This is a genomic window from Chryseobacterium indologenes (assembly GCF_002025665.1).
Classification (GTDB): domain Bacteria; phylum Bacteroidota; class Bacteroidia; order Flavobacteriales; family Weeksellaceae; genus Chryseobacterium; species Chryseobacterium metallicongregator.
In genome coordinates, this window is sequence record NZ_CP018786.1 from 1 (window position 1) to 57,671 (window position 57,671).

Sequence of the window (57,671 nt, forward strand, 5' to 3'; positions counted from 1 at the left end):
ATAGCGTGAATGCATATAAGAATCTTCTGCCTGTTTCAGGAATTAGGAATTGGGGCTCAGTTGTAAACAATGCACAAGGTCAATTTTTATTGGTAAATAATTCTAAGTGGAATAATGCGGTTGCATTTGAAACTTATGATGCAGGTAACCAGCTCATCAGTGTTTCTATTGTGGGAACGGGAGATACTACATTGGCAAATACATATGTTGATTTCCCTTCTAATGCTTTGAAAGTTTATGCAGTAGGATATAACGGACAAAAAATTCTTGTGTATCCGGCAAATACTTTAGCTGTTAAGGATAGTAAGACAAATAATAATGAATTTTGTTTATCCGAATCCTTTAAAAAATGGACAAAAACTGGTTATTCATATTAAAAATTCAAGAGAAAATTTGAATGCAGAATTATATGATATGGCAGGAACATTATTGATTTCAGCAAAAGGTTCTTTAAGTGAAATAAATAAGGAAATTAATGATAAAATAAAAGATTTGAAAACTGGAATTTATGTTATTTCAATAAATGATGAAACCAATAAATATAACTCTAAGATTATTAAAGAATAATATTTGTAATTAATTTGCCGAAATTTGATATTATCCAATTGGACGCACATTAAAAACTATTACGTAATTGAGATTTAATTAAGATGATATAAACAGCAGGAAATTTTGAATTTCTGCTGTTTTTTTTATTCATTTTGAGTAAAAATTTTATAGAAAGTCCATAGTAAATCATCTATCATCTAACAAGTAATTTTAAAAATGATTACTTAAAAAATTAAGCATCATAATGCGTTCTATTCTTACCTTTACCTTTTAAAATATCTGTATGCTGAAAGAAAGAGCTGATCATCAACTGGCTTATTGGTAGAGGAAAATCATAATATAACAAAGTCAAAATGATTAAAAAATGACAGGAGGATTCAGAAAAAAGATCCGTCAGAAAAATGCGGAGAACAGTGGTTTCGGAACCAATGCCTCAGGAAGGTTCATCAATAAAGATGGTCTCCCGAATGTTCAGAGAAGGGGTGTGAATGTGTTCAACAGGTTAAGCTGGTATCACACCATGCTGAATTTATCCTCATTTCGATTTATTTCTTATTGGTTATCGCTTATATTCTCATTAATCTACTGTTTGCCATGATCTATTACCTGATTGGGGTAGAGCACCTTACAGGAATAGATAAGAGTGATCCACTCAATGAATTTATTGATGTCTTTTTCTTCAGTTCTCAGACATTCACAACGGTTGGATATGGGAGAATCGCTCCGGTAGGATTTTTGGCAAGTCTTGTAGCAACTTTTGAAGCTTTTCTGGGATTGCTTACCTTTGCCATTGCAACAGGACTTTTTTATGGAAGATTTTCAAGACCGCGGGCATACCTTTAGATTTTCTGATATTGCAGTTATTGCTCCTTTTCAGAATCTTCAGCATTGATGTTCAGGCTTGCTCCCTATAAAAATAATGCATTGACGGATGCAGACGTAATTGTTTCTGTAGCCATTGAGGTTATGGAAAATGGAGTTGCCAAAAGTAATTTTTACAGACTTACCACGCAGATGAGTAAGATCAATACTTTGGCTCTCAACTGGACTGTAGTGCATAAAATTGATGAAAACTCTCCGTTTTACGGTTTTTTCTGAAGAAGATTTTAAAAATACAGATATTGAGCTTATCGTACAGGTACGCGCATTTGACGAAGTCTTTTCAAATACGGTGGTTCAAAGATCGTCTCTATACTACAGGAGAAATTGTATACGGAGCTAAATTTGTTCCGATGTATTATCCAAACAAAGAAAATCTTTCAACGGTACTGGATCTGGATAAAATTAACGAGTATAAAAAAGAAGAACTTCCGGAGTCCGTGAGAAACAAAGAATAAATGGATTTAGATTTTTATAAAAAACAGGCGATACAAAAGCAGAAAGAACACAAGAAATTTCTGGACGGATTAAAGAAAAAACCGCCCAAAAATCTCGATTATATAGTGCAGGAAACACATGATGAAGTTTTTGAAGAAATAGACTGTTTGCAGTGTGCCAATTGCTGCAAAACAACGGGACCTCTCTATACCGAAAAAGATATTGAGAGAATTTCCAAACATCTTCGAATGAAGTCTGCAGACTTTGAAGCAAAGTTTTTAAAGAGTAGATGAAGATAATGATAAAGTATTACAGAATCTTCCCTGTTTTTTTCTGAACAACGATAATACATGTTCTATCTACGATGTAAGACCAAAAGCCTGTCGTGAATATCCTCATACAGACCGTAAAAAGATTTATCAGATCAATAATTTGATGCTGAAAAATACTGTTATCTGTCCTGCAGCATTTGAATTCGTAGAAAAAATGATGAAGAATGTGACGAAGTAAACCTAAGGCGGGGAGCTGGATGCTGGAAGCAGGAAGTCTTGATAATAGACCATTTCAGCTAATATTTTCACTGAAATAAACTTCCAGTTTCCAGCATCTCGCTTCCAGTCCAATCATCTGAACTGATTTTTGCAAATTCCTCTTAAATAATTATAAAGTACGTTAAATAAGTCTTTTACACATAATTTTATAAATGATGCCTCGTTTAAGTTAAACAATCATTTAAATATTACATTATGAAAAAGTTATTTTTAACGGCAGCGTTTACATTAGTCGGAAATCGCAGTATCAGCACATCAACACCACAAAAGCCGGCCGATACTTTACTAATAACACTACGACAACTCAAACTCAACAACCGAATACACAGACTACAAGTCCTTCGGATCAGAAGAATCAACAGGAAAAATCACCTGCAACTACAATGGAAACTGCACCTGCAACGGATCCATCAGTAAGTACACGCCTACTGATGCCACTAAACCTGCAGATGCTCCTAAAGAAGAGAAGAAAGACAAAAAGAAGAAAAGTAAAAAGCACTTTAGCAAACACTAGTCGGAATCCTGAAATCTTGTATTTCAGGATTTTTTTTGTTCGATTTCTTTTGTTTTGAACGGAGGATCTTAGTGATCAATCCAGTGGCAGATTTTCAGTGATTGGAAATTGAACGGCCCCTTTTGAAAATTTATATTTTCTTTCTTTAAATCTTTTCAAAATTACGGATACCTTCAGCTCCGGGATAGAATCCGATATGTTTTTTATATCCCGCAAAATAAATTAATGGTTTTCCTTTGTATCGAAAGCAGGCATCTGATATCCAATATATTCTTCCAAATCCGGAATCTGTAAATGGATGGCTTTTCTGAGTTCAATCAATTTTTTCTGTACTTCTATCGGGAACAGAAGAATGTATTCATCAATATTTTTAAAGTGTTTTGCATGATATAAAATAAAAAAGCACTGCATATAGCAGCGCTTTCTCCTTTCACTTTTTACTTTTTTCCCATTATCCCGGGAACAGGCTATATCAAAAAAGGTCGGGAGTTTTCCCAACTTTGTTTTTTTGTTACACAACTCCTTGAGCCAACATTGCTTCTGCTACTTTTACGAAGCCGGCAATATTTGCACCTTTTACGTAGTTTACATAACCGTCTTCGTCTTTTCCGTAGTCTCTACAGCTTTGTGGATACCGATCATGATTTCCTTTAATCTTGCATCAACTTCTTCAGAAGTCCAGTTAAGACGGATAGAGTTCTGAGTCATTTCTAATCCTGATGTAGCAACACCTCCAGCGTTGGAAGCCTTACCAGGAGAGAATAATACTTTATTGTCTAAGAAATAGTTGATGGCATCTAGTGTAGAAGGCATATTAGCCGCTTCGTTACACAAACACATCCGTTTTCAACTAATTTTCTTGCATCATCTAAATCTAGTTCGTTTTGAGTTGCGAAGGGAAAGCAACATCACACTTCACATCCCAAGGACGTTTTCCAGCATGGAACTCAGCTGAAGGATATTTTTTAGCATAGTCTTCAGCTCTGTTATTTCCTGAAGATCTAAGCTCCAATAAATAATCGATCTTTTCTCCGCTGATACCGTCTTTATCATAGATGTATCCGTCTGGTCCAGAGATTGTTACTACTTTAGCTCCTAGTTCAGTTGCTTTTTTGATAACTCCCCAAGCTACGTTTCCGAAACCTGATACTGTTACGATTTTATCCTGGAAATTCTGTCCGATCGTTTTAAGCATCTGCTCTGCGAAGTATACTACACCGTATCCTGTAGCTTCAGGACGGATTAATGAACCTCCATAAGCAAGACCTTTTCCTGTAAGAACTCCGGTAAACTCATTTCTGATTTTCTTGTACTGACCGAATAAATATCCGATTTCTCTTGCTCCAACACCGATATCTCCAGCAGGTACGTCTGTTTCAGGGCCGATGTGCTTACATAATTCGGTCATGAAAGCCTGGCAGAAACGCATTACTTCCATATCAGATTTTCCTTGTGGATCGAAATCTGAACCTCCTTTACCACCTCCCATTGGAAGAGTTGTCAAAGAATTTTGAATACTTGTTCGAACGCTAAGAATTTAAGAACAGATAAGTTTACAGTAGGGTGGAAACGGATTCCTCCTTTGTATGGTCCAATAGCAGAGTTCATTTGAATTCTGAAACCTCTGTTAACCTGAATTTCTCCTTTGTCATCAACCCATGGAACTCTGAAAATAATAATTCTTTCAGCTTCAGCCATTCTTTCAAGCAGCTTCATTCCGGTATATTCTTTTTTAGTAGCAATGAATGGAATTACGGTTACGGCAACTTCTTTTACAGCCTGTAAAAATTCCGGTTCGTTAGGATTTTTTGCTTCAATTTTTGCAATAAACTCTTGGATTTTCTGGTCAATATTATATTGTTCCATATATTAAGGTTGAATATTATTGTCAACAAATTTAATTTTTTTTTCAAGATTCACAACACTATATTTTAACATTGTTAAAAATTAAATAATAATGTTCCGTAATATTATTAAATTGATAATTTATGTTCAAATTTTATTAAAAATGAAATGTTATATGTGAAATAATGCAATATTAAGAAATCGTTAAATCTTAAATTGCGATGAATTGCCTCCCGGAAAATGATTTTACTTTCCCTAAAAGTTCCAATTCTAAAATTATTGGTAAGATTTTATGGGTAGGGAGATCAATTCTCAGTGAGAGATCGTCTAAACAAATTTGAGGATAAGATTGAATAGATTGATATATTAATTTCTGATTGTCAGATAATTGTGGTTTTGTCTCGCTATAAGGAAATAACTCTTCTATTTTTTCTTTAGGATCATTTAATCCAAGGAGTCCAATAAGATCTTTTATGGTAGAAATAGCGGTTGCTTTATTATGGAAAATCAGCTGATTACATCCCTGGCTATTGCTTTCCGTAATTTTTCCAGGCAGAGCAAAAACATCACGGTTATAATCATTAGCAAATGTTGCTGTGCTCACAGAACCTCCTCCAAAACCTGTTTCCACTACAATAGTTGCCGGAGATATTCCTGCCACGATTCTGTTTCTTTGGATGAAGTTTTCCCGATCTGGCTTTCTGGAAGAGCTGAACTCCGTTATTAATGCACCTCCTTCCTGTAAAATTTTCTCAGAAAGTTTTCTGTTTGTTGCCGGATATAAATATTGAAAACCATGTGCAAGAACTGCTACAGTGGGTTTTTGATGACAAATAGACTGTTCGTGAACTTCTTTGTCGATGCCTAAAGCAAGACCGCTTACAGATGTATATTTTGAAGATTGTGTTGCTTTGAAGAAGTCTTCAATAAACTGTTTTCCATAAGTTGTCATATTTCGAGTTCCTACAATACTTACCTTGGGCAGTGCATTCTCAATATTCCCTTTTGATAAAGAATAGCCGGAGCATCATTACATTCATTAAGTAGAGAAGGGATTTCTTTGAGATGTTTTAACCTGATTTGAATATTATTTTTTTCGCAAAAATTTAATTCTTCTTCTGCGAATTTCAAATGAGACTTATTTCCAATATCCGAGACTGTTCTTTGTCCTATTCCTTCCAGTCTTTTATATTCTTTTTTTGCTCTTTTCCAGGCTTCCTGAGCGCTTCCAAAAGTACGGACAAGTTTATGAAAATGAATATCACCAATCTGGCTGCATTCGTGGAGGGCGATGGCATAAAAGTATTCTTCGGAGATCATGTGTGTTTTTTTTCAAATGTAATGAAATAAGTTTTATCTTTTTCTCAATTCATCCAAATGATCCCATATATCATCCTTTTTCTTGTAAGGAAGTTCCATAAAGTCTTCAGGATGATTTTCTTTGTATTCCTGCCACAATTTATCATCCTTTTCGCTGTAATAATTCGGAAACTCCCAGATGAACTTTTTCTTCTTTTCGCCGACATTTTTAAAGGCAAATGCAATAATACTGCCTACTACAGCTCCGGAAAGATGGGCCTGCCATGAAATTTTACTCGGTTCCTGCATATTGTAAAACAATTCTTCGGGAAGCATCCCCCAAATCAAACTGCCATAATAAAGCACAACAAGCATTGAAATAGTGAGAAGTTTCGTATTCCATTTAAATACCCCGCTGAAGAATAGGAAAAAAGCGAGTACATAAACTACACCACTGGCTCCGATGGTACAAGTGTACATATATTCACCTGTAAGAATATCAATGGGAGGAAGAAGCCATACCAAAAGTCCCGTTGCCAGCCAGCCGATGATAAAGACTTTGTTGGCAACCAATGGATAAAACTGATACAGCAAAAACATAAGTGCTGCTATGGGAATAGAATTTCCTATAATATGATCAATATTTCCATGTAAAAGGGGAGAAGTAACCACGCCAAGCAATCCCTCAGGTAAGAGAGGAATAATGGCTCCAAAACAGCTTTGAAAAAAGCCCTGCATTTGTAAAAAATACCCGAACCACATCGCTGAAAGCATCAGTAATGGGTATATAACCGCTCTTTTGGAAATTACATTTTTGAACATGTGGATTTTACGTCAAATCAAAAGCCAATAATAAATTTCGGAAAATTTGTCGATGAATTCGTTCCTACCGATCTGATTTTAAGACAAAAGGTATTAAATTTAACTTTTGAACTTATTATTTTGGCATTGATTTTATAGAAATATCTTGTTATGAGGAGATTAAACTTTATTGAAATTCGATTCTTTTACAGCTGAATTTACCTTTAAAAAAAATTATATTAATATTTTTGCATTGAAAATTATTTAGAGTAATGAAGAAGTTTTTATTGATTCTTTCCTGTTTTATAGGAATATATGCTAGTGCACAAGAAGAATTGAAAAAAGATTCCGTAGTAGTAGACACTGTTAAATACTGGTCGGTTTTAGGAAAAAATACATTAATGATTAACCAGGCTGCCTTTTCAAACTGGGTTGGAGGTGGAGCCAACAACGTCGGATGGCTAGCCGGTACCAATTATAACCTCACCTATGAAAAAGACAAAGATCTCTGGGAAAATATCATTGTTCTTGGGTATGGTCAGAATGATACAAAAGGACTTGGAATAAGAAAGACACAGGATGTTATCAATGTTTCTACCAATTATGGGAGAAAATTTTCGAAAAGCTGGTACTTCTCTTTAGGAGCTGGTTTGCAATCACAGTTTGCGGCAGGATATGAAGATGGAAATAACCCTGAAGCCAAAAAAATCTCAAACTTTATGGCTCCTGGCTATGTAAACGTCGGGATGGGTATCACGTACAGGCCCAATGATGATCTTACGGTAACTTTGCGTCCTACCAACGCCAGATGGACGTTTGTATTGGATAAAGACCTTCAGACAGCAGGGAGCTATGGTTTAAAAAATGATGGAGATACTTCTTTATTACAATTCGGTTTTCTGGGTACAGCCATGTATAAACTAAAAATAATGGAAGATATTTATTTAACCAATACAGCTTCTGTCTTTTCAAATTATCTTGATCATCCGGAAAGGCTGGTTCTTGCCTATGGAGCTCTATTAAACCTGAAGGTAAATAAATATATTTCATCCAATGTAACAGTAGATTTACTCTACGATCATAATCAGATAGAAAAAACACAGCTGAAGCAGACTCTTGGAATCGGATTTGCGTATACACTGGAAAATGGGGTAAAACGTTCTGATCGTAAAGATAGCCAGTGGTGGATCAAAAAATAGTTTAGAAAACTTATTTTATAATTAAAAACACTTCAAAAATGAGGTGTTTTTTCTTTTTAAAATACTGTAGTTTTAAGTTGATTTAAGTTTGATAGTTAATGGTTTTGGTTGTAAATACCTTGTTTTCAGTTGTTTGTAATGTTGTTTTTCGATTATGTTAAATTCATTTTAAAGTGAATTTTATGATGGCGTAAATTATTATTTATACATTTGTAATAAATCAACATTATGAAAAAACTTTTATTGATCAGTTCTATCTCTTTTGGGGTTGTAGCGTTCGCTCAGGAGGCTAAGACAGAAACTCCGGCATCAGACACCGTTAAAGCATGGTCTATTCAGGGACAAAATACATTAATGCTTAATCAGGCTGCCTTTTCAAACTGGGTAGGAGGTGGAGCCAACAATGTTGGGTGGCTTGCTGGTGTTAATTACAACCTGACGTATGAAAAAGGGAAAGATCTTTGGGAAAATATTATTATTCTGGGTTACGGACAAAATAACACGCAGGGAACTGGAGTAAGAAAGACTCAGGATGTTATTAACCTGTCTACAAACTATGGTAGAGAATTTGCCAAGCATTGGTATTTGTCTGCAGGCGCAGGGCTTCAGACTCAGTTTGCTCCGGGTTATGAAGATGGAAATAATCCTGATGCTAAAAAGATTTCTAATTTTATGGCTCCCGGATATCTGAGTGTAGGAGCTGGGGTTACTTATCGTCCTAATGACAATCTTACCGTGACTTTACGCCCGGCAAATGCAAGATGGACTTTTGTTTTAGACGAAGATCTTCAGAAAGCGGGAACTTATGGTCTTAAAAATGATGGAGATTCTTCTCTTTTCCAATTCGGTTTCCTGGGAACAGCAATGTATAAGCTGAAGATTATGGAGAACATTACCTTGCTGAATACGGCTTCTGTATTTTCAAATTATCTTGATCATCCGGAAAGACTGGTTCTTGGATACAGCGGAGTTTTAAGCATGAAAATCAATAAATATATTTCTACCAATGTTACCCTGGATCTTTTGTATGATCATAATCAGATATGGAAGACCCAGTTGAAGCAGACTTTAGGTGTAGGATTGGCTTATAATTTTGATAATGGTAAGAAACGTTCGGATAATAAAGATAACCAAGGTTGGTTAAAGAAATAAAACAGAAAGATAATCTGTAATAAAAATAAAAAAGCACTTCGAAAAGAAGTGCTTTTTGTATCAATATATATAAGTCTTAGAATTCTATATCAACTCCTAATTTTTCAGCTAATAGCTTGGAAATTTTATCTTTTAGAGGTTCTATATCAATGTTTTGCATTGCATCATTAGCGAAAGCATATAAAAGTAATGCCTGAGCTTCTTTTTTAGAAATTCCTCTTGCTCTCAGATAGAATAAAGCATCTTCATTCAATTGACCTACTGTACAACCGTGAGAACATTTTACATCGTCTGCAAAGATTTCTAACTGAGGTTTGGTATCAATACTTGCCCCTTCGCTTAGCAATACGTTGTTATTCTGCTGATAAGCATTTGTTTTCTGAGCAATTTTGTCCACAAAAACTTTTCCGTTGAAAACTCCGTGAGCATTCCCATCAAAGATTCCTTTGTAGTTCTGGTAACTTTCACAGTTCGGGAAGTTATGGTGAACCGCCGTATGGTGATCTACCAACTGATCTTTCCCGATAATGGTGATTCCGTTCATGAATGAATTGATATTAGATCCATTATGAATAAAATCAAGGTTGTTTCTTACCAGTTTACCTCCGAAAGAGAATGTGTTTACCGTTGTTAAACTGTCTTTCTCCTGTCTTGCAAAAGTATTGTCGATAAGATAGGTTGTGTTGTTATCGTTCTGAAGTTTGTGCCAGTCAGCCTTTGCATTAGGGTATGTAAAGATCTCCGTTACAGAGTTTGTTAATACGTAAGTGCTGTCAAAATTGTGATGGCTTTCAATGACCTCTACTTTAGCTCCTTCTTCTACGATCAAAAGGTTTCTTGTATTGTAAAACGTGTTTTCCTCCTGATTCTGAGAAATATAAAAAACGTGGATTGGCTTTTCAATCACTACATTTTTAGGAACTTTAAGGAAGAAACCATATTTGCAGTAAGCAAGGTTCAGGTTCGTAAAAGCCTGTTCTTTGGAAGCAATCGTATTGAAATACTTTTCAAAAACCTCTTTATGCTTCTCATCATTCAATGCATAATTGAATGAAAGGAATTCTACATTCTCAATAGAAACTTTAGATAGCTCCTTGTGAAGCTTACCGTTTACAAAAACAATCCAATCAAAATTTTCTTCTCCAAGGTGCAGTTCATCAAACTGCTCTTTAGTGATATTGTGGCTCTCTTTCGGGAAGAAGTTGTAGCTTTTTTCCGTGATTTCCTTTAGATTGGTATATTTATATTCTTCGTCTTTTTTTGTCGGAAAACCAAGGTTTGCAAATCTTTGAAGAGCAGCTTTTCTGCTGTCGTCCAGAAACCTGTGACGAAGACTCTCCAAAAATTCATTATGGTTCTCTATAATTTGTTCTTTTAATGCCATTACTGGTATATCTGTGGTTTGCACCATTTTTTCTTTTTTTATTAACTAAAATATTGTTATTCCGAGGAATAGGAAACCCAATTTTTAATAGTAGAGACTCTTTTTTGCTACATTGTATGAATGATTGTGAAAAAAGGTTATCTCTGAAATAATATATATTCTTCTTAGTTAAGAAGCCAGTCGTAACCTTTTTCTTCAAGTTCTAATGCTAAAGACTTGTCACCTGTTTTGATGATTTTTCCATCTGCTAAAACGTGAACGAAATCAGGCTGAATATAGTTTAGCAATCTCTGATAGTGCGTAATCAAAAGAACTGCATTCCCTTCATTTTTAAAATGATTTACTCCATCTGCCACGATTCTTAAAGCATCGATATCCAATCCTGAATCTGTTTCATCAAGAATAGCCAGCTTAGGATTAAGCATCATCATCTGGAAAATTTCATTTCTTTTCTTCTCACCTCCGGAGAATCCCTCGTTCAATGATCTTGAAAGGAAATCTTTTTTAATTCCTAATTTTTCAGATTTCTCGCGGATTAATGCAAGCATTTCTTTTGCCGGCATTTCTTCCAGTCCGTTTGCTTTTCTCGTCTCGTTCAAAGCAGCTTTGATAAAGTTCGTTACAGAAACTCCCGGAATTTCCACTGGATACTGGAAAGAAAGGAAAATCCCTTTGTGAGCTCTATCTTCAGGAGCTTCTTCACTGATGTCTTGTCCTTCGAAAAGAATTTCTCCACCAGTCACTTCGTAATCTTCTTTTCCTGCGATTACAGAAGAAAGGGTAGATTTACCAGCTCCGTTGGGTCCCATGATCGCGTGAACTTCGCCCGGCTTTATTTCAAGATTAATACCTTTTAATATTTCTGCGCCATCTTCAATTTTGGCGTGAAGGTCTTTAATTTGTAACATTCTTGCTAACTTTTGCTTTTTATAATTGTATGAGCTTCTTTCCTTTAGGTACACATCGTCTTTGTATTAGGATATCTCCTCAATAGACGGACAGAAGCTTTTTATATTTTATGTTTATAATAATCTTCAACGAAGATTATAACTTATATTTCCGTTTATAACGGTTGATCATCAGATAAAAACTCTGAAAACCTTGCCTTTAAAATCAGTTTGTTTTTATCTGAAGGGTTCTTTTTTGATCATATTATCCTACTGAACCTTCTAATGAAATCTCAAGTAATTTCTGAGCTTCAATAGCAAATTCCATTGGAAGCTTGTTCAAAACTTCTTTGCTGAAACCATTCACAATCAGAGCAATGGCTCTTTCTGTATCAATACCTCTCTGGTTACAGTAGAAAATCTGATCTTCCCCAATCTTTGAAGTCGTTGCCTCGTGCTCTAACTGTGCTGTAGGATCTTTGATTTCAATATAAGGGAAAGTATGAGCTCCACATTCATTACCCATCAATAAAGAGTCACATTGTGAGAAGTTTCTTGCTCCTTTTGCTGAAGGCATTACTTTCACCTGTCCTCTGTATGAGTTTTGTGATTTCCCGGCAGAAATACCTTTTGAAATAATCGTTGATTTGGTATTCTTTCCGATGTGGATCATTTTTGTTCCTGTATCTGCATACTGGTGGTTGTTAGTAACTGCAATAGAGTAGAATTCTCCGATAGAATTGTCTCCTTTAAGGATACAAGACGGATATTTCCATGTTACTGCAGAACCTGTTTCTACCTGTGTCCATGAGATTTTTGCATTTCTTTCGCAAAGTCCTCTTTTCGTTACAAAGTTGAATACACCTCCTTTTCCTTCTTCGTTACCAGGATACCAGTTCTGTACCGTTGAATATTTGATCTCGGCATTGTCTAAAGCAATAAGCTCTACAACTGCTGCGTGAAGCTGGTTTTCATCTCTTGATGGAGCTGTACATCCTTCAAGATAAGAAACATAACTTCCTTCATCAGCTACAAGAAGCGTTCTTTCAAACTGTCCTGTTCCTGCCTGGTTGATACGGAAATAAGTAGAAAGTTCCATAGGGCATTTTACCCCTTTAGGAATATAACAGAAACTTCCGTCAGAAAATACTGCGGAATTCAATGCTGCATAAAAGTTATCTCCTCTCGGAACAACTTTTCCAAGATATTTTCTTACTAAATCAGGGTGGTTTTTAATAGCCTCAGAGATGGAGCAGAAAATAATTCCTTTCTCTGCCAATGTATCCTGGAAAGTGGTTTTCACAGAAACTGAGTCCATTACAATATCTACGGCAACTCCGGAAAGTCTTTTTTGCTCTTCGATATTAATCCCTAGCTTTGCGAATGTCTTCAACAACTCAGGATCTACTTCGTCAAGACTTGCCAGTTCTGGCTTTACTTTAGGAGCAGCGTAATAACGGATTGCCTGAAAATCTGGTTTTTCATATTTGATATTGGCCCATTCAGGCTCTACCATTTTCTGCCAGATTTTGAAAGATTCCAATCGCCATTCAGTCATCCATTCCGGTTCTTCTTTTTTAGCAGAGATGGCACGGATGATGTCCTCATTTAAACCAATCGGGAAATCTTCATAATCAATCTTCGTTTCCCAACCGAATTCATATTTTTTATTTTCTAGATCGACTCTTAAATCGTCTTCTGTATATTTACTCATTACTTTTTTTTAGATTTCAGATTTTAGATTTCAGAATTCAGAGTAGATCTGAGGTCTGAAATCTAGGATCTAATGTCTTTTCTCTAAAGACTAAATGATTCCCCACACCCACATGTTCTGGATGCATTCGGGTTGTTAAAAACAAACCCTTTTCCGTTCAATCCTCCTGAATACTCAAGAGTTGTTCCTGCTAAATAAAGGATGGATTTTTTATCTATAATAATTTTAATGTTATTATCTTCAAAAATCTGATCTGTGTCTGTTTTTTGGTTATCAAACTTTAAAACATACTCTAAACCAGAGCATCCGCCGCTTTTCACCCCTACTCTTATATAATCTTCAGCAGGGTTAAAACCATCTTCCGTCATTAACTGGATGGCTTTCTCCTTTGCATAGTCTGATACTTTTATCATTGTATTTATTTAGAATGATTTAATGATGCAAAAATACGAACTAATTTTCGCAATCTCAAATCGAAGATATCTATTTTAATGATTCTGTTATTAATAGCAATTTCTGAGAGGATAAATTATGTTAAAAAATAATAAATTTAGCCTTTCAATGTGAAGATTTCATTAAGGATTTAACCTTGAATCTTATTTTCTATCTATAAAGAAAATTGGTCATGAAACAAAAAATAATAGTTTTTTTTGTATTGTTTTTCACCATTGTATCCTATGGACAGACCACCAGATTTGTTTATGAAACCTTGGTAAATCCGGATTCAATCAATCTGGTAAGTATGAAAAGTGAGAGAACTTTTCTGGATGTTAAAGGAGATCGTTCCTTATTCATCAGTGAAAATAAATTGAAAAGAGACTCTCTTTTTGCAGAACTAAGGTCAGAAATAAAGGAAAACAAGAAAGAGGAAAAAGATTTTTCAAAAATGGAAGGAAAAAAACATTTTGAACCTACATTTTTTGAATATTTCATTACCAAGACAATTCCGGATCAGAAAGTGTATTATTATGAGAAGGCTTCCGGAAAACAAATTTATTATCAGGAAGACAGACCTGTAAAATGGGAAATCACTAATATGATTGAGAAACAGAATGGATATTCTGCCCAAAAAGCAGTTGCCGAGTTTGGAGGAAGAGTCTGGACAGCTTGGTTTACTAAAGAAATTCCACTGTCTGACGGTCCTTACAAGTTTTCAGGATTGCCAGGACTGATTGTAAAACTGGAGGATGACAAAGGAGATTATAAATTTGATCTTGTGAAAAAGCTTACGCTTAAAAATGCTTTTGAAGAACAGATAAATGCTGATGCTAAGCAAAGTACAAGAATTAATTTCCATGGTGATAAAGCTGCTCTTGAACTGGAATTCGGTAAAAACAAAAAAGCGATGGCCGGGAATAATACTGGTGGAAATATGAATTTCGGAGGTGGAAAACATGGCGGCGGAATGAATGGTGGTGGAATGAGAGGAGGCGGCAACGGAAGTGGTGGAATGCACAGAGGCGGAATGGGTGGAGACAATCAGGGAATACCCATGTCACAAGGCTCATCTGTAGAAATACCTTCTTTTACCAATATAGCACAGAATCCAATTGAATTAAAATAAATAAAAATATAAATGAAAAAATTAGGTATTATCGCATTGGCACTGTTCATACAGAATGTTTCTGCACAGACAAACAGGTTTGTGTATCAGGTGACTATGAAGCCTGATGCTGAAAATAAAACAGATATCAAAACTGAAAATGCTTATCTGGATATTTCTCCGGAAAAATCAGTGTTTTATTCTGAAAACAGAATCAAAAGAGACTCCATTATGCAAAAAGCATTTCAAGGTGGGGGCGGAAGAGGAAGTATCAACAGAGATCAGATGGAAGGTTTGAGAACGAATATCAACTATTCTGTAGAAAAGGATAAGACGAACCAAAAAACATATTTTAAAGACAGAATAGGACGTGATCTCTATTCTTATGAAGAAGACAGACCTCTGAACTGGAAAATTGGATCAGAAACCAGAAAAATTGGCGATTACAAAGTTCAGAAAGCTGAAACCGAGTTTGGAGGAAGAAAATGGACTGCATGGTTTACGACAGATCTTCCTTATCAGGACGGACCTTATAAGTTCGGAGGGCTTCCTGGACTGATTGTAAAAGTGGAAGATGATAAAGGAGATTATTCTTTTGATTTAATGAAAAACTATAAAATTGCTGAGTTTCCAACATTGAACCAGTTTGGAAATACTTTAAAAGTAAAAAGAACAGATTATTTAAAGCAGCAGCAAAAGTTTAAAACTGATCCAATGTCATTCATGAGTCAGGGTGCGGGAGGGATCAGTGCTCCGATGAGAGTAGGCGGAGGTGGAAGAGGCCCCGGAGGTGGTGGAAACCAGAATCCTTCCGATATGAGAAAGAGAATGGAAGAAAGGGTAAAAGAAGAAGCCAAGAAAAATTCCAATCCAATCGAATTGCAATAAATAAAAAATGCGGTCTTAAGCTAAGACCGCATTTTATTTTATATCATCACAATAATTGTGATAAAACTATTTTAATAGTTGGTTGAAAGTATCACCTTGTCTGATATCACCAGTGTTGTAACCTTTCATAAACCATTCTTTACGTTGTGCAGATGATCCATGGGTAAAGCTTTCCTGATTCACATATCCCTGTGCTCTTTTCTGAATATTATCATCTCCAACGGCTTCTGCAGCATCTATGGCAGATTCTATATCTCCGGGTTCAAGAATATGTTTGCTGTCATTGGTTCTTTTTGCCCAGACTCCGGCATAGAAATCAGCCTGTAACTCTGTAGCAACGGATACTCTGTTCATCTGTTCTTCGGAATATCTTCCGCTTCTTCTTAGCGCATCCACTTTCTGAGTAGTTCCCAAAAGAGTTTGTACATGATGTCCTACTTCGTGGGCAAGAACATAAGCTACTGTAAATTCTGTTACTTTAGCTCCGAATTTTTGCTGAAGTTCACCAAAAAAGCTCATATCCATATAAACTTTCTGATCTGCCGGACAATAGAACGGGCCCATGGCAGATTGCGCTGTACCACATGCTGAAGAAGTTGTATTTTCAAAAAGAACCACTTCAGGAGCACTGTAAGTCATTCCGTTTTCCTTAAAAATCTGATCCCAGGTAAGAATATTCCATTTGGCCATCATATCAACCATTTCTCCAATTTGTTTTTCTTCGGCAGTCAGTTCTCTTTGTTCTCCTGTATTGCCTGAAGGCTGTATTCCTCCGGAATTCAAAATACCGGACGGATCACCTCCCAAAAAGAATACGATGGCTGCTATAATTAAGGTTCCGAGTCCGCCTCCTACAATCATACCTCCACTTCCGCCTCCTGAACCACGGCGGTCATCAACGTTTCCGCCTCTGTCGTCTGTCCATTTCATATCAATAAATTTATGGGTTAATTTAAATATTTTACACCAGATTATAAGCGAAAATATCTAGATATTTATCTGTTGAGTTGTTTTGTTTTGAGCCAGTAAGACGTAGACTGATAAGCTGATACAGCATCATCTACCAGTTTCTGATCTGGATCTTTTAATAATTTTTCGTCGTAATACAGCTTGAATTCCGGTTTCAGGTCACTTTTTTCCAGTTCTAAGGAGTATTGTTTTACTTTTTTTACTGGCGAAATAATAGTTAAACGCTCTCCTTTGATAAATCCTAGATCCTGATAGGTTGCCACATATGCTTTAGGTTGGAATTCCTGTCTGAAGACATCCTGGCCCAAAAATTTAGACTGATAGTTGAAATTTAATAATCCCATAAGTGTAGGCATAACATCTATCTGAGACATCAATGCATTGAATTTCTGCGGCTGAATAAATCCTTCAGAGAAAATCATAGCAGGAATTCTGTATTTATCCATCGGAAGCTCTGTTTTTCCGGCACTGGATGCACAGTGGTCTGCAATGATAACAAAAACTGTGTTTTTATACCAGTCTTGTTTCTTAGCCATATCGAAGAACAATTTAAGCGAGTAATCCGTATATTTTACACCGCCTTCACGGGATTTTGCTGTCCCAGGAATATCGATTCTTCCGTCAGGATATGTAAACGGTCTGTGATTGGAAACTGTCATCCAGTGATTGAAAAACGGCTTTCCTGACTTGGCTTCGGCATTCATCACCTGAATAGCCTTTCTGGCCATATCTTCATCCGCAACACCCCAAACATTGGCAAAAGTAATTTCTTCAGGTTTAAAGTTATTTCTGTCTACGATACCGTAGCCGTTTCCTCCGAAGAAGTCCTGCATATTATCGAAATAGCTATAGCCGCCGTATAAGAATTTAACATCATATCCTTTAGACTTGAAAACACTTCCGGTTGTGAATTTATTCTTATTGTCATCTCTTTTGATGATGCTTTCTCCAGCGGTAGGAGGAATACATAATGTCAAAGCTTCCAGGCCGCGTACCGTTCTGTTTCCGGTTGCATACAGATTGGTAAACATTAATGATTTATCAGCAAGGCTATCCAGAAAAGGAGTAATTTTTTGCGTATTACCATAGTGTTCCATGAAATCGGCAGAAAGACTCTCAATAGAGATCAATACTACATTTTTCTTCACTTCCGGTTGTTCAGCAGCTACAGTCCTTGATAACGTATGTTGTGGATATTGGCTTAAGAAATTCTTTTCGGCCTGCTGTTGGTTAATTTGTGAGTAAAACTGGAAATAATCCAGCTCATTATGGGTAAATGCCCAGTAGAACTTAGGAAGTCCGTTAGCTTCAATTTCGTCTGCGAAAACATTGTCAGATTTGATTTGCATCAAAGACGGTATTGCCAGTGCACTCAGCGCACATAGTACCATAAAACTGCCCAGAAGAACCATTTTTTGTTTAAAATCGGGAAGCTCAAGCAATTCATCTTTTGTTTTCTTATAAATAAACCATGTGATGGCAAGGGTCACGATCATGATGGCAGAAAATAACGGAACAACCGGATAACTTTCCATAATATTCCCAATGACCTCATTGGTATAAATAAGATAATCTACAGCAATAAAATTATAACGAACCCCAAATTCATTGTAGAAGAAGTATTCACTTACTCCGTTAAAAATAATCAGAAGAACGTATAATAGTAATGTAATGAAATATAATGTATTACGGATCTTAATTCTTTGTGTAGGAAGAAACAGCATCAATCCGAAGAAAAGAGTCTTTATTCCTACGAAAACAAGGGCAATTTCCATGATAGAACCTCCATACTGCTTGAAAATATTGTTCGGAACAAGCCAGATATAAAGGAAGAATAGAACTAATGCTCCCAAAATAAGATAGCCGTAAGGCTTTTTATATTTTGAATTGGAAAGAAAGAGGAAGTAAAGGGCGAGAATAGAGCTGGCCAATATGAAAACAAAAACGTCATTCACCAGACCTATGAGCAAAACTTTTACGACTTCGAAAAATCCAAAACTAGCGGTAGTAATAGGATGAAAAAAGAATATTGTTCTTATTATCAATGAAATAATAAGATAGAAAATTCCTAAATACAGGAAGGGTTTTATTTTTTTTAAAAACATGTAGTGTCTGTCTTTATTAATTTTCACAAAGATAGTTTTTGTAGAGAACTTTTGACAGAAAAAAAGAAAAACATCCTTTTTATTAATAAGATTTATGAATTATTTATATACTAATAAAAAAGGACTATTAAAAAATAGTCCCATTATATTGTCGAAGCAAATTATTGGTTAAGAATGTCCGAAACCAATATTTCCTTTTTTATCAGATAATTTCTTTTTGAAATCAATCATTCTAAGAGCTGTAACGGCTGCTTCTACTCCTTTATTTCCAAGATCTCCACCGCTTCTCGCAATAGATTGTTCTTTGTTATCATCCGTTAATACACAGAAAATAGTTGGAGTATCTGTCATGATATTACAGTCTTTAATTCCCTGTGCTACTGCAGAACATACATAATCAAAATGAGGAGTTTCCCCACGGATCACACATCCGATAGAGATTACTGCGTCATATTTTCTCTCTTTGCAAAGCTGCATGCTTGCATAGCTTAATTCGAAGGCTCCTGGTACAGGGAAAAGTTTGATGTTTTCAGGTTTTACCCCTTCTTTTTCAAGGATTTCCAAAGCTGCATCACGAAGATTGTAAGTTACAAAATCATTCCACTCAGAAAAAACAATGCCGATAGAAAAATCTTCGGCATTAGTTATATGAAGTGGCTTGTAATCGGATAGATTAACTGTTGCCATTTTTTAATAATATTTAGTCATTTCAATATAAGAATCAGACATTCCGTTGTCGTAGTCCTGATATTTTTCATCAATTGCAGAGAAGTATTTTTTAGCTTCTGCATTTTTCTTTAATCCTAATGCAACGATACCTGCTTTTCTTGTGAAATAATATGTTGTATAAGGATCATCAGATGCCGATGCAGCCTGATCTAACAAACCTAAAGCCTCATCATTTTTGTTAAGACCTGATTTTGCGTCTGCCATAGCACCATACTTCATTGCCATTAAAGTCTTGTTTTTGGAAGAGAATTTATCTAAAAGATCATAAGCTTCCTGGAACTTTCCTTCTTTGAATTTTAATAAACCGGCATTATAAGAAGAAAGCTTACCGATTTCAGTAGAAGCATATTCATTTGCTGTCCCTATAAAACCAGGATTAGCAGCAGATTTTCCACCCAAAGCATCTTTATCTTTACCTTCAGCAAGGTTTTTCTGAGCAGCAAGGAAACTTTTTACAGCTTCAGTGTTCTTTGGAGCAATTACAAATTGCTTGTAAGCAAAGAATCCTAAAACTCCTAAAATCAAAGCTCCAAATATAAAACCAAGTGGTTTTGAATATTTTTCAACAAATCTTTCAGTGTTTAAAGCTTCTCTGTCAAGGTCTTTAAAGAACTCAACTGTTTCTTTACCTTCTTGCTCGTTCTGAGCACTCTTTCCCAATTTTGCCATAAGTTTTTAAAAATTGAAATGCAAATTTAATTGTTTCTGAGAGATTTACAAAATACTTTATGAGTATTATTGAGGAAATCTTGTGAATTGTTAATCTTGGATGATGAATTTATTAAAAAAAGATGCTTCGACAGGCTCATCAAGACACTTCTAATACTGTTTGTTCTAATCTCACAGTAAATGATTAGCGTTGTCATGCTGAACTTGTCGAAGCATATATATTAAATCTTAGTATCCTAAAATATGGTAGATTTCTGCCCCGAATTTTTTCAGTTTTTCATCACCATTCAAACCTTGTAAGCCGATAAGAAAACTAAACTGTGAAACAATTGCTCCTTGTTTTTCTACCAACTTGGCAGCAGCTTCAGTAGTTCCTCCTGTTGCTAAAAGGTCATCGTGGATTAAAACTCTTTGTCCGGGTTTTATCTGTCCTTCACGGGTTTCAATAATGGCACTTCCATATTCCAGATCATACTTTTCTGAAATGACTGGTGGTGGAAGTTTTCCTGCTTTTCTGATTAAGATGAATGGCACTTCCAATGCTACAGCAATTGCGATTCCAAAAAGGTAACCACGGCTTTCAATTCCGCAGACTGCGTCTATCTTTCCTTTACTGAAGGCTACAAGATCTGCAATAACGTCTTCGTAAAGTTTTGGGTCTAAAAAGATGGGTGAAATATCCTTAAACTGTATTCCCGGAATCGGAAAATCTGGGATATTTTCAATTGTTTCTTCTAATCTTTTGATGAGTTCTGCTGAAGCCATTTATTAATTGATTTTATAGCTGGAAATTTTCCAGTCTCCATTTACATTTTTAAGCCCGAAAGTTACTTTTAGAGAAGTTGTCTTCCCGCTTTTATCCGTTACATCATAAGTAGCATTTACGCTGGCACTGTTAGCTGATGTCCCATTAGTCGTAATGTTTTTTACGCTTACATTTTTCACAGATCCAAAACCTGAAGTAGGATTTGAGAAAGATTCATAGCTTCCCCAGCTTGGGTTACTGGCTGTTTCGTAAGCTGCTTTTAAATTCTGAGAACTTACGCTGTTCAAAAACTTCGTGACTGTATTTTTGGGGTCTGCCGTCGGTTGCTTTGGAGCAGCAGGCGTTGCAGGAGTAGCTGTTGCAGGATCTGTAGTTGCTCCAGGAGTCGCTGTTGGATTGTTTGGATCTACCACCGCGCTTGGTTGCTCAGTCACTGCTGTTGAATCAGTTTTTGGGATTGCAGGAACTTTCAGAGCTGCTGCATTTACATCAAGACCGATTTTAGACATTTTGAAAGTCTTGGCTGTTGTTTTTACTGAAACCGTGATGTCAATTTTGTTATCCACTACTTTTGCAGCAGGGATAGATGAGAACTTTAAGTTGAATCCTTTAAAGTTATTATCCTGCATCAGGTTTTTAGCAGTAGCCAATCTTACACCGTTACTGTAGACTTCAAGAGTTGCTTCAAGACCAGCTCCTGTGAATGATACAGGGTTTCCGGCCGCATCTACAAGTCTTGGAACAATTTGAATCGCTGTAGGCGCTCCGGTTCCGTCATCTCCTGTAGGTCTTGTCACAAGGCTTAATGATCCTGCTTTTACATCATTAGGATCACTTTCTTTAGCTTTATCATCCCCGAAGATATTCATTTCTCCAAGTGATGGTGGGGCAGTACTTGCCCATTCTATTCCGTTTTTTTGTGCAATTTCATCAGCCAATGACATGATTTCAGGAACTTTCTTCCCGTTAATCAGTTTTCCAAGGGCTTTTAGCTCATTGATATCACCGTCTGCCTCTACCCCAAATGTTTTAAGGATATAAAGAGCTTCATTAAACTTAATCTGCTTAATGGTAGGTAAACTGGAAGTCATATCATTGATACTTGACTGCAGTGTTTTAGTATTCGTAGCATCTACATGATCTTTCTTACATGCTGTAAAAAGCAACAGACTGAAAACAAGTAGAAAAGAAAACTTTTTCATTTTTATTTGGTTTGTTGCAAATTTAATAAAACCTTTATTAATACTGGATTTTATTTTTACTTTATGTTTTATAGCTTGTTTTATTTCTTTTTCACAGTAGCCATAATCCTATATTTTTACTTTTTATTGGATTGTTCTTTTAAGTCTCCTTTGAAAAAATTGCTGAAGATAGTCTGCATATTTGGGAATGAAGGATCCTGCCAGTAAGAAGTTTTGTAATTACTGTTTTCTTTATCAAATTTTACTTTTTCAATATCATTGTCGTTATTGAAGCTGAGTTCTGTAGGATAGAAATTTGTGTAAACGGCAATCTGATTGTATTCAGGTTCACTTTTGTGTTTAAGTTTTACAAAAACAAGTTCATTGTATTCAAGGAAATCTTTCAATGTTTTTTCTGTTCCTTTTTCAAAGGACATATTAAGAATTGTTCTGATATCATAAAATCTATATCCGAAGAAAGAAAATTCTTTTTCCTGAAGCGCTCCTCCTGTTACCTCAATCTGATCTTTACGATCACCTTTCAATTCTCTGATGATATTTCTTTTTGTTTTATATTCTTCCGGGTTTCCTACATTTTTAAGTTTTGGAATCTGTAGAGAATTTCCATAATCCCATGATGAAGTCTGTTTTTTCTCGTTTTTAGGTTCTGTCAATCTGAAAACCCTGTATTGTTCAACATTGGTACTTTTTAGTTTTTTTGTTTTGTTGTCAAAAATATAGGTTACAATTCCGTCGGTATAACTATTCAGTTTATTATTTACGGTCACGTAAGCATTAAAATTTCCTTTGATAAAAATGTATTTGGCAGGTTTGTTATTTTTGATAACTACAGTTTCAATTTCCTTTACCTGGTCATTGATTTTTATAATGGATTGCTCAAAGTCTGCATATGATAAAGTGGCAACCGGAAAATTATTATAGACAAGCTGAAACTTTTCCTGCGAGGGGGACAATGATTGTTTGTTAATCTTACCTTCGATATCTGAGTATGCCAGAATAGTTCCATCTTTCCCAAACACTGAAACTCTGGGAAGGGGAGTATTACTTTTTTCAGAAACGAAAGTGATGGTCTGTGCCTGAATAAAGCTAAACAGAAAAATGAAAAACGAGTAAAGGCAAAGTTTTATTTTCATAATAAGATTTTGTTTTTAGTTTATTGATCTCATTATAGAGACGCATAACGTTCAGAATGGTTGCCTGCAGATTGGTATGCATAAAAAAAGACTGATCGTTTTAACAATCAGTCTTTTATAATTTTATTTTGTTACAAGTCCTTAGAAAGGATACTCATAAATTTCAGATTCATGTAAGAATGGGTTTCCTGTAGGAATCAACTTCAGTTTAGATAAAGCTGAAAGTACAGTAAACATAAATAATCCAGCTACGAATAGGATTGCTCCAAGGATTAACAAGAATACTTCAGGAGTGTTCCAGTATGGTCCTACTGTTCCCGGCATTACCATGTTGAAGTAGTCTAAGATGTGCCCTAAGATCACTACTACTGCCATTGTAGTAACTACTTTATAGTTTCTCTTGATGCTGCTACTTACTAATACCAATAGTGGTAATAAGAAGTTGATGATCAACATCGGTAAGAAAGTAGGAGAGTAGTGTTGGAATCTACCGAAGAAGTAGTTAACCTCTTCCGGAACGTTTGCATACCAGTAAAGCATGAACTGAGCGAACCATGTATATGTCCAAAGCATACTTGTAGCGAAAAGGAATACTCCTAAATCGTGTAAGTGGTTATCATTGAACTGTGGTAAGAAACCATTTTTCTTAAGATAAACACTTAATAGAATGATTACAGCGATACCACTTGAAAGGCAGCTAACCATTGAATACCAGATATACATTGTAGAATACCAGTGAGGGTCAATAGACATCAACCAGTCCCAAGCCCAAGCTGCAGAAGCAAATCCGAAGAATGCGATATATCCTACTGCCCATCTGTAAAGCATTTGGTACTCTACTTTAGACTTAGTTTCATCTACTTTCTTAGACTGAGCTTTTAATTTCCAAGCGAAGAAAGAAGCACCAATCACATAGATTAAAGTTCTTACTGCGTAGAAAGGAATATTTAAGAATTTTTTCTTTTCGAATAAGATCACATCAAAATGCGGAGAATCCGGGTTTGTCAATTCAGGGTCCATCCAGTGGAATAAGTGACCATTATGAGTGATGTTTAAGATCATCAGGATTACTAAGATTGCACCACCGTAAGGGATATAAGAAGCAATAGCTTCCATTACTCTTGTAATGATGATTGGCCATCCTGCGTGTGCAGCGTGCTGAATAGAATAGAAGAATAATACGCAGCAGCTCACTCCAAAGAAAAATACAGCTACAAAATGTATTGCTGCTAAAGGCTGGTTGTGTACCTGTAATGTAGCGTGCTCAAGGTGAGCAGCGTGATCCTGAGGTCCAACCATTTCACTTGAGTGTGTAGGAGCAGTATGACCTGAAGCATGAACAGCTTCCATCATTTGTTCTATTTTCTCAGTAGAAATTCCTTTGTTCAAAAAGAAACCAATACCGAAAAGAACTAAACCTACAACAAGAAGTATTATAGAAGTTGATTTTAATTTTGGTGAAAAACTATACATTTCTTTTCTTATTTTTTAGTTTCGGTAGTCGTTTCAGTTGTTGCTGGTGCCGCCGCTGTAGCTGCTGCCGGTGCTGCTGCTCCTTTTTTGAAAGCACTCATCACATACATTGCTACTCTCCATCTGTCTCCTGCGTTCAATTGTCCCGCATAAGATCCCATGGCATTTCTACCGTTTGTTAATACATAATGAACAGATCCTACAGTAATTTCTCTGTCAGCATAGTTTGGTACTCCAGAGAATGCTCCACTTTGAACGATAGGTCCTTGTCCATCACCTCCTGTACCGTGACATGCAGCACAAGTGTGATCAAACAATATTTTACCTCTTTCAAGATCCTTAGCTGCATTAGCTGGGTTCAAAGGAGATGCTGTAAGTTTTTTAGATGCTTCATACCCTGCGTTATACTCGTCAACGTTTTTAGGTAATAAGCTTTCTTCAAAAACTCCGTCTTTATTCTGAGGAACTGATCCTTCTACCGGAGAAAGACCTGTTGCACCATTATTTTTAACAAAAGCAGGAATTTCATTTTCATGATCTGAATAAGCGTCCTGAGCTTTCATCAATGGATCATAAGCTACCGGAAAATACATGTCCGGGAAATATACCAACGGAGTGTTCTCCTTTGGTCCGCAAGAGTTAAGTAAAACTGTAGTTAAACCTAAAACCGCTGTAATTTTTAATACATTCTTTTTCATTTTAAGCGTCTTTAACAGTTATTTCTTCAACTCCAGTTTCAATAAGCAACTGTTTTACAGATTCTACATCTTCAGTTACAAATTCCATCATGAATTTATCATCAGTCGTTCTTGGATCCGGGTTCTGAGCTGGAGCTCCTGGATACATTTTGTTTCTAACTAAGAAAGTTAAAGACATCATGTGAGCGGCACAGAATACCATTAATTCGAACATTGGAACTACGAATGCAGGCATGTTGTGTCCCCAGTCAAAAGCTGGTTTACCACCGATATTCTGCGGCCAGTCGTGGTTCATTACATACCAGGTTAAAGTAGCACCGATAGTAACCCCATAAAGAGCATATAAGAATGCGGCATCAGAAATTCTAGTTTTCTTTAAACCTAAAGCTTTGTCTAGTCCGTGAACCGGAAACGGAGTATAAACTTCGTTAATTGCGATTCCTTTATCGTTGAATGCTTTAACGCCGTTCATTAAATCGTCGTCGTCAGCATAAAGTCCGTATACAATTTTAGTGGTGCTCATCTCCTTCTTTTGCTTTATAAGTTTCACCTGAGATTTTCAAAATCGATTTTAATTCAGCCTGTGCAATTACAGGGAACGTTCTTGCATATAATAAGAATAATACAGAGAAGAATCCGATAGTTCCTAAGTATACACCTACATCAATGATCGTTGGCTTAAACATTGTCCATGACCCTGGTAAGTAGTCTCTTGAAAGGTTGATAACGATGATATCAAAACGCTCGAACCACATACCGATGTTGATGATTAATGCAACAATGAATGTCCAGATAATGTTCGTTCTTAGTCTCTTGAACCAGAAAGAAGCAGGAATAACAAGGTTACAGATGATCAATGACCAGAATGCCCACCAGTAAGGTCCTACAGCAGCACCTGGAGAAAGATATGTGAAATCTTCAAATCTAGATCCGGAGTACCATCCGATGAAATATTCAGTTGCATAAGCTACAGTTACCATACCACCAGTTAAGATGATTACGATGTTCATGATTTCGATATGATACATTGTAATATACTCTTCTAAGTGACACACTTTTCTTGCAACCAACAATAGTGTCTGTACCATTGCAAATCCTGAGAAGATTGCACCAGCAACGAAGTAAGGAGGATAGATTGTTGAGTGCCATCCTTTAATTACTGAAGTCGCGAAGTCAAATGATACGGTGGTGTGTACTGAGAATACAAGTGGAGTTGCCAAACCTGCAAGAACCAAAGAAAGTTCTTCGAATCTTTGCCAGTGTTTTGCTTTACCACCCCAACCGAATGCAAGGAATGTATAAATTTTCTTAGTCCAAGGAGTCTTAGCTCTATCTCTGATCATTGCAAAGTCAGGGATTAGTCCCATGAACCAGAATACAGTTGATACTGAGAAATACGTAGAGATCGCAAATACGTCCCAAAGTAGAGGAGAGTTAAAGTTCCCCCAAAGAGAACCGAATTGGTTTGGTAAAGGGAATACCCAGTATCCAACCCAAACTCTACCCATGTGGATTACAGGGAAGATTGCTGCCTGTACAACCGCAAAGATCGTCATCGCCTCTGCAGATCTGTTTACAGACATTCTCCATCTCTGTCTAAATAATAATAATACTGCGGAGATTAGGGTCCCGGCGTGACCGATACCTACCCACCATACGAAGTTGGTAATATCCCAACCCCAGTTAATAGTTCTGTTAAGCCCCCATGCTCCAATACCTGTCCCGATAGTGTAAGCGATACAGCCGAATCCATAGAGGAATAGAACTAGTGCAGCATATAATGAGATCCACCATAATTTACCTGCTCTTTCTTCGATAGGTCGTGCGATATCTTCTGTAATATCGTGATAAGTTTTGTGACCAATAATTAGAGGTTCCCTTATCGGAGCTTCGTAATGTCCTGACATTTTTTACCTATTTATTATTTAAACTTTATTTTTCTACTCTGTTTCTTACTTTAGTGTGATAGAACACGTTTGGTTTTGTTCCGATCTCCTCTAGTAAATAATATCTTCTGTTAGATGCATATTGCTCTCTAATCGAAGAATCTTTATCATTCATGTCTCCAAATGTCATTGCTCCAGTAGAACAAGCTTTAGAACAAGCAGTCTGGAATTCTCCATCCTTCACTCTTCTTCCTTCTTTCTTAGCCTCAAGAATAGTATTCTGAGTCATTTGGATACACATTGAACATTTCTCCATTACCCCTCTAGTTCTTACAACTACATCCGGGTTAAGTACCATTCTTCCTAAATCGTTGTTCATGTTGAAATCGAACTTGTCATTTAGGTTATAAGTAAACCAGTTGAAACGTCTTACTTTGTACGGACAGTTGTTTGCACAATATCTGGTACCGATACATCTGTTGTAAGCCATATGGTTTTGACCTTGCTTACCGTGTGAAGTAGCCGCTACCGGACATACAGTTTCACATGGAGCGTGGTTACAGTGCTGACACATTACTGGTTGGAAGATTACATCCGGGTTGTCTGCAGGGTGGTTTAATGCACCTCCGTCTCCGAAAGCAGTACCGTACAATTCTGGTACAGCCATTCCTTCTTTCAATCCTTCGTAAACTTCTACTTTCTGTCTTGAAGAGTAGTAACGGTCAATTCTTAACCAGTACATATCTCTAGACATCCTTACTTCTTCTTTACCTACTACAGGAACGTTGTTTTCTGCCTGACAAGCAATGATACATGCTCCACAACCAGTACAAGAGTTCAAGTCAATAGATAAGTTAAAGTGAGGACCATCTGTATCATCAAAAGCATCCCAAAGGTCGATTTTTCTCGCTGGAAGTGCTCCGCTGATCGTGTGGTATTCCAAAGGCTTGTTCCATCCTTTGTGCTCATCATCAAAAGCAACGTTAATGAATTCAGCTAAAGGAACTTCCTTCGCGATTTCATAACGACCCATTAATGTATTTTGAAGCTGGATACCTGCGAACTCGTGATCTTCTCCTGTTTTTTCAATTTTAACACCTGAAAGAACAAGGTTAGAACCGTCAAATAAAGGATAAGCATTTACACCAGTATCAGCAGTTGCTCCTGAGTTTTTCTTACCATAACCAAGTGCAAGACCTACAGATCCTTCAGCTTGTCCTGGTTGTACGAATACAGGAACGTTTTCTATTTTAACTCCGTTTACAGTAAGGTTTACAATAGAACCATCTAGCTGCATTCTTGCGTTAAGATCGTTGTCAATTGCAAATTTCTCTGCATCTTTAGGAGAAATTGTAAGGTAGTTATCCCAAGACATTCTTGTGATTGGGTCAGGTAACTCTTGTAACCAAGGGTTATTTGCCTGAGTACCATCTCCCATTGAAGTCTTAGTGTATAATACTAATTCTAATTCAGAAGCTTTAAAGTTTCCTAGTTCAGCAACAGCCTGAGCAGCGTTTCCACCTGCATAAGCAAGAGAAGTTGCATTCGTAGAAGCGTTGATACCGTTATACAATGCTTTGTTGAAAGAAGTACCACCTAAAAGAGAAGCAGAGCTTGCTTTTAAATAATCGTAGTAGTTGTTTGCTGCATTGTTTTTACCATTCTTCCAAACCAATAGAGACTCTTCAATCTGTCTTGATTTGTAGATTTTCTGGATCGTAGGCTGCATTAATGAATATACTCCAGTCTGTGGTTCGATATCTCCCCAAGACTCTAACCAGTTAGCTACCGGAATTACAGCTTTCGCTGCTTTGTACATTTCATTTTTCTTATCTGCTACAGCAACTACGTAAGGAACTTTTGATAAAGATTTTTTGAAATCTTCTCCTTTTGGATGAGAGTAGATAGGGTCTACGTTGTTTGTAATTAATACACCAACTTGTCCACCGTTTACCCATCCTAAGAATTCCTGGTATTTAGCACCGTTGAATTCTTTAAGGAAGTTTGCCTTACCTGTGAAAGCTACTGAACCTAATTTTTGGTTGATTAAGTGTGCTAAAACCTGTGCTCCTTTAGAACCGTCAGCGAAAACAACAGCTTTGCTTCCTTTTGCTTTCAATTCGTTAGCAATTTCAGTTGCAGTCTTATCAGTAGTACCGCCACCTACGATTGCATTGTAAACTTCCACTAACGTTTTGTTTACAGCACTTGGTTTTAATCTGTATCTTGAGTCAGCATTAGCTCCAGTTAAAGACATGTTAGACTCCACCTGGATGTGTCTCAACATGCTTGCTCCTGGTTTTCTAGCTGCTGCATAAGAAGTCTCTAAGCTTGAAGCGTTATAATCTCCTAAGAAATCAGCCTGGAAAGAAACTACCAATTCAGAACCGTTAAGGTCATAAACAGGTAATGCTCTTTGTCCGAATACTTCCTGAGCTGCATCTAATCCTGCAGAGTAAGGGAAAGCATCATAAGTTACTAATTCAGCTGTAGGATATTTAGCTTTGAATTCAGCGAATAACTTTTTGAAAGTTGGTGAAGCAAAAGAGTGTGATAAAACAACAATCTTTTTGCCTGACGCTTTAGCTTCTTCCAAACCTTTGATAACGAAACTGTCTACTTTATCGAAAGTTTCATCTTTACCGTCTAGTTTAGGCTGCTTTACTTTATCGTTATCATAAAGAGAAAGTACACTTGCCTGAGCTCTTGCGTTAGTTTTACCTAAATCACCACCAGCCGGGTTTGGTTCAATTTTGATAGGTCTACCTTCACGGGTTTTTACTAAAACACTAGCAAAGTCGAAACCGTCAAAATATGTTGAAGCGTAATAATTAGGGATTCCCGGAATAATGTCATGCGGTTTTACCACATAAGGAATCGTTTTGATTACCGGAGCTTCGCAGGCAGCTAATGTAACTGCTGCTGTAGAGAATCCTAGTAATTTAAGGAAATCTCTTCTTGAAGTACTTGATCCGTTTTTCTCAGCATCTCCAAGGAAATCTTCTACCGGAATTTCTTCCTGAAACTCTTTCTGAGCCAGCTTATTATTCAAAGCTGGATCTTTAAGTTCATGAATACTTCTGAATTGTATTTTGTTTGAAGCCATTTATACTTCTAATTTTTTAGTTATTAATAATGACATTTACCACACTCAAGACCTCCAATTGCATCTACAGTGATCTTACCTCCATCTTGTGGATATTGTTTTTTCAACTTGTCATGTAGATTTTTGAAGTACTCTTTATTATAACCGTTGTTCATATCAACTTCAGTCGTTCTGTGGCACTCGATACACCATCCCATAGTAAAGTCGTTTGCCATTTGAACAACATTCATTGTATCAATTTTACCGTGACAAGCTTTACATACAACATCAATTTTGTTGTTAGGATTCTTTTTGTTGAAAGAATTGATGATCGCTTGTTCTCCAGCAATTACGTGCTGAGAGTGGTTGAAGTAAACGAAGTCTGGCATGTTGTGGATTCTTGTCCATTCAACCGGCTGTGTTTTTCCTGTGTACTGTTGTTTTGCAGGATCCCAACCTGTTGCAGCGTAGATCTTCTGGATTTCTCCGTCATAGAATGCCTTGTCTTTTCCTGGCTCCATGTAGTGATCTGCGTTGTATTCAGAAATTGTTCTGTGACAGTTCATACAAACGTTCATAGAAGGAATCTCAGATACTTTTCCGTATTTAGCACTAGAGTGACATAACTGACAGTCAATTTTCTGTTCTCCAGCGTGGATTTTGTGAGAGAAGTAGATAGGCTGCTCAGGTTTGTACCCTTTGTAAACCCCAATCCACATTAACCAGTTCCATACTCCGTAAGCGGCTAAAATAGCAAGGATTGCCAATAGACCTTTACCAATGAAGTGGAACTTCTCGTACATTTCACTGAAAGAACGAACTCTTGTTTCATTAAGTCCAGCTAAATCTTCAGACTGACCCAGTTTTACCAATTGTCTTAGTTTAACCAAGATCCAAACCAGTAAACCTGCGATCGCTAAAAGTGAAATGATGACAACGTTTGTTGTAGTTTTGTCTGCAGGAGCTGCCGCAGTAGCGTCAGTTGCAGGAGTTGCTTCCGGTTTTTTCTCCTCCGGAGCAGGAGGGTTAGTTGTGAAAGCTAAAATGTCGTCAATATCCTTATCTGTAAGATTTGGAAAGACCTGCATTTCAGTCTTGTTAAACTTTTCAAAAATCTCATTGGCGTATTTATCCCCAGAAGCTCTTAGAGCTTTGTTGTCTTTGATCCACTTGTGAAGCCAATCTTTGTCTACACCACCTTCTGTCTTTACTCGTTCTACAACCCCTTTTAGTGGTGGTCCTACAACTTGTTTGTCCAGCGCGTGACATGCAGTACAATTCGCTTTGAAAAGTTTCTCTCCGTTTTTAGGATCGCCGTCTTGCCCGTAAAATGAAGCACTGGTTGATAGCAATAAGCCTATTGCGATCAACGTTTTTTTATAATGCTTTCTCCAACTAATCATTTAAATTATCTTATGTTAGTAAATTATTGAACATTCAATCAATTCCGCAAAAATAATATTTTTAACAGGAATTTAACGGTATATCGAAAAGGGAAAATATCATTTACGTTTAATTTGTATTGATTCTAAATAACCAGTTTGGTATAGTTTTTTAATTTGTATAAATTTGCGGAAACAAGTTTAAATGAGAAATCTAATCAAAATATTTTCGATATTATCATTATTTGGATTTTATAATATTGAAGCACAACAAGTTGTTAAAAAGGATACCCTGTCAGGAACAGAGCTTGTTATGACAATGGATTCCAAAATAAATGCTGCTTTGGAAGGAATTGAAGGAAAGTGTGCGAAAGTTGCTCCAACAAATTCTCCTAAAGATTTCAGTAATAATGATAGTGGAATTTCTACAGGAATCAATACAAAACCGCCTAAGATCTTTGTGCCGAGCAGAGAACTTACGAATGCTGAAATCTGTAAGAAAAATCCTAGAATTTTAGGGTTCAAAATCCAGATTACAACGGTGAAAAGTAATGAGGAGGCTAATGAGGTGAAGTCTTATTTCAGAAAAAGATTCCCGAATCTGAAAGTAGAGACGGATGCTTCTTTAAGACCAAATTATAAGATTTTAGCTGGAAGTTATTTCACAAAACAAAGTGCAGCCAGTGATCTTTCCAAAATCAGAGAATACTTTAAATCTGCAGTAGCAGTACAGTATAGAATTTTCTGTGCAGAAGCAAAATAGGAAGAATTTATTTCAACATAAAAAACAAAAAGCTGAGAAATTTTCTCAGCTTTTTTTATTGATAATAATTTTCCATAAACCAGAAGAACTCTGCCATTCTGAAGGTATTATTGACGATCAGATAGATAAACAATACAACCATTGTTAATGTTAAAAACGACAACATTTTAGGTGAAGATCTGTAGGCAAAAAAGAGCCATCCTAAAAGAAGAGGGTATACAAAAACAAAATGTCCTCCATAAATATAGGAAGTGTGAAGACCAAACCTCATTACACAATGGATAATGAGGTCAACTAAAAATGAAATGACGATAACCTGAACCCATTTGTTTTTAAAGTTTTTAAAATAACTCCAACTTATCAGGATTAATAATGTGCCGATGAAAAAGTAGGAAAGGGGCGATGAATAAACATCCATGTAAAGTCCTTTGAAATTAAACCCTTTCATATTATGTTTGTCAGACATAATAAATCCCGGGAAAAGAATATTGCCTCCGAAAAAGAATGAAAGAATCATATCCCATGTCGGCATAGATTCTACATTGGAAAACTTTTCATATTGCTGGTTGGTTTTTGAAAAGATATTCTGATATTTAAAATCAATTCTGTTCAGATAAAGCAGTACAAAACAGATAACAGCTATTGCCACTCTTAAAACTGCATTTCCGAATTTCTTCCAGTTGGTAAAAATGCCTTTCTCAAAAATAAGTGGAATGAAAACTTTTACAAAGTTGGTAATAGTAAGCCCTCCGATAGTAATTCCAGCCAGTGATAAAGCAGTAGCAGGCATTTTCTCTTCTTTCCTTAGTTTGATTGCCGCATAGTAGTTGTATAGCGATAGTAAAAATAAGGTGTAGGTAAAGTTCTCCGGAGTAAAAGACAAGATGATATTAGTGGAAAAAGCTCCAAAGAATAATATGATTAAAAGGCTTAGCCATAAAGGAAGCTGAATGATATTCTTTAAATATTTAAATACCTGAATAATATTTAATGTAATGATAATATTACTGAGCCATGCCAACGTAAGTCTGAAGTTGGCATCCGTTTTTCCTCCTGAAATAAATAGCGAGAATTCTCTTATCCAGTTGAAAAAATAGTAGGATAGAGGATGTCTTTCAAAACTGCCTCCTGTCATAAGGATTGATTTATTATCAAAACTGAAGTAAGCATCCCACGGAATCCTGCTGTCAAAAATAATCCTGTAATGAAGGGCAATATAAGATCCCAGAATTCCATAACAGACTATGAAAAACAGAAATACCGCCAACTCGGTATAGGTGGATGGGAAAACCAGTTTAAGAAAATTGATAAATTTTGTTTTGATAAAAGACACGGGTCAAATTTTTTGCAAAAGTAAAATAAAAAAACCACCAAAATTGGTGGTTATAAAAGTTTGTATAAACGTTGTTATTGTTTGATTACTTTCTCGGTTTTGGAAGTTCCGTCTGAGAAGTCTACTTTTAATAGATAAACTCCTTTTGGAAGTGAAGAAATATCCAATCTTTCTGAAGTATTGTTGAGCAGAGATTTTCCACTTGCATCAATTACTGTGGCAGATTTGATTTTTTTATCTGTTTTAATATTGATTTCTCCTTTTGTAGGGTTTGGATAAATGTTTGTGAAGTCTTTTACTTTAGCATTGGCTTCCTGAGTAGCTAATGTAGCACTTGCTAAAACCTGTACATCATCTATAGAAAGGCTGTCTGCATCATTGGCAACATAATGGAATCTGAATTTAACATTGGCCTGCCCTGCATATGAGGCTAAGCTCACGGTAATCGCTAGTGTTTCATAATCAGTATATACTCCATAGTCTTCTTCAACCCATACCTGATTCCAGGTAGTTCCTCCATCTGTGGATACCTCGACTTTTAAATCTCCGTTAGGATTTGGATCAACCATGTATTCGTATCCAATTTTAGCATTGAACTTTAGTACCGGACTTGTTGTCCCTACTAAACTGAAGGAAGGACTTGTTAAATGAGCATCCTGTGAATCGGCAATCCATCCTATGCAAGCAGATTTTCCACCTGTGATATTGAATGTTGCTTGTCCGGTTGCATTAAATATGATAGTGGTAAATCCCCAAGGTCTTGAAGCCACATTTGTTCCGGTTGTCCATCCTGTTGGAGGAAATGTCGTACCCTGAAAAGTCTCTGTGAGAATCTGTGCATTTCCAAATACAAAAGAGATTAGGAAAAGGAATAGTAATTTTGTTTTCATTTGGTTTACGTTTAAAGTTGTTAGTAAATGTAATAAAAAAATGAAAATAATTACATGTTTTTTGGTTTTTTATGAATATTTGTTAATTACGAACTGCATGAAAGTGTGGAACATCCGGCAGTATCATCGTATCCAGACGGTCTTTTGGCGGAGAACTCAGGGTATATTTCCTGATATGGATTTTCGAGGGCTTTAATGAGTTTTTCCAACATCTCTTTTTTGCCATTGCTGATCTCTTCAATACATTCGTAGAGAAGATAATTTCGGAGTATAAATGTTGGATTTGTTTTTTCCATCATGGCTAAAGAGTCTTCTTCCGAAATGGTGTTTAAAGCTTTTCTTGCTTCATGACTTTTGATAAAACTATTTAGCTTTTCCAGCTTTACTTCATCCAGAATAATATAAGAGACATCTTTAAAATGTTCTGGTATGTTTGTGTTTTGGGTTATTTTTTTCAGTTGATTGAAAAACAAGGTGTAATCTAACTGAAGTTCCTGCATTAATCCCTGCCAATTGGTGAAAAATTCTTCATCATCCTTTTGAAGCTGATCAAAACCAAACTTTTTACAGAGCATCTGGTCATGAGCTTCCCAAAAATAAGTTCCGAAATTATTTAAAGTATCTTCTAAAAACTTTTCGTTCTTGATTAATGGATGAAGAGCATTAGCAAGCTGCCAAAGATTCCACTGGGCGATCTGCCCCTGCTTTCCAAAGGCATATCTTCTTCCCGGAAGATCTGTTGTATTGGGTGTGAAATTCAAATCATATTCGTCCATCATGGAATAAGGGCCGTAATCAATGGTTAATCCCAGAACTGACATATTATCTGTATTCATCACTCCATGTACAAAGCCTACTCTGAACCATTCAACCATTAAGTTAGCCGTTCGGGTGCAGATGTTTTCAAAAAAGTCTCTGTATTTCTTACTGTCAGTGGATGTGATTTCCGGGTAATAGTTTTCAATGGTAAAGTCGGCAAGCTCCTGAAGATTGTTGTATTCTCTTTGGGCAGACATAAGTTCAAAATGACCGAAACGTAAAAAGCTTTCAGCAGTTCTGATAACCACTGCACCTTTTTCAAGCTGTGGATTTCCACTGTACATGATATCACGCATCACATCTTCGCCTGTAAAAGCCAGACTAAGTGCTCTTGTTGTAGGAATGCCTAGGTGATACATGGCTTCACTCATAAGATATTCGCGTACAGAAGATCTCAATACGGCTCTTCCGTCAGCATGTCTGGAATATGGAGTTGCTCCGGCTCCTTTCCATTGGATTTCGGTCTTTTTTCCTGCCTCATTGGTAATTTCACCAGCAAGAATAGCTCTTCCATCTCCAAGCTGTCCTGCCCAGTTTCCGAACTGATGCCCTGCATACGCTGTGGCATAGGTTCGAACGTTTTCCGGAAGGTTATTTCCCACCAAAAAGTTCAGGTCTTTATCTTCATATTTTCCTAAGCCAATTTCCTTTGATAAAGCTTCGTTAAAAGCAATAAGTTCAGGTTTATCAAAGCCTGCAGGTTTAATGGTGGCGAATAAAACCTTTGGTGTGTTTCTCTGCATGGGATTGTTTGAAAAATCACCGGGAAAAGTTTCAATAAATGGTTGTCTGATACGTTCGATATTCATCCTTCAAAGGTATTAATTATAAAAGAAAAGACCTTCCAAATTATTGAAAGGTCTTGTGTATTTCTAAAAGAGAATTTATTTATTGAAATCTACTTCATCATTAGAATGAAGGTTTTCATTGATGTTGTCCTCTTTCTTTTCTGTTGGCTTTTTAGGCGTTGGATCTGCTGGTCTTGGATTTTTGATCTCATCGATCGTCTGAAGACTTCCATCGTCTCCATATCCTCCACTTAGTCCTTTAAGGTTCGAACATCCGTCTTTCCAGTCTGAAGGTTTTACAAATTTGTCATCAGGAGTTACTCCTAAACTCTTATCAGCCCATACTTTTTTCATGAAAATTGCCCAGATCGGTAGTGCCATTCTCGCACCCTGACCTTCACCTGTTCCAAAGAAGTGGGTTGCTCTGTCTTCCCATCCAACCCATGCTCCGGTTGCCAGTTTTGGTGTGATTCCCATAAACCATCCATCGGAGTTATTCTGAGTTGTTCCTGTTTTAGCAGCAATTTCTACCGCTTTTGAGATTCCTCTTCTTCCTAATTCTCCGGAAGCAGTTCCGTATTGTGCAACACCTTTCATCAGTTCAATCATGGTGTAGGCATACATTGGGTTCATTACTTCTTTTGGCTCTACGTTTACTTCCTTGATAACTCTACCGTTGGCATCTTCAATTCTCCATATCATCTCTGGTTTGTTGTAGTTACCATAGTTGGCAAAAGTACTGTATGCACCTAGCATTTCGTAAATCGTAATGTCTGATGAACCTAAAGCGATGGTATTGTTTCTAGGAATATCTTCTGTTACTCCCAGATCTCTTGCTGTCTGGATTACAGCGTCCACTCCTGTCATTTCAATTAGTCTTGCAGCAACAGGGTTTTGAGAGTGCGCTAATGCATCTTTTAAAGTAAGCATTCCGCCTCTTCCCGGTACGTGCCACCCGTTGTGATCATAGGTTCCGTTAGAAACAGCGGAACAAGGAGTCATTCCCAGTTTCATAATAGCAGTAGCGTATACGAAAGGTTTGAATGTAGATCCTACCTGTCTCTTACCTTGCTTGATATGATCATATTGGAAGTGCTGCCAGTCTATACCACCTACCCAGGCTTTGATTTCTCCGGTTCCAGGAACCATAGACATCAAACCTGCCTGTGCAATTTGTTTATGGTATCTGATAGAATCCCATGGAGACATTTCCACCTCTTCTTCTCCGGCCCATGTGAATCGTGAAGTTTTGATAGGTTTTTTGAACTCCATCATAATAGAATCCTCAGGCATTCCGTCAGCTTTGAGCAATTTGTAACGGCCGGTTCTTTTCATAGCCTGAACCATTACGTCTTTGATTTGTTTATCATTAAGATAGTAGAAAGGTCTGTTCTTTCTTCCTCTCTGTTCTGCATCAAATCTCTTCTGAAGATCTGTTAAGTGCTCTTTGATTGACTCTTCTGCATATTTCTGCATTTTAGAATCAAGAGTAACATATATTTTTAAACCGTCTTTGTAAAGGTTAAGTTTTTTACCGGTTTCTTTTTCATGAGCTTCAAGATATTTGTCAATCTCTTTTCTCAGATAGAACTTGTAATAAGCAGAATATCCATCCGTGATGCTTTTGATAGGGTGGAAGTCTACTTCAATCGGAGTACTGGCTGCTTTTTCATAAGTTGCAGCATCAATATATCCGGTTTTCTGCATTTGATCCAATACTACATTCCTTCTTTCTTTAGCCTTTTCAGGATATCTGTAAGGATTGTTTTTTCTTGGATTTTCAAGCATTGCTACAAATGTTGCAGCTTCTGGTAATGTAAGTTCAGATGTTTTCTTGTTAAAGTAAACTCTGGAAGCCATTTCAATACCATTAGCGTTGAAAAGGAAGTCAAATTTGTTGAAATAAAGAGTGATAATTTCTTCTTTGGTGTATCTTTTCTCAAGACTTACTGCTACTACCCATTCTTTCAGTTTCTGGAATGCTCTCTGAACTTTATTCTGAGAAGCATTTCCTGTGAAAAGAAGTTTGGCAAGCTGTTGGGTAATGGTAGAACCTCCACCACGTCCACCACCATATGCAACGGCTCTGGCAACAGAGTATAAATCTATTCCTGAGTGTTCTTTAAAACGCTCATCTTCTTTAGCTTGTAGGGCATAAATAAGATAAGGAGGAAGGTCTTTATAAACGATTGGCTGAGTCTTTTCTTTTTCGAATTTACCCAAAGTTACTCCGTCTGAAGAAATGATTTCAGAAGCAACAAAGATATCCGGGTTTTCAAGTTCTTTTACATCAGGCATTTCCCCAAGGAATCCTTGAGAAACCGAAAAGAAAAGCCCTGAAATTCCCAGAACTACCGCAATGAGTCCGATCCAAATAAACGAAACCCATTTTCTCCAGGAGGTGTCTTTCTTTTTCTTGGGAGGCAGAGGAAATGTTTTCCCCTTATTTCCTGCATTTTTTTTGTTTTCTTCCATTTATGGTTACGGTTTAGCCGTTTCTATTTTTACCCCAATATCCTCAATTCCCTGAAGGTTGTCATTTCTCATCGCCTGAGTAAGACTGATTTCATATTTCCCTTTTCCTGGGAACTGGTAATTTACTTTATACTGAAACAAAGTTTCCTTCGTATCACCAAACCCTGTACCAAGCCATTCTCCGTTTGGTTTAGCCAGAACATAATTCAAGGTGTCTGTTTCCTTTTTTTTGTTCTGGAGATTGGTGAAATTCACTATAAACCTTATGTTGCTGTAAGGATAAGTGTTGTTATTTCTTACGACAAATATAATATTTTTAGGATTCTGCGGATCTGAAACTTCAAGATTAAATTTTTGTTCACTTTTCTTATTCCATTTGTTATCAACGGAATTCATGATGACATCTCCTCCTGAGGAAGAGTTGCAGCTAAAGAAAAGGATAAGTGAAAGTAATCCTAAAATTTTATGCATTGTTATCTTTTTTTGGAGGATATTTCTTTTTGAATTTTTTCTTATTCGGATTGTTGCTCTGTGGCTTTTTATCAGCGTCAGAATTATTCACTGCTTTTTCCACAGGTGCTTTTTGCTGTGGGTGCTGCTTTTGAGGTCTAGGCTGATTTGCAGATTGAGCATTTGGGTTTTCGGTTTTTTCAGATCTTTCCGGTCTCTCTTGCCTTTCAGGTCTGTTTCTTTTTTGTCCTTGGCCCTGACTTTGCTGGTTGTTATTTTGTTTATTCTGGTTGCTCTGGTTGTTTCTGTTCCTGTTGTTTCCTCTGTTTTTCTTTTCGAAACGATCAACATTGTTTTCCTGGATCAAATCGATCGTGTGAGTAGAGGCTTCCGGTTGTTTCAGGTCTTCAAGAGGAAGTGTTTTTTCTCCTCTTTTATTCTTTGAAATCAATTTTTTAACAAGGTCAATGTCAAAATCATACCATGCAATTGAACTGTCTACATAAGCAAACCACATTTTCTTTTTGAAAACGTCGATTTTAATACAGAATGCTTTTCCTTTCTCTGTTTCCAAAGTCGTTGAAGAAGAAGGGAAGTTGCTTAATGCATCCAAATAACTGTCAAGCTCATAGTTAAGACAACATTTAAGCTTACCGCATTGCCCTGCCAGTTTCTGAGGATTGATACTCAGCTGTTGATATCTTGCAACATTGGTGTTTACAGATCTGAAGTCTGTAAGCCATGTAGAGCAGCAAAGTTCACGTCCGCAAGATCCGATTCCACCTACTTTGGCAGCTTCCTGTCTGAAACCGATTTGTTTCATGTCGATTTTAGTACGGAAAGCTCCAGCGTAATCTTTGATTAGTTGTCTGAAATCCACTCGGTTATCAGCAGTGTAATAAAAGGTGATTTTTGAGGAGTCACCCTGGTATTCTACGTCTGTAACTTTCATTTCAAGGCCTAATCTCTGGGCAATTTTTCTTGCTTCAAGCTTTACGCCATCTTCTTTTTTTCTTGCTTCCTGCCATACCTCAAGATCTTTTTGGTTGGCCTGTCTGTATATTTTGAGTGCCGATTCTTCAGAAAACTTTTTCTTTTTCATCTGAATCTTTACTAATTCTCCCGTAAGGCTTACTACGCCTACATCGTGTCCCGGACTTGATTCTACTGTAATTACGCTACCTATATGTAAAGGAATATTATTTACATTCTTATAAAACGATTTTCTGTCATTTTTAAATCTAACTTCCACAAAATCACACCTGTTTGGTGCCGGATTGTTGATGTTAGAAAGCCAGTCAAAAACACTTAATTTATAACTATTCCCGCAGGTATTTACATTTTCACAGCCATTTGCGGTTTTTTTAGGGCCGCAAGAATGTGCAGAATCGCCGGATGTTTTACATCCACAACTCATATTTTCTATTATTTATAATCTGCAAATTTATGTATTTTTATCTTTATGAGATTCTAAAATAGTTAAATAACCTGAATTGGAGATAAAACATTTTCCTATTTTGAGTAAGAATGATCGTTAAAGGCTGCCATTTAAGGAAGTAAAGGGCATACTATTTTTTTAATTTAATCTTTTTATTCTAGCTCTGTTTAATTTAACATTTATTATCATTTTGCTTTCCTGCTAATGCTTTTTGAGGCTGTTAAGACTTAATGTTAAACGGTTGTTTAGAATTAAACAGTAAATGATGTTTAGTTTTTTAATCTATTTAAGACTTTCATAATGATTATTTTGTGGTTTATTTCCTTAGAGTTATTATTTTAAACATAGTTTTCTTTTGGGATATTGTTTAAAATATTAGCAAATATTAACAGACGTATTCAAAATAATTTTATATTTGGCTTATATAATAATAGTCTATGAAAAAAATATTAGTATCAACTGCTTTATTGGCGGGAGTTCTATCTTACGCAGGAGGCTTCAGAGTTTCCCTGCAAGGGGTAAAACAATTGGCAATGGCGCATACTAGTGCTCATGCCGAAGACGCGAGTGTGACATTCTTTAACCCGGCGGGTATGTCATTTATCCCTTCCAAACTGAGTATAGTGGCAGGAGGGTTTGGTGCAAGTAATAAAGTTACTTTTCAAAACTTCAATACTCTACAGAGTGCAGAAACAGATAATCCTATAGGGACACCTATATATGCCGCAATTACTTATAGACCTATAGAGAAACTTACAGTAGGGTTTAGTTTTTCAACACCTTTTGGAAGTACAATCAAATGGCCTGATAACTGGGAAGGTAAAGAATTGGTGCAGAAAATGGAACTGAAAAGTTTCTATTTCCAGCCAATGGTCTCTGTAAAACTGGCTCCATGGGTATCTTTTGGTGCTAGTTATATCTACGCAAGAGGAAAAGTAGATTGGGATAAGGCGGTGACTCAATTTGACGGTAAGGTTAATATTAATGATGATAATGCAAGTGGTCACGGATATGGATTCGGTTTCTATTTCAGACCTGACCCGAAACTAGATGTGAGTATTGCTTACCGTTCTGCAATAGATATGAAAGCTAAATCAGGAACTGCTACATTCCAATTCCCGTCACAATCTGTTTATAATCAACTAAAACTGAATGCTGCAGGACAAGATGGATTCTCTGCAACATTACCATTGGTTGAAGAATATACTATTGGTTTAACCTATAAGGTAACACCGAAATGGCAGGTTTCTGCAGACTTTAACTATCATGGATGGGAAAGATACAGTAAGCTTACATTGGATTTCGAGAATGCACCTATTGGAAACAATCCTTCAGATCCGACAATTCTTACAAATCCTAAGAACTTCAAAAACTCCAAAACTTTCAGACTGGGAACTCAGTATGCGTTCACCAATATGATCTATGGACGTTTGGGAGCTTATTATGATGAAGCACCATATACAACAGATAACTTTATTCCGGAAACCCCTTCGTATGATACCTATGTGGTTACTGGTGGGGTAGGCTTCAAGCTGAAGCAGTTCGGAATTGATGTTGCAGGAGGATATGCAATGCCTCAGTACCGAAAGGTAAACAATGCTAATATAGGGCTTAACGGACAGTCAAAAGCAACAGCTTTCTACTTTGGTCTAGGGTTCTCTTATAATCCATTTTAATTTTAGAAGACTATGAAAAAAATTATAATATCGACAATTGCAGTTTCTGCACTTCTTTTTACAGTAAGCTGTAATACGGATTTCGATACGGATGTGAAAGATATCCCGGTAACAAAAGGAGAGGCTGACTTTTCAAAATATATATCTTTAGGAAATTCCCTTACTTCAGGATATCGTGATGGTGCGCTTTACAGCAGCGGCCAGAATGAATCTTATCCAAGTATGATCGCTGCACAGATGAAATTGGCAGGTGGAGGAGACTTTAAACAACCTTTAATGCCTAATGACGTAGGTGGGTTCAACAATCTTCCGGGTTTCCCAGGAAAATTAACTCTTCAGGTTGTTAATGGATCTTTAGCTCCTGTGCCAAGTGGGGCAGCAGCTGCGTTGGATGTATTATCTGGCGGAGGTACTTATAATAATATGGGGGTTCCTGGTGCAAAGTCATTCCACTTGGTCGCTCCTGGATACGGTAGTCAGGCAGGTCTTGCAATGGGTACGGCTAATCCTTATTTTGTAAGGTTTGCTTCTTCTGCTACTACAAGTGTATTGGCTGATGCGATGGCTCAGAAGGCAACGTTTTTCTCTCTTTGGATAGGAAATAATGATGTTTTGTCATATGCTACCAATGGAGGAACAAACTCTCAGACTGTAGGAGGTGTTACCACTTATACAGCAGCTACAGTTCAGACAGGAAATACCAATCCTACAACATATAAATCTAATGATATCTCTGATCCTGCATTAGTAGCTGGATCTATTAAAGCAGTTTTAGATGGTCTTAAAAGTGTAGGGACAACAAAAGGTGTTATTGCTAATATCCCTTCTGTTACTTCAGTTCCTTTCTTTACTACGGTACCTTATAATCCTTTGACACCTGCTCTTTTAGGTTCAAATCTGACAACTCTTAATACAAGTTTATATGGTCCTTTGAAGCAGGCTCTTACTGCTTTTGGAGCTGGGGATAGAATTAATTTACTTTCCGCTACAGGTCCAAACCCTGTTTTAATTAAAGATGTTGCTTTAACAGATTTATCTGTTCAGCTTACAGCTGCTTTAACTCCTTCATTGGGAGCACCTACAGCTGCTGCTTTTGGTCAGATCTTTGGCCAGGCAAGACAGGCTACTGCAGATGATTATATTTTGCTTACAACAAGCTCTGTAATTGGAAGTACTGCGGCTGGAGTATCTGCTCCGGTAAATATTTATGGAATTTCTTATCCATTACAAAACCAACATGTATTAACAAAAACAGAAGCTGGCTATGTGAAAACAGCAACAACTGCATATAATACTTCTATAAAATCACTTGCTGATTCTTATGGACTTGCATTTGTAGATGCCAACACTAAGATGATTGAACTGAATGCACAGTCAGGAATTTTATTTGATGGTGTAAAATATACTGCAAAATTTGTAACAGGAGGAGCTTTCTCTCTAGATGGAGTTCACCTTACAGGACGTGGATACGGTATTGTTGCTAATGAATTTATCAAGTCTATCAATGCTAAATATAAGTCTACACTTCCGCAGGTAGATCCGAACAAATATTCAGGAGTTAAATTCCCTTAATAATTGATAAAATAAAAACTTAGAAACCACAAGAGTAAATCTTGTGGTTTTTTTTTAAATTTGCAAAATCTTTTAAAAAGTAAAAATGGCCGATCAGTTAAGTTATCTATTTTGTACAAGAACCAGCAGGGACTTGGCAGAGAAAATTGCCCAGAATTATGGGAAAGAATTAGGGAAAATCAACTTTCAGGAGTTCAGTGACGGGGAATTTGAGCCTGTTTTGGACGAATCTGTAAGAGGAGGAAGAGTTTTTCTAATTGGATCTACATTCCCTCCTGCAGACAATCTTTTGGAACTTCTTCTAATGATTGATGCAGCAAAAAGAGCTTCTGCAAAGAGCATTACCGTAGTAATTCCTTACTTCGGACTTGCCAGACAGGACAGAAAAGACAAACCAAGAGCGCCGATCGGTGCTAAACTAGTTGCTAACCTTCTTACAGCAGCAGGAGCAACAAGAGTGATGACTATGGATCTTCACGCAGATCAAATCCAAGGATTCTTCGAAATCCCGGTAGATCATCTGTATGCTTCCAGTATTTTTGTAGATTATATCAGATCTTTAGAGCTTGATAATCTTACTATTGCTTCTCCGGATATGGGAGGTGCAAAAAGAGCTAAAAACTATGCCGGTCACTTAGGTGCTGAAGTAGTAATTGCCTACAAGGAAAGAAAAAAAGCAAACGTTGTAGAAGAAATGTTCCTTATCGGGGATGTAACAGGTAAGAACGTGATCCTTATTGATGATATGATTGATACTGCAGGTACACTTTGTAAAGCAGCTGATATCTTAATTGAAAAAGGAGCAAAAACAGTAAGAGCTATGGCAACTCACGGAGTGCTTTCAGGGAAGGCTTACGAGAATATTGAGAACTCAAAACTCTTGGAAGTTATTGTAACTGACTCAATTCCTGTTAAAAATAATTTGTCATCTAAAATAAAAGTGCTATCTTGCGCCCCATTATTTGCTGACGTTATGACAATGGTTCATGAGCATAAATCAATTAGCAGTAAATTTGTTATTTAATTGATTTAAAGCGGATTGCAAATTAAAATCAGAACAATTTTTTAAATTTTTTATAAATGAAATCTATTACAATTCAAGGTACAAAAAGAGAAAGCGTGGGCAAAAAGTCTACAAAAGCTTTACGTGATGCTGAATTAGTTCCTTGTGTTGTTTATGGAGGTGAAGCACCTTTGAACTTCTCTGCTGAAGAGAGCGCTTTCAAAGGATTAGTATACACTCCTGAAGCACACACGGTATCTATTGAAGTTGACGGAAAAACAATTCCAGCTGTTCTTCAGGATATTCAGTTTCACCCAATTACTGACAAAATTCTTCACATCGACTTCTATCAGTTATCTGACGATAAGCCAGTTATCATGGAAGTTCCAGTAAGAATTACCGGACGTTCAAAAGGTGTTGTTGCTGGTGGTGTTTTACGTCAGTCTTTCAGAAAGCTAAAAGTAAAAGCTATTCCTGCTAACCTACCTGACGAAATCGTTGTAGATGTTACTCCATTAAGAATTGGTAACAAACTTTACATCGGTAGCATCAAAACAGAAGGTTACTCTTTCGTACACCCAGACAACGCAGTAGTAGTTGCTGTTAAGATGTCTAGAAATGCAATGAAAGGTGGTGCAGCAATGCAAGATGATGAGGATGAAGAAGAAGTTGCAACTGAAGAAGGTGCAGCTCCTGAAGCAGCAGCTGAAACTGCAGCAGAATAAGAATTACTTATTTAAACAATATAAAAACCCGTCATTTTGGCGGGTTTTTTATTTGATAACGAGTCTCAGTAAAATGGACTAAACAGCTTAATGCATTACTTTTAATTTTATCTTTTCGCTTTATTGTCTTTCTCCACCTTAAACTATCGAATATTTCTATCAACTGACAATGATCAGTACCCGACCTCATGCTTCCTTTCGGAAAAAAAGCCGTAAATTTGAAGAGTTCTAAATAAGACCGTTTTAATTTAAAAAATAAATAAATGTTTGACATTCACGAAATAAGAAGCCAGTTTTCTATATTGGACAGAGAAGTGAACGGTAAGCCTTTGGTTTATCTGGATAATGCAGCTACATCTCAAAAACCAAATTCAGTTTTGGAAGTCTGTCACGCATATTATACAGAACTTAACGCAAATGTTCACAGAGGAATTCATACGCTAAGCCAGTTGGCAACAGAAGAAATGGAACTTTCAAGAAGAAAAATCCAGAAATTCATCAATGCTGAACATGATTTTGAAGTAATCTTTACAAAAGGAACAACAGAAGGGCTGAACCTTATCGCTTATATTTTAACACAGAAACTGCAGAAAGATGATGAAATCATTATTTCATATCTGGAACACCATTCTAATATTGTTCCATGGCAGATGCTTTGTGAAAGAACCGGAGCTAAACTTCGCGTCATTCCTATTGATGAAAACGGAATTCTTCAGATGGATTATTTTGACCAGTTTTTAAGTGAAAAAACAAAGGTTGTTTCTGTGAATCAGGTTTCCAATGCATTGGGAATTGTGAATCCTGTTGAAGAGATTATTGCCAAAACAAGAAAAAATACGGATGCTTACATCGTTATTGACGGGGCTCAGTCTGCACCACATTTCAATATTGATGTTCAGAAAATGGATTGTGATTTCTTTGTATTCTCAGGACATAAAATGTATGCTCCGATGGGAACGGGTATTTTATATGGGAAACGTGAAATATTAGAAGCGTTGCCACCGTTTCATGGAGGAGGAGAGATGATTGCAACCTGTTCTTTCGAAGGAACTACCTATGCTGGTCTTCCTTTTAAATATGAAGCGGGAACACCCAATGTAGGAGGAAATATTGCCTTAGGTGCTGCTGTTGATTTTATGAACAAAGTGGGACATACCCATATTCAGAATCATGAAAATGCTCTGTTGGAATATGCGCAAAGACAGCTTTTAGAAATAGATGGTATTAAGATCTATGGTGAAAAAGCAAATAGAACCGGGGTTGTATCCTTTAATCTGGAAGGAGTTGGAATTGCCTCTGATGTAGGGATGATCCTTGATAAAATGGGAATCGCTGTAAGAACAGGACACCATTGTACGCAACCTATTATGAACTTCTTTAATATTGCCGGAACGGTGAGAGCAAGTTTTGCTGTTTATAATACTTTCGAAGAAATTGATGCCTTGGTAGAAGGTGTTAAAAAAGCACAGAGAATGTTGAGCTAATCAATACGATATTCTTTATGATATAAATTAAAAAGCAGCTATTAAGCTGCTTTTTTTATTAGTCTATTGGAACACAATAGCATCGGCCGTCAATAACAACCTGATAATATCCGATGGCGCATTCAAGACAGATTTCTCCTCCCGCTATAATGCTTTTCATTCTTTCTTTGTTTAGTTTTTTCATAGGATGTGATTTAAAGTTTAAACATAAAAGTATAAATTATAGATAAAATTCTCATTCTTTTTTTAATATATGTAATGTATTTATTTTGCGTGTAATTATGTTTTATGAAATATAATTCGCTAATTTTATATAAACATCAAATATTTTATTATGAAAAAGCTATTTATTCTATTTTTATCCATTTGTGGTTTATGTAATGCACAGATTTTTTCTGAAAACTTCAACGGTAATACTTTGCCAACCGGATGGACGGTAGAGAATCCGGATAACTCTTTTAACTGGAACGTGGGTTCACAGAATGGTTTCGCAAGCTTTCCAGATGGGGCAGCTTTTTTTGATGATGATGATGCAGGGCCAACCGGAATTAATACGAATGCCAGACTGATTTCTCCTGTAGTTAACCTTACCGGAGTAGTAAACCCAAAGCTGTCGTTTAATTATGCTAATATGATTGATAGTCAGGATTCTACTTTAAAAGTTGAAGCTTTCAATGGAACTTCCTGGATTCAGGTTTTTACCTTTTCTGGTGACGCAGGAGTGTGGGATCTTGATTTTAATACCTTTACATTTGTAGTAACAAGTTATGATACTGCTGCAAATATAGATCTTACACCCTATGCTAATGCGGCTTTTAAACTTAGATTTGTTTATGATGATGCCGGAGACTATTCTTACGGGGTTGTAGTAGATAATGTGATGATTACAAGTGGTGTTTTGGCCACTTCAGAGGTTTCATATGCTGATCACATAAATGTATATCCGAATCCGGTTAAGGGGAATCTTTATATTAAGCAAAGCTCTCAAAATAAGTTTGAAAAGATTTCTGTGATTGATCAGTCAGGGAAGCTTGTGAAAACATTTAACAAAGCATCTGATTCCTATGACTTATCAGATCTGCCAAAAGGGATCTATATTATAATGATCATTAATCATGATGGAGAAATTGTTAAGAAGAAAGTGATGAAGGAATAATCATTGAAAAAATAATTCTAACAAAAAACCCTTATAAGAATGCCTATAAGGGTTTTGTATATTTTTAAAAGAATTAATCTTATACATTCGGTTTCCAGTCAACCACTGCTCTGATGAATGCTTCTGCATTTTCAACAGGAACATTAGGTAAAATTCCGTGACCTAAGTTGGCGATATATCTGTCTTTTCCAAAACGGTTGATCATTTCATTCACCATTTTCTTGATGGTTTCAGGTGTTGAGTGAAGTCTTGCAGGATCAAAATTCCCCTGCAGCGTCATCGTATGGTTGGTCAAAGTTCTTGCAAATTCAGGCTTAATAGTCCAGTCAACTCCAAGAGCAGAAGCCTTAGACATTGTCATATCTTCCAGGGCAAACCAACATCCTTTTCCAAATACCACAACATGAGTAAGCGGGCTTAATGCTTCAACAATCTGGTTGATGTACTGCCATGAGAATTCCTGATAATCTGTAGGAGAAAGCATTCCTCCCCAAGAATCAAAAACCTGTACCGCAGAAACTCCTTTTTCTACTTTTCTCTTCAGATAAGCGATTGTAGTATCTGTGATTTTCTGTAATAATAAATGTGCTGCTTCAGGCTGTTGGAAACAGAACGATTTTGCAATATCAAAAGCTTTGCTTCCTTTTCCTTCTACACAGTAGCAAAGAATAGTCCATGGAGAACCGGCAAAACCGATCAATGGAATCTCATTATCCAGCTTCTGAAGCGTAAGTTCAATAGCATCAAAAACGTAACCTAAAGTGTCATTCACATCTGGAGTTTCAATATTCTGAACCTGTTCCATTGTTCTGATAGGAGTATCTAACCATGGCCCAACAGATTCTTTCATTTTGAAATCAATTCCCATTGCCTGTGGAACTACCAGGATATCAGAAAACAGAATCGCGGCATCCAAAGGAAATCTGCGGATAGGCTGCAGGGTGATCTCAGCTGCAAGCTCCGGAGTCTGGCATCTTGTAAAGAAATCATACTGATCTCTTAAGGCAATGAATTCCGGCAGATATCTTCCAGCCTGCCTCATCATCCAGACAGGAGGTCTTTCAACGGTTTCTCCGCGAAGTGCTTTTAAATATAGGTCGTTTTTTATCATAATCTATTGTAACTAATATTACCGGCAATATTTCGGTAACAGATATTCTAAATTCTACTTCCGATTTCTTTTCTGATCAATGCAAAGATGGATGTCAATGTATTTTCTTCAGAAGTAAAAATTTTTTCCTGCGTATAATTTCTCAGCTCACCGGAAGTGGTTTCGCCAATTGAAAAAAGCTTCATACCTTCCAGAGAATTTCGCCTTGCAAAACTACGAACTCCGCTCGGACTAAAAAATACTGCGGCATGATATTTTTCAGTTATTACCGGATTGATTTCCTCAGTATTATAAATTGTAACTTTTTTGTACTTAATGTTTTGCAAAGGAAGATCTTTATCCAGGACGTTAATGGCAAGATTACCACAGAAGTGGAGGAACTGCTCGTGCTGGCATTTTCCGATAATGAATCTGGAAAGAGTTTCAGCATTTTTCAGTACCTTAAATGTCCCAAAACCATGTTTCCTCAGCTCTCTTTTGGTCTTTTCACCTACACAATAGATCTTGTTATAATTTTTGGCTGTAAAATTCTCATTGGGTTTGAATCTGTTTTTAAAAAAAGAAGCAACTCCATTGACGCTGGTGAAAATCAGAGAATAGTTTTTCAGCTCAAAAGGACTGATCATGATAGGCTTCGTCTTAATTACCTCCACACAGTCGACCGAAATATCCTCTCCTAATTCTTTGGATATAATCGTTTGGTCTATATTTTTGGTAAATAAGATTTTCATGTCTGTAAAATTAAGAAGATGAAAAGGGCTGCGAAAGGAATTTGTAATCTGAAGTATCAGATCTGGCTTTTGATTTCTGCCATTAATTCTTTTCCTCCGTTTTCAAGAACCACTTTTGCGAACTTTTCTCCAAAATTTTCTTCCGGAGTATACACGAAGTTTTCATCCACAGCAATGCAGTTTTTCCCATCCAAAGAACAAAGTGCAGCTTTAAAACGGATCTGATCGCCGATGATTTCCGCAAATGCTCCGATAGGTGCAGTACAGCCTCCTTCTAAAGTACTCAGGAAGTTTCTTTCAATCTCTACACAGATCTGAGTCTGTTGATGATTGATCTGACTTACAATTTCGTTAATTTCCGGTTTGTCAGTATGTCCGGCTACAGAGATTACACCTTGTGAAGGCGCACAGATCATTAATGGAAGCATTTCGTAATCAATTTCCATTTTCATTCTTTTGATACCTGCCAAAGATAGAATGGTGGCGTCAAAATCTCCGTCTTCCAGTTTTTGAAGTCTGGTTTGAATATTCCCACGGATATCCGAAAAATCAGTAGTCGGATAATTTCTCAGCCAGAAAGCTCTTCTTCTTAAACTGCTGGTGGCAAGTTTAAGCTCATGGAATTCTTTATTTCTTGAAGATTCTTTTCTGATCAGAATATCCTGTGGATAATCTCTTTCGAGATAAGCGATCATTTCAATATTTTGAGGCAATTGTGTAGGAACATCTTTTAAAGAATGTACGGCAATATCAATTTCATCATTCAATAGGGCAATATCAAGGTCTCTTGTGAAAACCCCGGTAATTCCTAAAGAATAAAGCGGTTGATTAAGGTTCTTATCGCCAGAAGATACGATAGGAACAATTTCCGTTAAATAATTGTTGTTCTGAAGGTGCCTCGCAACCTCTCTAGCCTGCCAAAGTGCAAGTGCGGAATTTCTCGTTCCGATTCTAATGCTTTTCATTGAATTCGTTGTTTGGTTGTTCAACTAATATTTCGTGCATTAATTTACTAATTTCTTCGGCTTTTAAAGGGTTATCGATGATATATTTTGCAAAACGGTTGGTTATTTTCTGGATCATTTTATCAGAAAGTTCCATGTCCGTGATGTTTATGTATTTATTCTTTTTGTAAAAATTATGCATTTCATTGCGTTCCATGTTCTTCAGAACTGCTTTAAAATGATGAATATTAGGTGCCAGCTTTCTCTTTTTCTCCCACTCGATAAAGTCTTTCATCAGTTCCTTAATGATTTTTTCAGCTTTCGGGATTTCTCTTTCTCGCTGTTGAATCGTTTCCTGAATTTGTTTTGAAAGTTCATCTACGTCAATCAGGGTTACATTTTTATTTTCGGTAACATTCTTTTCAACGTTATGGGGAATAGAAAGATCAATGATCAGTGTTTCTTTTCCATTCGGGAAATGAGACTGGTTGACAATAGGATGCTTGGCTCCTGTTGCCACAATAAGAATATCTGTGTTTTTTAATTCCTGGTCAAAATCAGAATAATCAACATGAGGAATATTATATTTCTGGGAAATCTTTTCAGCTTTCTCCTGAGTTCTGTTGGCGATTTTAATTTTCGGCTGATAAACATGCTTTACCAGATTTTCAACGGTATTCTGTCCTATCTCACCCACACCCAAAAGAAGAATGTTTTTTTCAGTAATTCTTTTCTGGCTGTTTAAAATATAATGAACTGCAGCATAGGAAACAGAAGCTGCTCCATTAGAAATGCCTGTTTCATTTTTTATTCTTTTCGAAATCTGAATAGCCGCATTGATGGCTCTTTCCAGATAAGGGTTTGAATTTTGTCTTTCTTTTTTGAAACGGCTGTATGCTTTTTTAATTTGCCCGATAATTTCAAAATCTCCGATAATCTGACTCTCAAGGCCAGCTGCCACTCTGAAAAGATGAATCAAAGCTTCCTCTTTGGTAAGAATATTGGCGAACTGAAGAAAATCTGTAAGCTGTACTCCAATGGTTTTGCAATACTCTTCAGCTACTAAAAGATAATTGGGAGATGTGGTATAAATTTCGGTCCTGTTACAAGTGGAAACAACAAATGCATCACCCAGGTCTTCCTGATGGACTCTGGAAACAAAGTTTTTGATGTTCTCATCAAAGAATGCAAACTTTCCTCTCGTTTCTACGTCGGCTTTCTCGTAGCTTATTGAAAGCACGGCAAAATTTGACGTTCGATGAATGTTGGAATACTGTAACATAAGCAGTCGCAAATTTACGATTTTTTTAATTAACCTCTCTCAGATAGTGTATATGATAATTATCGTAAAAAACTATAAAAGGGAAGAAAGGTGTTTCTGGTAGAAGGATAAAACTGTAAAATAATAAAATCACCTGCTGAAAAAGAATTGTTGGTGTTTTAAAGTTTTTTATTTTGATCTTCAATGCTATGTTTTCTTAGTCTTTTTACTCTTTTGTAATTACCCTTTTTTGCCCATTTAACATCCCATTAATTTTAGTTGAAATCAAACTCTGTAAATGTCTAAATTGAAAGTTAATAAAGAATTATAAATTTTAATAAAATTTTAACCAAATTAAGTTGGTGGGAAATTTCTTTAGTACTGTTAAATTTATATCTTTGTAAACTTAAAATCAGAAGAAAAATATGAGTTTATTTGATATGTTTACGCAAGAAATTGCGATAGACCTTGGAACTGCTAATACCCTAATCATCCATAATAATAAAATTGTTATAGATCAACCTTCAATTGTTGCAATTGAACGTTCATCGGGTAAGCCGATTGCCGTCGGAGAGCAAGCCAAGCATATGCAGGGTAAAACTCACGAGGATATCAAAACCATCCGTCCTTTGAAAGACGGGGTTATTGCTGATTTCCACGCTTCTGAACATATGATCAAGGAATTCATCAAGAAAATTCCTGGAATCAAAGGTAAATTCATTCAACCTGCATTACGAATTGTAATCTGTATCCCTTCTGGTATCACTGAAGTTGAAAAAAGAGCGGTAAGAGACTCTGCTCAGAAAGTAAACGCAAAAGAAGTACGTTTGATCTACGAACCAATGGCTGCTGCAATTGGAGTTGGGATTGACGTTCAAAAGCCTGAAGGAAATATGATCATCGATATAGGTGGTGGTACTACGGAAATTGCTGTGGTAGCTTTAGGAGGTATCGTATGTGATAAATCTGTGAAGATTGCCGGAGACGTATTTACCAACGATATTGCTTATTACTTAAGAACTCACCATAACCTTTATATCGGAGAAAGAACAGCTGAAAGAATCAAAATTGAAGTAGGTTCTGCAGTGGAAGATCTTGATGTAGATATCGAGGACATCCCGGTACAGGGTAGAGACCTTATCACCGGTAAGCCTAAAGAAATTATGGTTGGATACAAAGAGATCGCCCGTGCATTAGATAAATCAATTATCAGAATTGAAGATGCAGTAATGGAAACATTATCTCTTACACCACCGGAATTGGCGGCTGATATTTACAAAACAGGTATTTATCTTGCAGGAGGAGGAGCGTTATTAAGAGGTCTTGCGGACAGAATTCACAAAAAAACAGGTCTTCCTGTATTTGTGGCTGAAGATCCGTTAAGAGCTGTAGTTCGCGGAACAGGTATTGCGCTTAAGAATATGGATAAGTTCAATTTCTTAATTAAATAATTTTAACTTTTTACGACTTTATATCTGAATGGGATTTTTGCTGAGATTATTTTCGAAGAATACTCTTTTCGTCTTCTTTATATTCCTGCAAATTATTGCTCTGGTTTTGATATTCTCAAGAAATGCCATGCAGAAATCCTGGATTGCAGGCCAAACGGCTGCGTTTAATTCCTGGGTTTCCGGATATATTGATGAAGGAGTTTCTTATTTGAAGCTAAAACAGATCAATGAAGATCTTGTGGTTCAGAATAAAGCCCTTATGACTGAACTCTATGGAAAAGACGGAGAAAAGAATCCTGTTTTCAAAAGAGTTCATGATACCATTGGTGGAGGGCAGATCTATACTTTTGTTGATGGGGAAATTGTTTTCAACAGTATCAACAGGAGAAATAACTATTTTACAATCAACCGTGGCCGCAGAGATGGAGTCTTTCCTCAAATGGGGGTAATGGCACCAAGAGGTATTGCGGGAATTGTAATCAATTCTACAGATAGTTATGCATTAGTTCAATCCGTGTTAAGTGTTAACAAGATCAGAATTAATGCAGCACTTAAAAACTCAGGGTATTTTGGTACTTTAACATGGAATGGAGATAACTCAAGGGTGATGCACCTGGCAGATATTCCAAAATATGTTGCCTTAAAAGTAGGTGATACTGTCGTTACAGACGGTAAATCTGCTATTTTCCCTAAGGGAGTTACCATCGGTACTATTGCAGGATACTCTGTAGACAATAAAACCGGCTTCTGGGATATTTCCGTAGAGCTGAGTGAAAAAATGGGAGCGTTGAATAAAGTGTATGTAGTGAAGAATCTTAAGAAAGCAGAAGTGCAAAAGATTCAGGACACTATGCAGGCTGTAATAAAAAAAGAAAATGATTAGCAGGACTTTATTTACCGATGTATTGATCATGATCTTTCTTGTTGCATTACAAATATTTGTATTGAACAGGATTACGCTTTTCGGGAAATATACTCCGGTATTATATCCTGTGTTTGTCATGTTTTATCCATTTTTCAGAAATAAATTTCAGTTCCTGGCATTGAGCTTTTTAATAGGACTGTCTATTGATGGTTTCCTTTATTCCTGGGGGATTAACGCATTTGCAACAACGTTAATTGCTTACTTCAGAACGTTGATCTTCAGGACTTCCACAGATACGTCTACGGACTTTTTCTCATTCCAGTCCCTTCAATGGGCGCAGTTTTTGCTGTTTTTATTTTCAAGTATTTTCCTGCATCAGCTTTTAGTACAGTATATCGAGTTCTTTAAGTTTAGCAGGTTTTTTGAAATATTATTTAATGTGTTGGTGACAAGTGTAATTTCATTTATCTTTATAGTCATCTACGCATTAATATTTAAAATCAAACAAAAAGTTTGAACACACGTTATTTAAAAATTTTTTCCATCCTCGTTATCATCGCCTTTATTTTTGTGGCGAGGCTTGCTTATTTGCAGTTGTTTACAGACCGTTATGCGTTGAACGCTGCCAATACATCCATTAAAACTGAATATGTTATCCCACAGCGTGGGGTGATTTTTGACAGAAATGGTAAAATCATGGTAGGTAACCAGCCTGCTTATGAAATTTCTTTTACTCAGGCTTTGATGAAACCTGACTTTGATACATTGGCTTTTTGTAGTTTAATGAAAATTACAAAACAGGATTTTATCAATAAAATCAATGTGATCAAAAAGGAGAAGTATTATTCTAAGCTTACTCCGATGACTTTCATTAAAGACCTCAGCAGAGAAGACATTGCAAGGGTTCAGGAAATTATTTTTAAGTATCCCGCATTTAATATTGTATCAAGACCTCAGCGTCAGTACGAAGTTTCCACATCCGGAAACCTTTTGGGGTATACCAGTGAGGTGAACGAAAGAGATATCAAGAAAGATTCTATTTACTATTTACCTGGAGACTTTATTGGAAAAACTGGTGTTGAAAAATCCTACGAAAAAGAACTCCGCGGAGTAAAAGGAGTGAAATATATCCAAAAAGATATCAGACTTCGTAATATTGGTTCTTATAAAAACGGATCTCTGGATAAAGATGTAATTACAGGTAAAGATATTACCTTAACCATTGATTATGACCTTCAGAGAACAGCCGAAGAAATGCTGGTTAACAAACATGGTGCAATTGTAGCTTTAGATCCTAATAATGGAGAAGTCTTAGTGGCTGCAACCGGACCGGATATTGACCCGAACCTTTTCACTGGACCTTATAAATCCAAAAACTTATATGCCCTTTCAAAAGATACGCTTTATGAAAATAAACCTACTTTTGATCGTGCTTTACAGGCAGGATATCCTCCCGGTTCAACGTTCAAATTATTGACTGCTTTAGCGGCAATGCAGATGGGGGTGATGGATGAGAAAACTATTTTCCCTTGTGGTGGTGGATTTTTCTATAAAGGAAAAAGAATTAAAGGTCATGGTGGAGCAGATCCGCTTATTCCTTCCATTCAGGTTTCCAGTAACTGTTTTTTCACCTACGCCTTTATTGCCATCATCAAAAAATATCCGGGAAACCCTTCAAAAGGGGTTGATGAATGGAAAAAAATCATGAGCAGCTTCGGAGTTGGAGAATTTTTAAATAATGACTTTGCAGTTGGAGCAAGGGGTAGAATACCTTCAGGAGATTTTTACGAAAAAAGATTTAAAGCGATCATGAAGGCAAGCGGTTCTCAGAGAACTGATTTTAAAAACTGGGATGAAATGTCCACCGGTGCTATTTATAACGGAATGGGACAGGGAGATGTTTTGGTAACTCCTATTCAGCTGGCTAATTATGTAGCTGCTATTGCTAATAAAGGATGGTATTATACTCCTCATATTGTAAAAGGAATTGATGGAAAACCCAATCCTGATCCGAGATTTAAAGTTAAACATCAGACTTTAGTAGATCCAAAACATTTCGAACCAGTACTTAAAGGTATGGAGGCTGTAGTGTTGAGAGGAACAGCAAGAGGCCTGAAATCGAATGATTTTACGCAATTAGCAAAAACAGGGACAGCACAGGTGCCACAAGGGAAGGATAATTCCATTTTTGTATTGATTGCTCCTGCTGATAAACCCAAAATTGTTGTAGTAGCTGTAATGGAACATGCAGGATTTGGTGCTACATGGGCAGGGCCAGCCTGTACAGTGATTGCTGAAAAATATATTACCGGTGATTTGAAAAGAGAAAATCTTTACAAAAAAATGATTACCTCGAGTTTCATGCCTGAATATAAAAGACAATGGATTGCAGATTTGAAACGAAAAGGATTATATGTTGATCCCAAACCTGATTCCATCAAACAAAAAAGAATAAAGGATAGTCTGGAGCTGGTAAAACAGCAAAAGGCTAAACAGCAAAAGAAAATAGAAGAGGAAGCTAAAAAAAATAACACTGCTAAAAAACCTGTGAAGCAATGAAATGGACAGAAGGAATAGATAAACTGGGCCTTGGGCTGTATTTCCTGCTTTGCATTTTTGCCATTGCAAATATTTACAGTGTTGACCAGAAACTAGGAGAGAAACAATTGGTTTTTTTCTGTATTTCTGTATTTGTAGGGCTCATTATATTCGTAGGAAGAAGTAAATTCTTTGAGAATATGGCTGGTATTATTTACATTGGAGGAGTGTTACTGCTGATAGGCCTTTTCCCGTTTGGTAAAGAGATTCTGGGACAAAAGAACTGGTATAAGTTTGGAAGTTTTACCATGCAGCCCGTTGAGTTTGCAAAAATAGGTACTGCTTTGATGCTGGCCAATTTTGTTTCAAGCCCGGATTTTAATATTAAAAATAAAAAATCTATCTGGACTGCTCTAGCTATTATAGGAATTCCGGCAGCAGTCGTTCTGGCTATTCCG

General features: G+C 36.6%; 54 protein-coding genes and 2 pseudogenes (1 of these 56 running past the window's edge). 23 read left to right on the forward strand and 33 right to left on the reverse strand.

What is annotated here, in order from left to right:
* Positions 1-5: 5 nt before the first annotated feature.
* From BUE84_RS00010 to BUE84_RS00025, 7 genes and pseudogenes are all read left to right on the forward strand, one after another.
* A complete protein-coding gene (locus BUE84_RS00010; protein ID WP_079243817.1) occupies positions 6-377 on the forward strand; it encodes a hypothetical protein in 372 nt (123 codons plus the stop codon).
* Entirely contained in the window at positions 319-567 is a 249-nt protein-coding gene (locus BUE84_RS00015) for a T9SS type A sorting domain-containing protein (RefSeq protein WP_079240008.1), read from the forward strand. The genes BUE84_RS00010 and BUE84_RS00015 overlap by 59 nt, the downstream gene beginning before the upstream one ends.
* Before the next feature lie 346 nt (positions 568-913).
* On the forward strand, positions 914-1,147 hold the full coding sequence (locus BUE84_RS24690; protein ID WP_238594327.1) for a hypothetical protein: 234 nt from the start codon (positions 914-916) through the stop codon (positions 1,145-1,147).
* A complete protein-coding gene (locus BUE84_RS24695) occupies positions 1,144-1,392 on the forward strand; it encodes an ion channel (RefSeq protein ID WP_238594328.1) in 249 nt (82 codons plus the stop codon). Before BUE84_RS24690 ends, BUE84_RS24695 begins: the two co-directional genes overlap by 4 nt.
* A gap of 45 nt (positions 1,393-1,437) precedes the next feature.
* Positions 1,438-1,647: a hypothetical protein gene (locus tag BUE84_RS24700; protein ID WP_238594329.1), complete on the forward strand. Its 210-nt coding sequence runs from the start codon at positions 1,438-1,440 to the stop codon at positions 1,645-1,647.
* Positions 1,648-1,670: 23 nt separating this feature from the next.
* Entirely contained in the window at positions 1,671-1,886 is a 216-nt protein-coding gene (locus BUE84_RS24705; RefSeq protein WP_238594330.1) for a hypothetical protein, read from the forward strand.
* Positions 1,887-2,376, forward strand: a pseudogene (locus tag BUE84_RS00025) (YkgJ family cysteine cluster protein).
* A 777-nt stretch (positions 2,377-3,153) separates the two neighbouring features.
* On the opposite strand, the gene BUE84_RS24710 reads toward BUE84_RS00025, so the two are convergent.
* From BUE84_RS24710 to BUE84_RS00045, 5 genes and pseudogenes are all read right to left on the reverse strand, one after another.
* Positions 3,154-3,342, reverse strand: coding sequence for a DUF1801 domain-containing protein (locus tag BUE84_RS24710; RefSeq protein ID WP_238594331.1), 189 nt, complete (start codon positions 3,340-3,342; stop codon positions 3,154-3,156).
* A gap of 100 nt (positions 3,343-3,442) precedes the next feature.
* Positions 3,443-4,797, reverse strand: a pseudogene (gene gdhA / locus BUE84_RS24895) (NADP-specific glutamate dehydrogenase).
* 190 nt (positions 4,798-4,987) lie between these two features.
* Positions 4,988-5,728, reverse strand: coding sequence for a DNA-processing protein DprA (locus BUE84_RS00040; RefSeq protein WP_238594333.1), 741 nt, complete (start codon positions 5,726-5,728; stop codon positions 4,988-4,990).
* A gap of 20 nt (positions 5,729-5,748) precedes the next feature.
* Positions 5,749-6,096 (reverse strand): hypothetical protein, encoded by a 348-nt coding sequence (locus BUE84_RS24720; RefSeq protein ID WP_238594334.1) that lies wholly within the window; start codon positions 6,094-6,096, stop codon positions 5,749-5,751.
* A gap of 33 nt (positions 6,097-6,129) precedes the next feature.
* Positions 6,130-6,897, reverse strand: coding sequence for a rhomboid family intramembrane serine protease (locus BUE84_RS00045; protein ID WP_079240009.1), 768 nt, complete (start codon positions 6,895-6,897; stop codon positions 6,130-6,132).
* Positions 6,898-7,148: 251 nt separating this feature from the next.
* Here BUE84_RS00045 and BUE84_RS00050 point away from each other — a divergent pair, with 251 nt between their 5' ends.
* Complete coding sequence (locus BUE84_RS00050) at positions 7,149-8,075, forward strand: DUF3078 domain-containing protein (protein WP_079240010.1); 927 nt, start codon at positions 7,149-7,151, stop codon at positions 8,073-8,075.
* 228 nt (positions 8,076-8,303) lie between these two features.
* Positions 8,304-9,227: a DUF3078 domain-containing protein gene (locus BUE84_RS00055; RefSeq protein WP_079240011.1), complete on the forward strand. Its 924-nt coding sequence runs from the start codon at positions 8,304-8,306 to the stop codon at positions 9,225-9,227.
* Between the two features lie 76 nt (positions 9,228-9,303).
* Here BUE84_RS00055 and sufD read toward each other — a convergent pair whose 3' ends face one another.
* The 4 genes from sufD to BUE84_RS00075 all read right to left on the reverse strand — a co-directional run bounded on the left by sufD (position 9,304) and on the right by BUE84_RS00075 (position 13,625).
* Positions 9,304-10,611, reverse strand: a complete 1,308-nt coding sequence (gene sufD / locus BUE84_RS00060) for a Fe-S cluster assembly protein SufD (protein ID WP_079243818.1) — start codon at positions 10,609-10,611, stop codon at positions 9,304-9,306.
* A gap of 164 nt (positions 10,612-10,775) precedes the next feature.
* Positions 10,776-11,519 carry a Fe-S cluster assembly ATPase SufC gene (sufC, locus tag BUE84_RS00065; protein ID WP_034691829.1) on the reverse strand — a complete coding sequence of 248 codons (744 nt, stop codon included), beginning with the start codon at positions 11,517-11,519 and terminating at the stop codon, positions 10,776-10,778.
* A gap of 244 nt (positions 11,520-11,763) precedes the next feature.
* Positions 11,764-13,212 (reverse strand): Fe-S cluster assembly protein SufB, encoded by a 1,449-nt coding sequence (sufB, locus tag BUE84_RS00070; protein ID WP_034691827.1) that lies wholly within the window; start codon positions 13,210-13,212, stop codon positions 11,764-11,766.
* An 83-nt stretch (positions 13,213-13,295) separates the two neighbouring features.
* On the reverse strand, positions 13,296-13,625 hold the full coding sequence (locus BUE84_RS00075) for a HesB/IscA family protein (protein WP_027372006.1): 330 nt from the start codon (positions 13,623-13,625) through the stop codon (positions 13,296-13,298).
* A 212-nt stretch (positions 13,626-13,837) separates the two neighbouring features.
* On the opposite strand from BUE84_RS00075, the gene BUE84_RS00080 reads away from it, so the two are divergent.
* Together BUE84_RS00080 and BUE84_RS00085 are read left to right on the forward strand one after the other, a co-directional pair.
* Positions 13,838-14,776, forward strand: coding sequence for a GLPGLI family protein (locus tag BUE84_RS00080; RefSeq protein ID WP_079240012.1), 939 nt, complete (start codon positions 13,838-13,840; stop codon positions 14,774-14,776).
* A gap of 12 nt (positions 14,777-14,788) precedes the next feature.
* Positions 14,789-15,643, forward strand: a complete 855-nt coding sequence (locus BUE84_RS00085; RefSeq protein WP_079240013.1) for a GLPGLI family protein — start codon at positions 14,789-14,791, stop codon at positions 15,641-15,643.
* A gap of 66 nt (positions 15,644-15,709) precedes the next feature.
* Here BUE84_RS00085 and BUE84_RS00090 read toward each other — a convergent pair whose 3' ends face one another.
* The 13 genes from BUE84_RS00090 to BUE84_RS00150 all read right to left on the reverse strand — a co-directional run bounded on the left by BUE84_RS00090 (position 15,710) and on the right by BUE84_RS00150 (position 31,761).
* Positions 15,710-16,573, reverse strand: coding sequence for a neutral zinc metallopeptidase (locus tag BUE84_RS00090; protein WP_079240014.1), 864 nt, complete (start codon positions 16,571-16,573; stop codon positions 15,710-15,712).
* A 65-nt stretch (positions 16,574-16,638) separates the two neighbouring features.
* Positions 16,639-18,717 carry an alkaline phosphatase family protein gene (locus BUE84_RS00095; RefSeq protein WP_079240015.1) on the reverse strand — a complete coding sequence of 693 codons (2,079 nt, stop codon included), beginning with the start codon at positions 18,715-18,717 and terminating at the stop codon, positions 16,639-16,641.
* 168 nt (positions 18,718-18,885) lie between these two features.
* A complete protein-coding gene (gene ribH / locus BUE84_RS00100; protein ID WP_034691815.1) occupies positions 18,886-19,404 on the reverse strand; it encodes a 6,7-dimethyl-8-ribityllumazine synthase in 519 nt (172 codons plus the stop codon).
* A 3-nt stretch (positions 19,405-19,407) separates the two neighbouring features.
* Complete coding sequence (locus BUE84_RS00105; RefSeq protein ID WP_079240016.1) at positions 19,408-20,115, reverse strand: hypothetical protein; 708 nt, start codon at positions 20,113-20,115, stop codon at positions 19,408-19,410.
* A 228-nt stretch (positions 20,116-20,343) separates the two neighbouring features.
* Positions 20,344-20,880, reverse strand: a complete 537-nt coding sequence (locus tag BUE84_RS00110) for an adenine phosphoribosyltransferase (RefSeq protein WP_079240017.1) — start codon at positions 20,878-20,880, stop codon at positions 20,344-20,346.
* Positions 20,881-20,883: 3 nt separating this feature from the next.
* Positions 20,884-22,083 (reverse strand): hypothetical protein, encoded by a 1,200-nt coding sequence (locus tag BUE84_RS00115; RefSeq protein ID WP_079240018.1) that lies wholly within the window; start codon positions 22,081-22,083, stop codon positions 20,884-20,886.
* 116 nt (positions 22,084-22,199) lie between these two features.
* Positions 22,200-23,216: a hypothetical protein gene (locus BUE84_RS00120; protein WP_079240019.1), complete on the reverse strand. Its 1,017-nt coding sequence runs from the start codon at positions 23,214-23,216 to the stop codon at positions 22,200-22,202.
* A gap of 141 nt (positions 23,217-23,357) precedes the next feature.
* Positions 23,358-24,689, reverse strand: a complete 1,332-nt coding sequence (locus tag BUE84_RS00125; protein WP_034691800.1) for a hypothetical protein — start codon at positions 24,687-24,689, stop codon at positions 23,358-23,360.
* Positions 24,690-24,697: 8 nt separating this feature from the next.
* The gene (locus BUE84_RS00130; protein WP_034691797.1) at positions 24,698-25,387 is read right to left on the reverse strand and encodes a c-type cytochrome; all 690 of its coding nucleotides are present in this window, start codon (positions 25,385-25,387) and stop codon (positions 24,698-24,700) included.
* Between the two features lies 1 nt (position 25,388).
* Positions 25,389-25,910 (reverse strand): DUF3341 domain-containing protein, encoded by a 522-nt coding sequence (locus BUE84_RS00135; protein ID WP_034691794.1) that lies wholly within the window; start codon positions 25,908-25,910, stop codon positions 25,389-25,391.
* Positions 25,897-27,294, reverse strand: a complete 1,398-nt coding sequence (nrfD, locus tag BUE84_RS00140; protein WP_034691792.1) for an NrfD/PsrC family molybdoenzyme membrane anchor subunit — start codon at positions 27,292-27,294, stop codon at positions 25,897-25,899. The genes BUE84_RS00135 and nrfD overlap by 14 nt, the downstream gene beginning before the upstream one ends.
* 25 nt (positions 27,295-27,319) lie before the next feature.
* On the reverse strand, positions 27,320-30,379 hold the full coding sequence (locus BUE84_RS00145; protein ID WP_034691789.1) for a TAT-variant-translocated molybdopterin oxidoreductase: 3,060 nt from the start codon (positions 30,377-30,379) through the stop codon (positions 27,320-27,322).
* Between the two features lie 23 nt (positions 30,380-30,402).
* A complete protein-coding gene (locus tag BUE84_RS00150) occupies positions 30,403-31,761 on the reverse strand; it encodes a c-type cytochrome (RefSeq protein WP_047426932.1) in 1,359 nt (452 codons plus the stop codon).
* Between the two features lie 184 nt (positions 31,762-31,945).
* Between BUE84_RS00150 and BUE84_RS00155 the strand changes: the two genes are divergently transcribed.
* Positions 31,946-32,503 carry an SPOR domain-containing protein gene (locus BUE84_RS00155; protein WP_034691785.1) on the forward strand — a complete coding sequence of 186 codons (558 nt, stop codon included), beginning with the start codon at positions 31,946-31,948 and terminating at the stop codon, positions 32,501-32,503.
* Positions 32,504-32,558: 55 nt separating this feature from the next.
* Here the strand turns inward: BUE84_RS00155 and BUE84_RS00160 are convergent, their stop codons facing one another.
* From BUE84_RS00160 to BUE84_RS00185, 6 genes are all read right to left on the reverse strand, one after another.
* Positions 32,559-33,836 (reverse strand): DUF6080 domain-containing protein, encoded by a 1,278-nt coding sequence (locus BUE84_RS00160; protein WP_238594335.1) that lies wholly within the window; start codon positions 33,834-33,836, stop codon positions 32,559-32,561.
* 74 nt (positions 33,837-33,910) lie between these two features.
* Entirely contained in the window at positions 33,911-34,726 is an 816-nt protein-coding gene (locus BUE84_RS00165) for a T9SS-dependent choice-of-anchor J family protein (RefSeq protein ID WP_079240020.1), read from the reverse strand.
* Positions 34,727-34,812: 86 nt separating this feature from the next.
* Positions 34,813-36,354 carry a protein adenylyltransferase SelO gene (locus tag BUE84_RS00170; RefSeq protein ID WP_079240021.1) on the reverse strand — a complete coding sequence of 514 codons (1,542 nt, stop codon included), beginning with the start codon at positions 36,352-36,354 and terminating at the stop codon, positions 34,813-34,815.
* Between the two features lie 75 nt (positions 36,355-36,429).
* Positions 36,430-38,808 carry a transglycosylase domain-containing protein gene (locus tag BUE84_RS00175; protein ID WP_034691777.1) on the reverse strand — a complete coding sequence of 793 codons (2,379 nt, stop codon included), beginning with the start codon at positions 38,806-38,808 and terminating at the stop codon, positions 36,430-36,432.
* A gap of 6 nt (positions 38,809-38,814) precedes the next feature.
* Complete coding sequence (locus BUE84_RS00180) at positions 38,815-39,279, reverse strand: gliding motility lipoprotein GldH (RefSeq protein WP_034691774.1); 465 nt, start codon at positions 39,277-39,279, stop codon at positions 38,815-38,817.
* Positions 39,272-40,675, reverse strand: coding sequence for a stage 0 sporulation family protein (locus BUE84_RS00185; RefSeq protein WP_079240022.1), 1,404 nt, complete (start codon positions 40,673-40,675; stop codon positions 39,272-39,274). The genes BUE84_RS00180 and BUE84_RS00185 overlap by 8 nt, the downstream gene beginning before the upstream one ends.
* 458 nt (positions 40,676-41,133) lie before the next feature.
* On the opposite strand from BUE84_RS00185, the gene BUE84_RS00190 reads away from it, so the two are divergent.
* From BUE84_RS00190 to BUE84_RS00210, 5 genes are all read left to right on the forward strand, one after another.
* Positions 41,134-42,372: an OmpP1/FadL family transporter gene (locus BUE84_RS00190; RefSeq protein WP_079240023.1), complete on the forward strand. Its 1,239-nt coding sequence runs from the start codon at positions 41,134-41,136 to the stop codon at positions 42,370-42,372.
* A 12-nt stretch (positions 42,373-42,384) separates the two neighbouring features.
* A complete protein-coding gene (locus BUE84_RS00195; RefSeq protein ID WP_079240024.1) occupies positions 42,385-43,944 on the forward strand; it encodes a G-D-S-L family lipolytic protein in 1,560 nt (519 codons plus the stop codon).
* Between the two features lie 85 nt (positions 43,945-44,029).
* Positions 44,030-44,968, forward strand: coding sequence for a ribose-phosphate pyrophosphokinase (locus BUE84_RS00200; protein WP_034691764.1), 939 nt, complete (start codon positions 44,030-44,032; stop codon positions 44,966-44,968).
* Between the two features lie 56 nt (positions 44,969-45,024).
* Positions 45,025-45,672 carry a 50S ribosomal protein L25/general stress protein Ctc gene (locus BUE84_RS00205; RefSeq protein WP_034691761.1) on the forward strand — a complete coding sequence of 216 codons (648 nt, stop codon included), beginning with the start codon at positions 45,025-45,027 and terminating at the stop codon, positions 45,670-45,672.
* Between the two features lie 263 nt (positions 45,673-45,935).
* On the forward strand, positions 45,936-47,156 hold the full coding sequence (locus BUE84_RS00210) for an aminotransferase class V-fold PLP-dependent enzyme (RefSeq protein WP_079240025.1): 1,221 nt from the start codon (positions 45,936-45,938) through the stop codon (positions 47,154-47,156).
* 58 nt (positions 47,157-47,214) lie between these two features.
* Here the strand turns inward: BUE84_RS00210 and BUE84_RS00215 are convergent, their stop codons facing one another.
* Positions 47,215-47,340: a GNAT family acetyltransferase gene (locus BUE84_RS00215; protein ID WP_079240026.1), complete on the reverse strand. Its 126-nt coding sequence runs from the start codon at positions 47,338-47,340 to the stop codon at positions 47,215-47,217.
* Between the two features lie 150 nt (positions 47,341-47,490).
* Here BUE84_RS00215 and BUE84_RS00220 point away from each other — a divergent pair, with 150 nt between their 5' ends.
* Positions 47,491-48,312, forward strand: a complete 822-nt coding sequence (locus tag BUE84_RS00220) for a T9SS type A sorting domain-containing protein (RefSeq protein ID WP_079240027.1) — start codon at positions 47,491-47,493, stop codon at positions 48,310-48,312.
* Positions 48,313-48,391: 79 nt separating this feature from the next.
* On the opposite strand, the gene hemE is transcribed toward BUE84_RS00220, so the two are convergent.
* From hemE to hemA, 4 genes are read right to left on the reverse strand one after another with little or no spacing between them, the layout of a single operon-like run.
* Positions 48,392-49,423 (reverse strand): uroporphyrinogen decarboxylase, encoded by a 1,032-nt coding sequence (hemE, locus tag BUE84_RS00225; protein ID WP_079240028.1) that lies wholly within the window; start codon positions 49,421-49,423, stop codon positions 48,392-48,394.
* Positions 49,424-49,470: 47 nt separating this feature from the next.
* The gene (locus BUE84_RS00230) at positions 49,471-50,154 is read right to left on the reverse strand and encodes a uroporphyrinogen-III synthase (RefSeq protein WP_079240029.1); all 684 of its coding nucleotides are present in this window, start codon (positions 50,152-50,154) and stop codon (positions 49,471-49,473) included.
* 56 nt (positions 50,155-50,210) lie between these two features.
* A complete protein-coding gene (gene hemC / locus BUE84_RS00235) occupies positions 50,211-51,119 on the reverse strand; it encodes a hydroxymethylbilane synthase (protein ID WP_079240030.1) in 909 nt (302 codons plus the stop codon).
* Positions 51,106-52,380: a glutamyl-tRNA reductase gene (gene hemA / locus BUE84_RS00240; RefSeq protein ID WP_034691745.1), complete on the reverse strand. Its 1,275-nt coding sequence runs from the start codon at positions 52,378-52,380 to the stop codon at positions 51,106-51,108. The genes hemC and hemA overlap by 14 nt, the downstream gene beginning before the upstream one ends.
* 404 nt (positions 52,381-52,784) lie before the next feature.
* On the opposite strand from hemA, the gene BUE84_RS00245 reads away from it, so the two are divergent.
* The 5 genes in view from BUE84_RS00245 to rodA are tightly spaced (at most 28 nt apart) and all read left to right on the forward strand, a layout consistent with a single transcriptional unit that may run on beyond the window.
* A complete protein-coding gene (locus tag BUE84_RS00245; protein WP_002982450.1) occupies positions 52,785-53,810 on the forward strand; it encodes a rod shape-determining protein in 1,026 nt (341 codons plus the stop codon).
* 28 nt (positions 53,811-53,838) lie between these two features.
* Positions 53,839-54,693 (forward strand): rod shape-determining protein MreC, encoded by an 855-nt coding sequence (gene mreC / locus BUE84_RS00250; RefSeq protein WP_034691743.1) that lies wholly within the window; start codon positions 53,839-53,841, stop codon positions 54,691-54,693.
* Entirely contained in the window at positions 54,686-55,192 is a 507-nt protein-coding gene (locus BUE84_RS00255; protein ID WP_079240031.1) for a rod shape-determining protein MreD, read from the forward strand. The genes mreC and BUE84_RS00255 overlap by 8 nt, the downstream gene beginning before the upstream one ends.
* Positions 55,189-57,234: a peptidoglycan D,D-transpeptidase FtsI family protein gene (locus tag BUE84_RS00260; RefSeq protein WP_079240032.1), complete on the forward strand. Its 2,046-nt coding sequence runs from the start codon at positions 55,189-55,191 to the stop codon at positions 57,232-57,234. The genes BUE84_RS00255 and BUE84_RS00260 overlap by 4 nt, the downstream gene beginning before the upstream one ends.
* Positions 57,231-57,671, forward strand: partial view of a rod shape-determining protein RodA gene (gene rodA, locus BUE84_RS00265; protein ID WP_079240033.1) — the 5' end (the start) only. 789 nt of this gene lie beyond the right edge of the window; 441 of the gene's 1,230 nt are visible here — the first part of the coding sequence; the start codon lies at positions 57,231-57,233; its stop codon lies off the right edge, out of view. Before BUE84_RS00260 ends, rodA begins: the two co-directional genes overlap by 4 nt.

What these genes read in the sequence shown, in the direction of transcription:
- BUE84_RS00015 (WP_079240008.1), top strand. Translation starts at nt 319, where the DNA reads ATGAATTTTGTTTATCCGAATCCTTTAAAAAATGGACAAAAACTGGTT.
- BUE84_RS24690 (WP_238594327.1), top strand. Translation starts at nt 914, where the DNA reads ATGACAGGAGGATTCAGAAAAAAGATCCGTCAGAAAAATGCGGAGAAC.
- BUE84_RS24695 (WP_238594328.1), top strand. Translation starts at nt 1,144, where the DNA reads ATGATCTATTACCTGATTGGGGTAGAGCACCTTACAGGAATAGATAAG.
- BUE84_RS24710 (WP_238594331.1), bottom strand. Translation starts at nt 3,342, where the DNA reads ATGCAGTGCTTTTTTATTTTATATCATGCAAAACACTTTAAAAATATT.
- BUE84_RS00040 (WP_238594333.1), bottom strand. Translation starts at nt 5,728, where the DNA reads ATGACAACTTATGGAAAACAGTTTATTGAAGACTTCTTCAAAGCAACA.
- BUE84_RS24720 (WP_238594334.1), bottom strand. Translation starts at nt 6,096, where the DNA reads ATGATCTCCGAAGAATACTTTTATGCCATCGCCCTCCACGAATGCAGC.
- BUE84_RS00045 (WP_079240009.1), bottom strand. Translation starts at nt 6,897, where the DNA reads ATGTTCAAAAATGTAATTTCCAAAAGAGCGGTTATATACCCATTACTG.
- BUE84_RS00050 (WP_079240010.1), top strand. Translation starts at nt 7,149, where the DNA reads ATGAAGAAGTTTTTATTGATTCTTTCCTGTTTTATAGGAATATATGCT.
- BUE84_RS00055 (WP_079240011.1), top strand. Translation starts at nt 8,304, where the DNA reads ATGAAAAAACTTTTATTGATCAGTTCTATCTCTTTTGGGGTTGTAGCG.
- sufD (WP_079243818.1), bottom strand. Translation starts at nt 10,611, where the DNA reads ATGGCATTAAAAGAACAAATTATAGAGAACCATAATGAATTTTTGGAG.
- sufC (WP_034691829.1), bottom strand. Translation starts at nt 11,519, where the DNA reads ATGTTACAAATTAAAGACCTTCACGCCAAAATTGAAGATGGCGCAGAA.
- sufB (WP_034691827.1), bottom strand. Translation starts at nt 13,212, where the DNA reads ATGAGTAAATATACAGAAGACGATTTAAGAGTCGATCTAGAAAATAAA.
- BUE84_RS00075 (WP_027372006.1), bottom strand. Translation starts at nt 13,625, where the DNA reads ATGATAAAAGTATCAGACTATGCAAAGGAGAAAGCCATCCAGTTAATG.
- BUE84_RS00080 (WP_079240012.1), top strand. Translation starts at nt 13,838, where the DNA reads ATGAAACAAAAAATAATAGTTTTTTTTGTATTGTTTTTCACCATTGTA.
- BUE84_RS00085 (WP_079240013.1), top strand. Translation starts at nt 14,789, where the DNA reads ATGAAAAAATTAGGTATTATCGCATTGGCACTGTTCATACAGAATGTT.
- BUE84_RS00090 (WP_079240014.1), bottom strand. Translation starts at nt 16,573, where the DNA reads ATGAAATGGACAGACGACAGAGGCGGAAACGTTGATGACCGCCGTGGT.
- BUE84_RS00095 (WP_079240015.1), bottom strand. Translation starts at nt 18,717, where the DNA reads ATGTTTTTAAAAAAAATAAAACCCTTCCTGTATTTAGGAATTTTCTAT.
- ribH (WP_034691815.1), bottom strand. Translation starts at nt 19,404, where the DNA reads ATGGCAACAGTTAATCTATCCGATTACAAGCCACTTCATATAACTAAT.
- BUE84_RS00105 (WP_079240016.1), bottom strand. Translation starts at nt 20,115, where the DNA reads ATGGCAAAATTGGGAAAGAGTGCTCAGAACGAGCAAGAAGGTAAAGAA.
- BUE84_RS00110 (WP_079240017.1), bottom strand. Translation starts at nt 20,880, where the DNA reads ATGGCTTCAGCAGAACTCATCAAAAGATTAGAAGAAACAATTGAAAAT.
- BUE84_RS00115 (WP_079240018.1), bottom strand. Translation starts at nt 22,083, where the DNA reads ATGAAAAAGTTTTCTTTTCTACTTGTTTTCAGTCTGTTGCTTTTTACA.
- BUE84_RS00120 (WP_079240019.1), bottom strand. Translation starts at nt 23,216, where the DNA reads ATGAAAATAAAACTTTGCCTTTACTCGTTTTTCATTTTTCTGTTTAGC.
- BUE84_RS00125 (WP_034691800.1), bottom strand. Translation starts at nt 24,689, where the DNA reads ATGTATAGTTTTTCACCAAAATTAAAATCAACTTCTATAATACTTCTT.
- BUE84_RS00130 (WP_034691797.1), bottom strand. Translation starts at nt 25,387, where the DNA reads ATGAAAAAGAATGTATTAAAAATTACAGCGGTTTTAGGTTTAACTACA.
- BUE84_RS00135 (WP_034691794.1), bottom strand. Translation starts at nt 25,910, where the DNA reads ATGAGCACCACTAAAATTGTATACGGACTTTATGCTGACGACGACGAT.
- nrfD (WP_034691792.1), bottom strand. Translation starts at nt 27,294, where the DNA reads ATGTCAGGACATTACGAAGCTCCGATAAGGGAACCTCTAATTATTGGT.
- BUE84_RS00145 (WP_034691789.1), bottom strand. Translation starts at nt 30,379, where the DNA reads ATGGCTTCAAACAAAATACAATTCAGAAGTATTCATGAACTTAAAGAT.
- BUE84_RS00150 (WP_047426932.1), bottom strand. Translation starts at nt 31,761, where the DNA reads ATGATTAGTTGGAGAAAGCATTATAAAAAAACGTTGATCGCAATAGGC.
- BUE84_RS00155 (WP_034691785.1), top strand. Translation starts at nt 31,946, where the DNA reads ATGAGAAATCTAATCAAAATATTTTCGATATTATCATTATTTGGATTT.
- BUE84_RS00165 (WP_079240020.1), bottom strand. Translation starts at nt 34,726, where the DNA reads ATGAAAACAAAATTACTATTCCTTTTCCTAATCTCTTTTGTATTTGGA.
- BUE84_RS00170 (WP_079240021.1), bottom strand. Translation starts at nt 36,354, where the DNA reads ATGAATATCGAACGTATCAGACAACCATTTATTGAAACTTTTCCCGGT.
- BUE84_RS00175 (WP_034691777.1), bottom strand. Translation starts at nt 38,808, where the DNA reads ATGGAAGAAAACAAAAAAAATGCAGGAAATAAGGGGAAAACATTTCCT.
- BUE84_RS00180 (WP_034691774.1), bottom strand. Translation starts at nt 39,279, where the DNA reads ATGCATAAAATTTTAGGATTACTTTCACTTATCCTTTTCTTTAGCTGC.
- BUE84_RS00185 (WP_079240022.1), bottom strand. Translation starts at nt 40,675, where the DNA reads ATGAGTTGTGGATGTAAAACATCCGGCGATTCTGCACATTCTTGCGGC.
- BUE84_RS00190 (WP_079240023.1), top strand. Translation starts at nt 41,134, where the DNA reads ATGAAAAAAATATTAGTATCAACTGCTTTATTGGCGGGAGTTCTATCT.
- BUE84_RS00195 (WP_079240024.1), top strand. Translation starts at nt 42,385, where the DNA reads ATGAAAAAAATTATAATATCGACAATTGCAGTTTCTGCACTTCTTTTT.
- BUE84_RS00200 (WP_034691764.1), top strand. Translation starts at nt 44,030, where the DNA reads ATGGCCGATCAGTTAAGTTATCTATTTTGTACAAGAACCAGCAGGGAC.
- BUE84_RS00205 (WP_034691761.1), top strand. Translation starts at nt 45,025, where the DNA reads ATGAAATCTATTACAATTCAAGGTACAAAAAGAGAAAGCGTGGGCAAA.
- BUE84_RS00210 (WP_079240025.1), top strand. Translation starts at nt 45,936, where the DNA reads ATGTTTGACATTCACGAAATAAGAAGCCAGTTTTCTATATTGGACAGA.
- BUE84_RS00215 (WP_079240026.1), bottom strand. Translation starts at nt 47,340, where the DNA reads ATGAAAAAACTAAACAAAGAAAGAATGAAAAGCATTATAGCGGGAGGA.
- BUE84_RS00220 (WP_079240027.1), top strand. Translation starts at nt 47,491, where the DNA reads ATGAAAAAGCTATTTATTCTATTTTTATCCATTTGTGGTTTATGTAAT.
- hemE (WP_079240028.1), bottom strand. Translation starts at nt 49,423, where the DNA reads ATGATAAAAAACGACCTATATTTAAAAGCACTTCGCGGAGAAACCGTT.
- BUE84_RS00230 (WP_079240029.1), bottom strand. Translation starts at nt 50,154, where the DNA reads ATGAAAATCTTATTTACCAAAAATATAGACCAAACGATTATATCCAAA.
- hemC (WP_079240030.1), bottom strand. Translation starts at nt 51,119, where the DNA reads ATGAAAAGCATTAGAATCGGAACGAGAAATTCCGCACTTGCACTTTGG.
- hemA (WP_034691745.1), bottom strand. Translation starts at nt 52,380, where the DNA reads ATGTTACAGTATTCCAACATTCATCGAACGTCAAATTTTGCCGTGCTT.
- BUE84_RS00245 (WP_002982450.1), top strand. Translation starts at nt 52,785, where the DNA reads ATGAGTTTATTTGATATGTTTACGCAAGAAATTGCGATAGACCTTGGA.
- mreC (WP_034691743.1), top strand. Translation starts at nt 53,839, where the DNA reads ATGGGATTTTTGCTGAGATTATTTTCGAAGAATACTCTTTTCGTCTTC.
- BUE84_RS00255 (WP_079240031.1), top strand. Translation starts at nt 54,686, where the DNA reads ATGATTAGCAGGACTTTATTTACCGATGTATTGATCATGATCTTTCTT.